General features: G+C 59.4%; 46 protein-coding genes and 11 pseudogenes (2 of these 57 only partly in view). 20 read left to right on the forward strand and 37 right to left on the reverse strand.

Going from position 1 to position 56,755, the window contains the following annotated elements:
* On the forward strand, window positions 1-614 hold the 3' portion of the coding sequence (locus RHM58_RS20465) for an NADH:flavin oxidoreductase/NADH oxidase (protein ID WP_322268009.1). The gene continues 478 nt to the left of window position 1, outside the view; only the last 614 of its 1,092 coding nucleotides appear in the window; its start codon lies beyond the left edge, outside the window; its stop codon occupies window positions 612-614.
* A 322-nt stretch (window positions 615-936) separates the two neighbouring features.
* On the opposite strand, the pseudogene RHM58_RS20470 reads toward RHM58_RS20465, so the two are convergent.
* A pseudogene (locus RHM58_RS20470) lies at window positions 937-2,378 on the reverse strand (tyrosine-type recombinase/integrase).
* 344 nt (window positions 2,379-2,722) lie between these two features.
* Between RHM58_RS20470 and RHM58_RS20475 the strand changes: the two are divergent.
* The 4 genes and pseudogenes from RHM58_RS20475 to RHM58_RS20490 form a co-directional block, all read left to right on the forward strand.
* Complete coding sequence (locus tag RHM58_RS20475; RefSeq protein WP_322268010.1) at window positions 2,723-3,322, forward strand: NADPH-dependent F420 reductase; 600 nt, start codon at window positions 2,723-2,725, stop codon at window positions 3,320-3,322.
* Between the two features lie 80 nt (window positions 3,323-3,402).
* On the forward strand, window positions 3,403-3,834 hold the full coding sequence (locus RHM58_RS20480; RefSeq protein ID WP_322268011.1) for a nuclear transport factor 2 family protein: 432 nt from the start codon (window positions 3,403-3,405) through the stop codon (window positions 3,832-3,834).
* 47 nt (window positions 3,835-3,881) lie between these two features.
* Window positions 3,882-4,106, forward strand: coding sequence for a nuclear transport factor 2 family protein (locus tag RHM58_RS20485; RefSeq protein WP_322268012.1), 225 nt, complete (start codon window positions 3,882-3,884; stop codon window positions 4,104-4,106).
* 689 nt (window positions 4,107-4,795) lie between these two features.
* Window positions 4,796-5,728 (forward strand): annotated as a pseudogene (locus RHM58_RS20490) (maltose alpha-D-glucosyltransferase); the annotation flags it as partial.
* Window positions 5,729-6,040: 312 nt separating this feature from the next.
* On the opposite strand, the pseudogene RHM58_RS34070 reads toward RHM58_RS20490, so the two are convergent.
* The 3 genes and pseudogenes from RHM58_RS34070 to RHM58_RS20510 all read right to left on the reverse strand — a co-directional run bounded on the left by RHM58_RS34070 (window position 6,041) and on the right by RHM58_RS20510 (window position 10,220).
* Window positions 6,041-7,335 (reverse strand): annotated as a pseudogene (locus RHM58_RS34070) (NRAMP family divalent metal transporter).
* 128 nt (window positions 7,336-7,463) lie between these two features.
* Window positions 7,464-8,648, reverse strand: coding sequence for a DUF2252 domain-containing protein (locus RHM58_RS20505; protein ID WP_322268015.1), 1,185 nt, complete (start codon window positions 8,646-8,648; stop codon window positions 7,464-7,466).
* Window positions 8,649-9,314: 666 nt separating this feature from the next.
* Window positions 9,315-10,220, reverse strand: a complete 906-nt coding sequence (locus tag RHM58_RS20510) for a LysR substrate-binding domain-containing protein (protein WP_322268016.1) — start codon at window positions 10,218-10,220, stop codon at window positions 9,315-9,317.
* A gap of 105 nt (window positions 10,221-10,325) precedes the next feature.
* Between RHM58_RS20510 and RHM58_RS20515 the strand changes: the two genes are divergently transcribed.
* Together RHM58_RS20515 and RHM58_RS20520 are read left to right on the forward strand one after the other, a co-directional pair.
* The gene (locus RHM58_RS20515) at window positions 10,326-11,672 is read left to right on the forward strand and encodes an MFS transporter (RefSeq protein ID WP_201256828.1); all 1,347 of its coding nucleotides are present in this window, start codon (window positions 10,326-10,328) and stop codon (window positions 11,670-11,672) included.
* A gap of 31 nt (window positions 11,673-11,703) precedes the next feature.
* Window positions 11,704-12,978, forward strand: coding sequence for a glucarate dehydratase family protein (locus RHM58_RS20520; protein ID WP_322268017.1), 1,275 nt, complete (start codon window positions 11,704-11,706; stop codon window positions 12,976-12,978).
* Window positions 12,979-13,032: 54 nt separating this feature from the next.
* Here the strand turns inward: RHM58_RS20520 and RHM58_RS20525 are convergent, their stop codons facing one another.
* The 7 genes and pseudogenes from RHM58_RS20525 to RHM58_RS20555 all read right to left on the reverse strand — a co-directional run bounded on the left by RHM58_RS20525 (window position 13,033) and on the right by RHM58_RS20555 (window position 21,307).
* Window positions 13,033-13,602, reverse strand: coding sequence for a sarcosine oxidase subunit gamma (locus RHM58_RS20525; protein ID WP_322268018.1), 570 nt, complete (start codon window positions 13,600-13,602; stop codon window positions 13,033-13,035).
* A 3-nt stretch (window positions 13,603-13,605) separates the two neighbouring features.
* A complete protein-coding gene (locus RHM58_RS20530; protein ID WP_322268019.1) occupies window positions 13,606-16,503 on the reverse strand; it encodes a 2Fe-2S iron-sulfur cluster-binding protein in 2,898 nt (965 codons plus the stop codon).
* Window positions 16,500-16,798, reverse strand: a pseudogene (locus RHM58_RS20535) (sarcosine oxidase subunit delta). The gene RHM58_RS20530 and the pseudogene RHM58_RS20535 overlap by 4 nt, the downstream one beginning before the upstream one ends.
* Before the next feature lie 13 nt (window positions 16,799-16,811).
* A pseudogene (locus RHM58_RS20540) lies at window positions 16,812-18,054 on the reverse strand (FAD-dependent oxidoreductase).
* The gene (gene folD / locus RHM58_RS20545) at window positions 18,036-18,941 is read right to left on the reverse strand and encodes a bifunctional methylenetetrahydrofolate dehydrogenase/methenyltetrahydrofolate cyclohydrolase FolD (protein ID WP_322268020.1); all 906 of its coding nucleotides are present in this window, start codon (window positions 18,939-18,941) and stop codon (window positions 18,036-18,038) included. Before folD ends, RHM58_RS20540 begins: the two are co-directional and overlap by 19 nt.
* Window positions 18,938-19,804, reverse strand: coding sequence for a formyltetrahydrofolate deformylase (gene purU / locus RHM58_RS20550; RefSeq protein WP_201256821.1), 867 nt, complete (start codon window positions 19,802-19,804; stop codon window positions 18,938-18,940). The genes folD and purU overlap by 4 nt, the downstream gene beginning before the upstream one ends.
* Window positions 19,805-20,707: 903 nt before the next feature.
* Window positions 20,708-21,307, reverse strand: coding sequence for a helix-turn-helix domain-containing protein (locus tag RHM58_RS20555; protein WP_201256820.1), 600 nt, complete (start codon window positions 21,305-21,307; stop codon window positions 20,708-20,710).
* A 282-nt stretch (window positions 21,308-21,589) separates the two neighbouring features.
* Here RHM58_RS20555 and glnT point away from each other — a divergent pair, with 282 nt between their 5' ends.
* From glnT to RHM58_RS20580, 5 genes are all read left to right on the forward strand, one after another.
* Entirely contained in the window at window positions 21,590-22,924 is a 1,335-nt protein-coding gene (glnT, locus tag RHM58_RS20560) for a type III glutamate--ammonia ligase (protein ID WP_322268022.1), read from the forward strand.
* A 72-nt stretch (window positions 22,925-22,996) separates the two neighbouring features.
* A complete protein-coding gene (locus RHM58_RS20565; protein ID WP_201255213.1) occupies window positions 22,997-23,902 on the forward strand; it encodes a class II glutamine amidotransferase in 906 nt (301 codons plus the stop codon).
* 11 nt (window positions 23,903-23,913) lie between these two features.
* The gene (locus RHM58_RS20570; protein ID WP_322268023.1) at window positions 23,914-24,597 is read left to right on the forward strand and encodes a protein glxC; all 684 of its coding nucleotides are present in this window, start codon (window positions 23,914-23,916) and stop codon (window positions 24,595-24,597) included.
* Between the two features lie 20 nt (window positions 24,598-24,617).
* Window positions 24,618-25,958, forward strand: a complete 1,341-nt coding sequence (locus RHM58_RS20575; RefSeq protein WP_201255215.1) for an FMN-binding glutamate synthase family protein — start codon at window positions 24,618-24,620, stop codon at window positions 25,956-25,958.
* 290 nt (window positions 25,959-26,248) lie between these two features.
* Window positions 26,249-26,896, forward strand: coding sequence for an ammonium transporter (locus tag RHM58_RS20580; protein ID WP_322268024.1), 648 nt, complete (start codon window positions 26,249-26,251; stop codon window positions 26,894-26,896).
* Between the two features lie 53 nt (window positions 26,897-26,949).
* Here the strand turns inward: RHM58_RS20580 and RHM58_RS20585 are convergent.
* A pseudogene (locus RHM58_RS20585) lies at window positions 26,950-27,857 on the reverse strand (bifunctional 5,10-methylenetetrahydrofolate dehydrogenase/5,10-methenyltetrahydrofolate cyclohydrolase).
* Between the two features lie 511 nt (window positions 27,858-28,368).
* Between RHM58_RS20585 and RHM58_RS20590 the strand changes: the two are divergent.
* On the forward strand, window positions 28,369-28,731 hold the full coding sequence (locus RHM58_RS20590) for a DUF6124 family protein (protein ID WP_201255218.1): 363 nt from the start codon (window positions 28,369-28,371) through the stop codon (window positions 28,729-28,731).
* Between the two features lie 124 nt (window positions 28,732-28,855).
* On the opposite strand, the gene RHM58_RS20595 is transcribed toward RHM58_RS20590, so the two are convergent.
* From RHM58_RS20595 to ribBA, 8 genes and pseudogenes are all read right to left on the reverse strand, one after another.
* Window positions 28,856-29,899 (reverse strand): LLM class flavin-dependent oxidoreductase, encoded by a 1,044-nt coding sequence (locus tag RHM58_RS20595; protein WP_201255219.1) that lies wholly within the window; start codon window positions 29,897-29,899, stop codon window positions 28,856-28,858.
* 36 nt (window positions 29,900-29,935) lie between these two features.
* Window positions 29,936-30,420: pseudogene (locus RHM58_RS20600) on the reverse strand (flavin reductase family protein).
* A 269-nt stretch (window positions 30,421-30,689) separates the two neighbouring features.
* Window positions 30,690-31,337, reverse strand: coding sequence for an ABC transporter ATP-binding protein (locus tag RHM58_RS20605; RefSeq protein ID WP_322268025.1), 648 nt, complete (start codon window positions 31,335-31,337; stop codon window positions 30,690-30,692).
* On the reverse strand, window positions 31,282-31,848 hold the full coding sequence (locus RHM58_RS20610; RefSeq protein WP_322268026.1) for an ATP-binding cassette domain-containing protein: 567 nt from the start codon (window positions 31,846-31,848) through the stop codon (window positions 31,282-31,284). Before RHM58_RS20610 ends, RHM58_RS20605 begins: the two co-directional genes overlap by 56 nt.
* 17 nt (window positions 31,849-31,865) lie before the next feature.
* Window positions 31,866-32,675, reverse strand: coding sequence for an ABC transporter permease (locus RHM58_RS20615; protein ID WP_201203005.1), 810 nt, complete (start codon window positions 32,673-32,675; stop codon window positions 31,866-31,868).
* Between the two features lie 6 nt (window positions 32,676-32,681).
* Complete coding sequence (locus tag RHM58_RS20620) at window positions 32,682-33,611, reverse strand: ABC transporter permease (RefSeq protein ID WP_201203006.1); 930 nt, start codon at window positions 33,609-33,611, stop codon at window positions 32,682-32,684.
* A complete protein-coding gene (locus tag RHM58_RS20625) occupies window positions 33,608-34,633 on the reverse strand; it encodes an ABC transporter substrate-binding protein (protein WP_201255222.1) in 1,026 nt (341 codons plus the stop codon). Before RHM58_RS20625 ends, RHM58_RS20620 begins: the two co-directional genes overlap by 4 nt.
* Window positions 34,634-35,042: 409 nt before the next feature.
* On the reverse strand, window positions 35,043-36,152 hold the full coding sequence (ribBA, locus tag RHM58_RS20630; RefSeq protein WP_322268027.1) for a bifunctional 3,4-dihydroxy-2-butanone-4-phosphate synthase/GTP cyclohydrolase II: 1,110 nt from the start codon (window positions 36,150-36,152) through the stop codon (window positions 35,043-35,045).
* A 71-nt stretch (window positions 36,153-36,223) separates the two neighbouring features.
* Here ribBA and RHM58_RS20635 point away from each other — a divergent pair, with 71 nt between their 5' ends.
* Window positions 36,224-36,520: a DUF1330 domain-containing protein gene (locus RHM58_RS20635; RefSeq protein ID WP_201255223.1), complete on the forward strand. Its 297-nt coding sequence runs from the start codon at window positions 36,224-36,226 to the stop codon at window positions 36,518-36,520.
* Between the two features lie 113 nt (window positions 36,521-36,633).
* Here the strand turns inward: RHM58_RS20635 and RHM58_RS20640 are convergent, their stop codons facing one another.
* The 7 genes and pseudogenes from RHM58_RS20640 to RHM58_RS20670 form a co-directional block, all read right to left on the reverse strand.
* Window positions 36,634-37,197, reverse strand: a complete 564-nt coding sequence (locus RHM58_RS20640; protein ID WP_201203014.1) for an NUDIX hydrolase — start codon at window positions 37,195-37,197, stop codon at window positions 36,634-36,636.
* 2 nt (window positions 37,198-37,199) lie between these two features.
* Window positions 37,200-37,952 (reverse strand): GntR family transcriptional regulator, encoded by a 753-nt coding sequence (locus RHM58_RS20645; protein WP_201203017.1) that lies wholly within the window; start codon window positions 37,950-37,952, stop codon window positions 37,200-37,202.
* Window positions 37,953-38,038: 86 nt separating this feature from the next.
* On the reverse strand, window positions 38,039-38,428 hold the full coding sequence (locus RHM58_RS20650) for a carboxymuconolactone decarboxylase family protein (RefSeq protein ID WP_201203019.1): 390 nt from the start codon (window positions 38,426-38,428) through the stop codon (window positions 38,039-38,041).
* A gap of 132 nt (window positions 38,429-38,560) precedes the next feature.
* Window positions 38,561-39,046 carry a flavin reductase family protein gene (locus tag RHM58_RS20655; RefSeq protein ID WP_201203020.1) on the reverse strand — a complete coding sequence of 162 codons (486 nt, stop codon included), beginning with the start codon at window positions 39,044-39,046 and terminating at the stop codon, window positions 38,561-38,563.
* Between the two features lie 11 nt (window positions 39,047-39,057).
* Window positions 39,058-40,537 (reverse strand): annotated as a pseudogene (locus RHM58_RS20660) (aldehyde dehydrogenase).
* Window positions 40,534-41,367 carry an alpha/beta fold hydrolase gene (locus RHM58_RS20665; RefSeq protein WP_201203022.1) on the reverse strand — a complete coding sequence of 278 codons (834 nt, stop codon included), beginning with the start codon at window positions 41,365-41,367 and terminating at the stop codon, window positions 40,534-40,536. The pseudogene RHM58_RS20660 and the gene RHM58_RS20665 overlap by 4 nt, the downstream one beginning before the upstream one ends.
* A 44-nt stretch (window positions 41,368-41,411) precedes the next feature.
* Window positions 41,412-42,002 (reverse strand): amino acid synthesis family protein, encoded by a 591-nt coding sequence (locus RHM58_RS20670; RefSeq protein WP_201203023.1) that lies wholly within the window; start codon window positions 42,000-42,002, stop codon window positions 41,412-41,414.
* A gap of 328 nt (window positions 42,003-42,330) precedes the next feature.
* Between RHM58_RS20670 and RHM58_RS20675 the strand changes: the two are divergent.
* Window positions 42,331-42,933: pseudogene (locus tag RHM58_RS20675) on the forward strand (EAL domain-containing protein); the annotation flags it as partial.
* Window positions 42,934-43,030: 97 nt separating this feature from the next.
* On the opposite strand, the pseudogene RHM58_RS20680 reads toward RHM58_RS20675, so the two are convergent.
* The 7 genes and pseudogenes from RHM58_RS20680 to RHM58_RS20710 form a co-directional block, all read right to left on the reverse strand.
* Window positions 43,031-43,802, reverse strand: a pseudogene (locus tag RHM58_RS20680) (methyltransferase domain-containing protein).
* A gap of 45 nt (window positions 43,803-43,847) precedes the next feature.
* Window positions 43,848-44,043: pseudogene (locus RHM58_RS20685) on the reverse strand (sigma 54-dependent transcriptional regulator); the annotation flags it as partial.
* A 31-nt stretch (window positions 44,044-44,074) separates the two neighbouring features.
* A complete protein-coding gene (locus tag RHM58_RS20690) occupies window positions 44,075-44,836 on the reverse strand; it encodes a hypothetical protein (RefSeq protein WP_201255225.1) in 762 nt (253 codons plus the stop codon).
* Window positions 44,837-44,873: 37 nt separating this feature from the next.
* Complete coding sequence (locus RHM58_RS20695; protein ID WP_201255226.1) at window positions 44,874-45,302, reverse strand: hypothetical protein; 429 nt, start codon at window positions 45,300-45,302, stop codon at window positions 44,874-44,876.
* A 285-nt stretch (window positions 45,303-45,587) separates the two neighbouring features.
* Window positions 45,588-46,001: a VOC family protein gene (locus tag RHM58_RS20700; RefSeq protein ID WP_201255227.1), complete on the reverse strand. Its 414-nt coding sequence runs from the start codon at window positions 45,999-46,001 to the stop codon at window positions 45,588-45,590.
* 139 nt (window positions 46,002-46,140) lie between these two features.
* Window positions 46,141-46,848 (reverse strand): TetR/AcrR family transcriptional regulator, encoded by a 708-nt coding sequence (locus tag RHM58_RS20705; protein WP_322268028.1) that lies wholly within the window; start codon window positions 46,846-46,848, stop codon window positions 46,141-46,143.
* A complete protein-coding gene (locus RHM58_RS20710; RefSeq protein ID WP_322268029.1) occupies window positions 46,835-47,686 on the reverse strand; it encodes a 3-hydroxybutyryl-CoA dehydrogenase in 852 nt (283 codons plus the stop codon). The genes RHM58_RS20705 and RHM58_RS20710 overlap by 14 nt, the downstream gene beginning before the upstream one ends.
* Window positions 47,687-47,852: 166 nt before the next feature.
* On the opposite strand from RHM58_RS20710, the gene RHM58_RS20715 reads away from it, so the two are divergent.
* A complete protein-coding gene (locus RHM58_RS20715) occupies window positions 47,853-48,878 on the forward strand; it encodes an AraC family transcriptional regulator (protein WP_322268031.1) in 1,026 nt (341 codons plus the stop codon).
* A gap of 79 nt (window positions 48,879-48,957) precedes the next feature.
* Here the strand turns inward: RHM58_RS20715 and RHM58_RS20720 are convergent, their stop codons facing one another.
* Window positions 48,958-49,392 (reverse strand): DUF2846 domain-containing protein, encoded by a 435-nt coding sequence (locus tag RHM58_RS20720; RefSeq protein WP_322268032.1) that lies wholly within the window; start codon window positions 49,390-49,392, stop codon window positions 48,958-48,960.
* A gap of 177 nt (window positions 49,393-49,569) precedes the next feature.
* On the opposite strand from RHM58_RS20720, the gene RHM58_RS20725 reads away from it, so the two are divergent.
* Window positions 49,570-51,381, forward strand: a complete 1,812-nt coding sequence (locus RHM58_RS20725) for an ABC transporter ATP-binding protein (RefSeq protein ID WP_322268033.1) — start codon at window positions 49,570-49,572, stop codon at window positions 51,379-51,381.
* 3 nt (window positions 51,382-51,384) lie between these two features.
* On the opposite strand, the gene RHM58_RS20730 is transcribed toward RHM58_RS20725, so the two are convergent.
* A complete protein-coding gene (locus RHM58_RS20730; RefSeq protein ID WP_201255234.1) occupies window positions 51,385-52,335 on the reverse strand; it encodes an alpha/beta hydrolase in 951 nt (316 codons plus the stop codon).
* Window positions 52,336-52,750: 415 nt separating this feature from the next.
* On the opposite strand from RHM58_RS20730, the gene rbsK reads away from it, so the two are divergent.
* Genes rbsK through RHM58_RS20745 form a run of 3 tightly spaced genes read left to right on the forward strand, consistent with a single transcriptional unit; the run spans window position 52,751 to window position 56,105 of the window.
* Window positions 52,751-53,677, forward strand: a complete 927-nt coding sequence (gene rbsK, locus RHM58_RS20735) for a ribokinase (RefSeq protein WP_322268034.1) — start codon at window positions 52,751-52,753, stop codon at window positions 53,675-53,677.
* Window positions 53,678-53,718: 41 nt separating this feature from the next.
* The gene (fucP, locus tag RHM58_RS20740; protein WP_201255236.1) at window positions 53,719-55,050 is read left to right on the forward strand and encodes an L-fucose:H+ symporter permease; all 1,332 of its coding nucleotides are present in this window, start codon (window positions 53,719-53,721) and stop codon (window positions 55,048-55,050) included.
* A complete protein-coding gene (locus RHM58_RS20745) occupies window positions 55,047-56,105 on the forward strand; it encodes an aldose 1-epimerase family protein (RefSeq protein ID WP_201255237.1) in 1,059 nt (352 codons plus the stop codon). The genes fucP and RHM58_RS20745 overlap by 4 nt, the downstream gene beginning before the upstream one ends.
* On the opposite strand, the gene deoR is transcribed toward RHM58_RS20745, so the two are convergent.
* On the reverse strand, window positions 56,098-56,755 hold the 3' portion of the coding sequence (deoR, locus tag RHM58_RS20750) for a DNA-binding transcriptional repressor DeoR (protein WP_322268035.1). It continues 113 nt past the right edge of the window; 658 of the gene's 771 nt are visible here — the last part of the coding sequence; its start codon lies beyond the right edge, outside the window; its stop codon occupies window positions 56,098-56,100. The two genes, RHM58_RS20745 and deoR, sit on opposite strands and share 8 nt — an antisense overlap.

The raw sequence follows: 56,755 nt of genomic DNA on the forward strand, positions 1-56,755 counted from the left end.
TCGTCGATGCCGCCCGCCGTGCCCGTGACGCAGGCTTTGAATGGATCGAACTGCATTTCGCTCACGGTTACCTGGCCCAGAGCTTTTTCTCCGAGCATTCCAACCAACGTACTGATGCCTATGGCGGGAGCTTCGAAAACCGCAGCCGTTTCCTGCTGGAAACCCTCGCCGCAGTTCGCGAAGTCTGGCCAGAAAACCTGCCGCTAACCGCGCGTTTCGGCGTGATCGAATATGACGGACATGACGAGCAGACCCTGAGCGAATCTATCGAGCTTGCCCGTCGTTTCAAGGCCGGTGGGTTGGACTTGCTGAGCGTCAGCGTTGGCTTCACCACGCCCGACGCCAATATCCCCTGGGGCCCGGCGTTCATGGGACCAATCGCCGAGCGCGTGCGTCGCGAAGCCGGTTTGCCAGTGACATCGGCCTGGGGCTTTGGTACGCCGCAACTGGCCGAAGGGGCGTTGCAGGCCGGGCAACTCGATCTGGTGTCAGTGGGGCGTGCGCACCTGGCCGATCCACACTGGGCGTACTTTGCGGCTAAAGATTTGGGTGTCGAAAAGGCGTCCTGGACGTTGCCTGCACCCTACGCTCACTGGCTTGAGCGCTATCGTTAAGGTGTAACAGCGCGTGGGGCGGCATCGGCAGTTTGATGCTGTCCCCAAAGGGGTAGTTTTTTTGGTCCTTGTTCCGCCCCCCGAAATCAAGTCTTACCGCTTAGGAAAAAAATCCCTATGGATTTCATCGAGTAAGACCCTCTATGCGAGTCTCGCTTCCCGTCCCATAGGCATACGCAAAAAACGCCACTCATTTGAGCGGCTATTTCGTGTGTGCGTAATTTGTTGGGCATCGCTGAGGGGAGATCAAAGTCGATATTTTTGTATCTGCGCTCCTTCAGAAGTTGCATCTTTTTTAGGGGGGCGCAGACAATAAGGGTTGTCACGTCTCTGTAATTAAGTACGCTGGAAAGGACATCATCGACTCGACCGGCGGGTGCTCGTAGGTTGAGGACAGTACGGCACTGAGTCGATCGCCCAGCAGATTCCACGCACGTCTCTTTTCTTCTGCGTAATCGTGATGCAGGTAGTGGCGTCTCACCCGAGAACCCGCCAGCACATGGTTTTGGCAGCGATCGATGACATCAAGGCTGACACCTAAGGCCTGCATCATGGTCGCGCCCGTGCGGCGTAGGTCATGCGGCGTCCAGTCACCGTTCTGGCCGTCGGCCAGCACCAGCGTATCGTCATGGCGCCGTCTGGAGAGAGCCTTACGGTTTTTGAACCAGGCCTGACGATCGCCCACCTGTTTGCTCACCACTTTCAGGTCCACATGCTGATCATCCTGTTTGTTGGGAAAACACCAACGAGAGTCGCCCGTGAGGGTTTTGAGTTCCTGAAAGAAATGCAGGGTGAAGGGGGATAGGAAGACATGGTGGTCCTGTTTCTTGCCGCGTGTGCCTTTGACGTTTTCACTGGGGAGGAACCAGGTCTGCTGGTCCAGATCGACATTTTTCCATTCGGCCTGCAGCAACTCGCCAATCCGGCACAGCGTGCCCAAGCTGATCCAGAGCGCGAGTTGGGTCTCCTTCTTCAGCGGCCGAATGCCCTCATATTTTTGGCCGGCGGGTAGGGCGTTGTAATCGGTCGTCATTTGTTGGAAGCGCTTGTGCAGTTCCAACAGTTCAGTTGGCGAAAGGATGCGGCTTCTTTCTGCCTCGTAGTCGGCAGGAATCAGGGGGTGATGTCGACCAGCTCAGTCGGATCGCCCTCAACCAATAAGGCCCGCCAAGGTTGGCGCTTTCTGGCCCAGCTGAACATCTGGCTGAGGTCGGCGAAGAAGCTGATGGCTTGACGGTGAGCGCCGCGGTTGACCACGGTGCGGATCAGCGCCCGAACATCGTGTTCGGAAACATTGTTCACCGCTGTCCTGCCAAGTGCCGGGAATAGGTCCTTGTTAAAACGGCGCTGCAACTCGGCATTGCCGTCTTTGCGCGCGACGCCATCCAACAGCCAGGCGCTGGCCAGATCCTGGACGGTCAGCGTTTGCACCTTCGTCGTTATTGCATGTTCGGCCTCTACGTTAGCTGCGGCGTATGCCTTTGCCTTGGCGGTTTTTTTCTGCTCGTTGGGATTGATCTGCTCATCGATGAGCGCCCTAGCCTGGTTACGCGCCTTGCGGATGTCCGTCAGGGATTTGCGTGGCCAGGACCCGCAGGCGTATTCTTTGTTCTGGTCGCCCCACCGATAGCGATAGAAAAAGCTGACCGACACGCCGTCCTTACGCAGGGAAATTCGACCCGCGAGATTGCCATCCTCCCGGAGGATCCGGCCGGCATCATTGGCGGTCAGCGACTCGAGTTCTTTGATGGTGATTTTGGCCATGAAACGGATTCCCCCTACTTTTACCCCCACAAAAACGTCGGCTCTTGATGGACGTTCCTGGACTCTCGTAGAGCAGAACACCGCTGGAGCTCAAGTAAATACTAGCTTAGAAAAATCCAGAGTAAAATTTTGGAAGCTTTCAAGAAGTATGAAAAAGGAGATGGGGTGCTAGGGGTCGAGTGTTCGAATCACTCCGTTACGACCATATTTCCTGAATAAAATCAGATACTTAAGCCGATCATCTAGATCGGCTTTTTTGTGCCTGCGCAAAACCCGGGCTACGCCCAGGCGCTTCATTCGATTGTTCGGCGCGTCGTAGGACTCGGTAAACCCAAGGAGAACTTATGAGCTACGCAATTATCGGCTTCGGCAATATCGGCCAGGCCTTGGCCAGGGCGTTTGCCCGCAACGGCATCGAAGTATCCGTTGCAACCACGCGCGACCCGGAAAGCTTTGCATCCGCCGCGGCCGCGATCGGACCCGAGATCATTCCCAAAACACTGGCGGACGCGGTCAAGGCGGACATCGTCTTCCTGGCTGTCCGTTTCGAGTCGCACCCGGACGTCGCGAAGGCGTTGCCGACCTGGAAGGGGAAGACCATTATCGATGTGACCAATGCCTACGGCGTGTCCCCTGAGGAACTGGGAGGAGAACCTTCTTCCAGGGTTGTCGCGCAGGCCTTCACGGGTGGACGACTGGTCAAGGGCTTCAACCATTTGGGCGCTGCCGTCCTTGGCCAAGACCCGGCCGTACAGGGTGGCAGGAGAGTCGTATTCCTGGCGAGTGACGATGACGGCGCCGCAGCGGAAGTTGGTGCGCTTGCAGAAAATCTCGGTTTCTCGCCGATCACACTTGGCGGACTTTCGGAAGGTGGACTGCTGGTGCAGGCGCGCGGAAATACCTGGGGCCAACTGATCTTCAAAGACTTGGTCAAGTTCGACTGATAAATAGCGATCGCAAATTTTGAGGCGGTCCTGGCCAAAACTTATGTGACCAGGTAAGTGCTCAATAATGAAGGAGAGGAATGATGATGCTTAATAATGAAAAAATAGTCAGAGAGCTTTGCGCCGCTGCGGAAGGGCAAGGAACGGATATCGAGAAGTTTGTTTCCATGTTCTCTGAGGAAGGATACATGTGGGATATGGCATCCGGCATGAAGTTTCGCGGGAAGGCCATCGGTGAGTCTATCGCGGGTATGGTCAGTGCGTTCCCCGATGTCCACCGTGAGATATTCAACATCCATGTCGCGGGAGACGTCGTCGTTGTCGAACTCGCGATTCGCGGCACGCACAAAGGTGATCTGCCTCTTCCTTCAGGGACGCTGGCTCCCACGGGCAAGAAGATAGATGTTCCGTCATGCGATGTTTTTCACCTCGAAGGCGGGAAGGTCATTTCTTTCCATTGCTACAACGAGGCTTCCGCGATGCAGCAACAACTTGGCCTCGTCCCCGGCTGAATGACCGACACCACGCGATCCGATGCAAGCGAAATGGAGACGTCTTTATGAGCATTCAAGAGAATATCCAGGTTGTGAAGGACTTTTTTGCAGCAATGGGCGGAGGCGATAGGCAAGGTCTGCTGGCGTTGTGTGCAGAAGATTTCGAGTGGATCATTCCGGGGGAGGATTGGCCGCTGGCTGGCACGCACCGCGGGCACGCGGGATTGGCGGACGTGCTTCAGAAGGCTTCCGCAGAACTGGAAACATCCATGGAGCCCCCGAGTTTGTAGCGCAGGGCGACCGGGTTCTGGTCGTCGGCGTCGCTACGGGGAAAGTCAAAGCCACGAACAGGACGTTTGAGGATTATTTTGTCTTCGCCATCACTGTTCGCAATGGCAAGCTGACGAACATTCGAGAATATGTCGACACGCAAGCACTGGCCCGGGCCTCCGAGTCGAACGCGAGTCCGTTGCCCTGACCCATCGAACTCACCCGAAACAATTCGCAAAGTCAGCGAATACGTTGAACAGCGATAACGGCGCCAAGTTCGACGCATTCGCAAGTGCATTTCCTGATGTTCACCGTGAGCTATTCAGCATCTATGTCGCGGAGAATGTCGTAGTCGTCGAGCTCGCAATTCGGGGGACGCATAAAGGTGAGCTGACACTTGCCTCAGGGACTGTCGCTGTTGATAACGGCACGTTATGTACCTTACTAACGCCAACTGCGCGCCTCGTTGACTGACGAACCAGGCAAATCGAACTTGGTATAGGCGCCGATCCACGAGTGACTGCGGACTCACCTTCATCGCACCAGGCTGGATGCAACCAATGCAACCTCATGGCCTCATATAAATACGAGCAGCGCCATGGGGGCAGGTACCCTTTGCAATGGCCGATTGCGATTTTATCCCCATAGACAGGTGATTTTTTATGACGATGGCTGAAAAAAACACGTGGACTGGTTGGTTGAGCAATCGATGCTTCATGCCGCAAGACAGCGGGCCAAACTCTACTCGGGGCAAGGTCGATTGTGGCAACAGCCTTATGCTCATACTCGGCCCCGTGACGCTTCGGCTTTGGCTTCGGTGTGGTTCACCGCGTATCCGGCATCGATTGTCACGCGCGAAAATGGCAGCGTGCTGGAGGCTCTGGGGGATGAAACGTTATGGCACGCGCTGTCGAGAATCGGCATTCAGGGTATTCACAATGGCCCGCTGAAAAGGTCGGGCGGCCTCTTGGGCACCGAATATACGCCCACGATTGATGGCAATTTTGATCGCATCAGTTTCGACATCGACCCGCAACTGGGCACCGAAGCACAGCTTCAGGCACTGACTCGCATGGCCGCCGCGCACAACGCGGTGATCATTGATGACGTTATCCCTTCGCATACCGGCAAAGGCGCGGATTTTCGTCTGGCCGAAATGGCGTATGAAGATTATCCGGGCCTCTACCATATGGTGGAGATCCGCGAAGAAGACTGGCCACTGCTACCGGACATCGTCGAAGGTCGCGATGCTCAGAGCCTCAGCCCATTGCAGGTCGACGTGCTTCGAGACAAGCATTACATCGTCGGCCAGTTACAACGGGTGATCTTCTTCGAGCCCGGAGTCAAGGAGACCGACTGGAGCGCAACACCGATCGTCATTGGCGTCGACGGCAAGCCGCGGCGCTGGGTTTATCTGCATTATTTCAAGGAGGGGCAGCCTTCGCTGAACTGGCTTGACCCGACCTTCGCCGCGCAGCAGATGATCATCGGCGATGCACTGCACGCCATCGACGTCATGGGTGCGAAAATTTTGCGTCTGGATGCTAATGGATTCCTCGGTGTAGAACGCAAACTCGATGGCACTGCCTGGTCTGAAAGCCATCCGTTGTCGATTACCGGTAATCAATTGCTGGGCGGCGCGCAAGAGCCTGACTCACACCTCCAGATTCGACGTTTTTGGGCCTAAACCGCAGTGCCAAACAGACCGCAAACTCACCCGACTTTTTGCTGTTTTGGTGACAAACCATTTTGCCGGTAGTTGGCACCGATTGAGTGCCGCTGAGCCCACGAAAGATCCGTCGGCCGCGGCTTCTAGCGGTCAGCTCGGAATCTCTTGCAAGGTCCTGGTCGGTGCCAAATCTGCTGCTAACTCACACCAGACGATATTCTCTTGGCCCCGTGGATGGTTTTTGGACTATCGCCGAGGCCACCAGCCAAGTATCAGAGAAAAGGTCTACGTTGAAAGCATTCCCCAGAACATGCCGATCACTACGAACGCCATTGCTATCGTACAGCTCCAACCCAACACCTTAAGCCCTGAGTGGATGACGAAAGAACCCATTATTTTTTCGTGTGATGCCATCAACATCATGATGAACATGATAGGTACCGCAATGACACCATTGACGACTGCACTCCAAAGCAATGCCTTAATGGGGTCAATCGGAGCAAAGCAGATTAATACCCCCAATAATGTTGCCGCAGTAATGATGCTATAAAAAGCTTTGTCTGCTACCGGCTTGGCCGCGAGGCTGTTCTTCCAATTAAATGTTCCGGCTACTGCATAAGCTGCGGAGCCTGCCAGCACGGGGACCGCTAACATGCCGGTGCCAATGATGCCTGCACTGAACAACCAAAACGCAAATTCGCCCGCAATCGGCCGTAAAGCACTCGCCGCCTGTGCAGATGTTTGAATATCTGTGTTGCCATGCATATTCAGCGTGACTGCCGTCGTCAACATTATGAAAAACGCAATGATGTTGGAAATACCCATCCCCACCATCGTGTCCATGTTGATGCGCGTAAAGTTAGCTCTCGCCTGGTTTGGTGCATCAATCAGCGACTGAGCCTTGGGGTCAGCCTCCATGTCTTCAACTTCCTGTGAGGCTTGCCAGAAAAAAGATAGGGGCTGATGGTTGTGCCAAAAATGGCAACCACCATGATTATGTACTCCGGCTTCCAGGACATCCGGGGCCATAAAGTCCGGTGAATGACCTCTGCCCATGGAATATGCACGGCAAACATAATGCCCACATAAGCCAGCAATACCAACGTCAGCCACTTGAGTACTCGCACATAGCGCTTATAGGGGATGAAAACCTGTAGAAGCAGAGAAACCACACCAAAGCCGACTGCATAGAAGTGAGGCGATCCGCCTATCAACAGCTTCAACGCCGCGCCCATCGCTGCGATGTCGGCTGCAATATTGACGGTATTGGCAAACATCAACAGGGCGACGATGCTATATAAAAAAGGTCGAGGGTAATGTTTTCGTATATTGGTCGCTAGCCCGTGCCCGCTAACCCGGCCTATTTTCGCGCTGATGATCTGAATGCCGACCATCAAGGGAAAGGTGAAAAACAAAGTCCAGAGCGTATTCAGGCCAAATTGCGCGCCGGCTTGCGAATAGGTCGCGATACCGCTTGGATCATCGTCCGCTGCGCCAGTGATCAGGCCGGGCCCGAGCTTTCTTATCCATGAGCGATGGGCAACAACCGGAGGCTTGTCTATGAGTTCTTTGTTGTTCATTTCTTATTTCTCAGGGACATGGGATGCCACATCTCGTTTTGACTGAGGCGCTTTAACGGGAGTTCCGCAATGTTTATCCGCGGGATTTTTCCAGGCTGAAGGCTTTCAATGGTGAGTTATTGAATCTCCTAATGCTCCAGGGCGTAGCGTCGGCAGTGATTCAGGTATCCCTCTTCATGCTTCCCTACCAGTTGCACAACGCTGGTCCATAGCCAGGACGGCGCATCCAGCTGTCCTGTCCGGTTTACCTGTAATTCAGCGATCCAGCTTTTTCGAGTTGCCCGATCCATCTGCCGCGCATGTGCAATTCCAACAACGCGTGCGAGGTACCCTGCCGTGTGCATGGCATCAATCTCGCTTAATTCATCCAGTTCAAGCTTCATGTCCTGAGGCAGCAACTCTCGGATAAAAAAGCCGTGGTCCAGAAAACGCGTCGTGATCATTCGTTCACCGAGCGAAGGTGAAAGTTGCCGGGCTCCCTCCAGCACTCTTTTGCCGTTGTCGCGCGGCATATGAGCTCGAGCTGCCCGAGGCGCCGCGGCACCTACGGCTTCCTTGATGTCGATCAAACAATATTCCTGTGCTGCTTTTTCACCCACCCCCAGCAGCACCGCGTAACGCAACAAACCGAGCGAACTGCATCCTTTTACCCAGTAAGCCGAATCTAAAAGCTCTACATCAGCGCCATTGGGTCTTCCCTTCAGAGAAGTGACCAGTTGATGGATTTCCGGGGACGCACAAACGGTTTGTATTGCTGCATTTTCTTTTCGGGACAGTGGCCAGAAGTGTTTTCCCAAAGGAATGGTGGGACGGGCATTTTCAATACGTTCCCGGGCAAGATTTTTCCATGTTCGTTGCACGGCACTGCGCATGCTCGCCTTTACTTGGGCTGGGCGCGGGGGCGCTTCATCGGGTCGATCAGCGAACGCTTGCTCATAACCGCGCATCATTTCTTCCAGCATTCGAGCCGTTGTGACACCAGGTAAGTCAGAGCCTCTGGCCGCAGTCGCCAACGACAGGGCCAGACGCACAAGATCATGCGCTGGATTACCGATGACGGCCTGGTCCAGATCGCGAATATGTATATCAATTTCGCCTTTGGAGTTCGCTGTAGGTCCAAGATTGCCTGCATGGCAATCACCGCATATCCAGATTGCGGGCCCTTGAGGCAAGCGCCGGCCTGATTGACTGTGTAGCCATTCGTAAAACTGGACGGTGCTGCCTCGAACATAGGCGTGTGCCGAGCGAGCCATCTTCTTGTTGCGTAGCTGAGTCAAATGCGGAAGGCGTTGCGATGGGCGGGGAGGGGTCATGGAAATAGCTCGGCGTGGGCAACGGTTGACGCTTGGATCAGGCTAAATGTTTCAAAGTGATTCAGGATTTATTGAGCCTGATCTGGCCACCCTTCGTCAGCAAAGCGTGCTGTTGGAGCAGAGCTTCGGTCTTCGCCGTTTGGTGTGGGGCCGTGATTGGCCCCATACGCAACATGAAGACAGCATCAGTTACGGACGGCGGTGGAGCAGCTTCACGCTCTGGAGTGCTCGACACAACTGATGCATTCGTTGCAGCAATCCAAGCGCCAGAAACAATTGATCAGCGGACTGGATGTGCACATCCAGAATCTGGACAGACGGCTCGGCACCAGGCGCACCATTGATAGAGCGCTGTCACGCAGTCTCTGAACGGGCAGTCTGATTAGTTGATCCGACGTTTTGAACCTTCTCATTTTCGGGTAGATCAAACGTGTACAGCGTCAGGCATTGCCTGCCCGGAGATGATCAGATGAAACGCACAACTGCATTAATGTTAGTAATTACAGCCACCCTGCTGCTCGGTGGGTGCTGGCCGTATTGGCATGATGGGCATGGGCATGGAGGTGATCATGGTCGCTACTACGGAGGTCAGGAGTCCCATCGCTACTAGTTCCCAAGCCCAATCCGAAAAGATTGGGCTTTTTCATGGCTGCCAAAAACCTGCTGTCAAACAGTGCCCCATCCTTCCCTGACGGCCCGTCGAATCCCTTCCAGCAGCATCGCAAACGCCGGGTTGTCATTGTTCTCGCGCCAGATCAAATACAGTTCGCTTTGCACCCCTTCGCCCAAGTCGATATCGCGGAACACCACATTCTTGAACACGACGCTGGTGGCGCAACGCGGCACCAGGGCCAGTCCCATTCCAGCGTTGACCAGGGCCAGAATGGTCAGGGATGAGCCCAGCCACTGCACGTATTCCGGGGCGATACGGGCCGAGCGCAGCATACCGGTCAGCAGTTCGTTGAACGGCGGGTAGGCGGCGTGGGAGTACATTAAAAACGGTTGGGCATCGAGGTCCTGCACCGACACGACTTCTGCGCTGGCCAGCCGATGATTACTGGGCACTGCCAGCACAAAAGGTTCGCGCACCAGGCATTCAGTGGCGTAACCCGTTTCCAGCAACGGCGCGCGGACGATGCCCAGGTCGATGCGGCGAGCACGCAGGGCTTCGTGTTGCTGGTAGGTGTTCATCTCCGACAGATCGATTTTGACGTGGGGCTGTTTGAGCCGCGCTTCGGCAATCACCTTGGGCAGGAATTCATACACCGCGCTGCCGACGAAACTGATGTTGACCGAGCCGATGTCGCCTTCGGCAAAACGTCGGGCGGTGGCGGCCGCTTGCTGGGCGCGCTCCAGCAAGTTCTGGGCTTCGATGAAGAAGGCGCGACCGGCCGCAGTCAGGGCGACACTGCGGGTGGTGCGGGTGAACAGCTCGACGCCCAAGTGGTGTTCCAACAGTTGAATCTGTCGGCTGAGCGGTGGTTGGGTCATGTTCAACCGTTCGGCGGCGCGACGGAAGTTGAGTTCAGTCGCGACCGTGGTGAAGCAGCGCAGCTGGGTAAGCTCGAACATTGATCTAATCCAGGTATCAATCGAATGCCAAGTTAGATTAGACGGGATCAATTACCGCGTCCATGATCGACTCGCCCCTAAAAAAACAAGATCGGGAGTCGCCCCTTGAAAACCCTTCAGAGTGCACCGCAGCCTACGGTACTCGCCCGTGCCGCGGCCAAAGTGAAGCGCCATGTGCTGCCGCTGTTTGTGGTCATGTTCATCGTCAACTACATCGACCGTGTGAACATCGGTTTCGTGCGCAGCCATATGGAAACTGACCTAGGCATTGGCGCGGCGGCCTATGGACTCGGCGCCGGTTTGTTTTTCGTCGGTTATGCATTGTTTGAGGTGCCGTCCAACATGCTGCTGCAGCGTTACGGCGCTCGCGTCTGGCTGACGCGGATCATGTTCACCTGGGGCTTTGCGGCCATGGCGATGGCCTTCGTCAAAGGCGAGACCAGTTTCTATGTGCTGCGCTTTATCCTCGGCGCGGCAGAGGCCGGGTTTTTCCCCGGCATCATTTACTACTTCACCCAGTGGCTGCCGGCGTCCGAGCGCGGCAAGACCATGGCGGTGTTCCTCAGCGGTTCGGCGATAGCCTCGGTAATTTCCGGCCCGGTGTCCGGGGCGCTGCTGAACATCAACGGCTTGAGCCTGCATGGCTGGCAGTGGATGTTCCTGATCGAAGGCTTCGCTTCCATCGTGCTCTGCGGTTTTGTCTGGTTTTGGCTGCAATCCCATCCGCGCGAGGCGATATGGCTAAGCGAAGAGGAGCGGGGCGCGTTGATTGCCGCCATCGCGGAGGAACAGCAGACCCGTGAAGCCGCGAAAGGGCCCAAGCCCTCGATGTTCAAACTGTTGGCCGACCGGCAGATTGCGCTGTTCTGTTTCATCTACTTTTCCATCGCGTTGACGATCTATGGCGCCACGTTCTGGCTGCCGAGCATGATCAAGAAAATGGGCAATCTGGGCGACTTCCAGGTCGGCCTGTTCAACTCGGTGCCGTGGATCATTTCCATCGTCGCGATGTACGGCTTCGCCGCGATGGCCAGCAAGTGGAAACACCAGCAGGCCTGGGTCGCGCTGACACTGGTGATTGCGGCGTTTGGCATGTTCATGTCCACCACCGGCGGCCCGGTCTTCGCTTTTGTCGCGATCTGTTTTGCCGCCATCGGCTTCAAGGCTGCGTCGGCGCTGTTCTGGCCGATTCCCCAAAGCTATCTGGATGCACGCATTGCGGCGGCGGTGATCGCCTTGATCAACTCCATCGGCAACCTGGGCGGCTTCGTCGCGCCCACTGCGTTCGGTTTCCTGGAGCAATCCACCGGCTCCATCGAAGGTGGGATGTATGGCTTGGCGGCGACCTCGCTGGTGGCCGCCGTGGTGATCTTCTTCGCTCGCACAACTCCTCGCAGCCGCATTGGCAAATCAACCGACGTCGTGGTGTCGAGCCACGCCACAACGCATTAAGCCCTGGATATAGATCAATCGGAGCCTGACCTTGAAAATCAAACGAGTGACCGTGACCCCCATCGCCTTCCGCGATCCGCCACTGCTTAATGCCAGCGGCATTCACGAACCCTTTGCACTGCGTTCGATCATCGAAATCGAGAGCGACAACGGCTACATCGGCCTCGGCGAGAGCTACGGTGATGCCCCGGCCCTGGCGATCCAAATGCAACTCAAGGATCAACTGATCGGCCTCGATCCGTTCAACCTCAACCAGTTGCGCGCCATCGTCCAGGCCACCGTAGCAGCGAACAAAACCACCAGCGTTGCCGGCGCCGAACTGGCGCCCGGCTCCCACGCAAGCAAAGCCGTGAGCAACGCTTACTCAGCCTTCGAAGTCGCGTTTCTCGACCTTCAGGCGCACTCGCTGAACGTGCCGTTGGTGGACCTTTTGGGCGGTGCGATCCGTGACGAAATCCCGTTCAGCGCCTACCTGTTTTTCAAGTATGCGCAGCACATTGATTCGCCCTATAAGCCAGACAATTGGGGCGAGGCGCTGAACGAAGAGCAGATCGTTGCCCAGGCCCGGCGGATGATCGAAACCTACGGCTTCAAGAGCATCAAGCTCAAGGCCGGCGCATTGGAACCGGAACATGAAGTGGCGTGCATCAAGGCGTTGAAGAAAGCGTTTCCCGGTTACCCGCTGCGGATCGACCCGAATGCTAACTGGTCGCTGGAAACCTCGATTCGCATGGCGGAATTGCTAGGCGATGACCTGCAATATTACGAGGACCCGACGCCGGGTCTGGAAGGCATGGCCGAACTGCACAAACGCACCGGCCTGCCGCTGGCGACCAACATGGTGGTCACCGATTTCGATGAATTTCGCCGCAGCGTGGCGTTGAACAGTGTGCAGATCGTGCTCGCCGACCATCACTATTGGGGTGGTCTGCGCGACACGCAGGCCCTGGCCAAAATGTGCCAGACCTTTGGTCTTGGCGTGTCCATGCATTCCAATTCGCACCTGGGCATCAGCCTGATGGCCATGACTCACGTCGCAGCTTCGGTGCCGAATCTGGATTACGCCTGCGACACCCATTACCCGTGGCAGGAGCCGGATGAAGAGGTGATCAAGGGCGGCAAACTGCCGATTGTCGATGGCTGCGTGAAGATCACCCGGGCAGCGGGTTTGGGTCTGGAGCTGGATCACGATCAGTTGGGCAAACTGCACGATCAATACCTGACGTGCGGTATCCGCCAGCGCGATGACGTAAGGCAGATGCAGCGCTATCAGCCGGATTGGAAGACCGTCAAACCTCGGTTTTGATAAAGAAAAACGCCACTCAATCGAGTGGCGTTTTTGTTTGGGCTTCAGTTGCAGTCAACCAAACTCTTGCAGCGCATCCAGCATCGCTTCACGAAAATAGGTCTTCGAGGCTCGATCACACAGGATGTGAAAACTGTCCTGCTGCGCGGTACTTGAGTTGATCACGATCACGTTGATCCGCGCCGCCGAGGTTTGCGCCACGGCGCCGGGGCCGAACGCCAGAGGACTCAAATCGACGCCGCAGAGCTTGGCCATGACGTTAGCCAAGTGTTCACCACTCAGTTGAAAACAGGCATGGCTGTCCTGACGTGGCAGCAGGTAGTTGGCTTGGTGATCCAGCTCCCAACGGGCTTCTTCATCGGCGATACGCTGGCCCAGGTCCGCGGGGCTACCCAGCAACAGGTATTCGGTCTGGGACAACCGCGCAACCTGGCTGCCATCGGCTTGAGGCACTACACGGTTGGGCGCGTCCGGCAGGACAAAGTCCCGACCTTGCAGGTACGCGGCGCTCTGCGCGCCACGAAAACCCACCCGTGGCAGGTCAGTCAGATCCGTCAGCGTGCAGCCCGGCAAAGGCGCGAGGGCATGCTGCCCGACAGTGTGTTGTTCTCTGAGGCTGGTCATGGCTTAAAGCTCCTGCCGTTGGTTGTCGGGATCGAGGAAGGGCAGCTTCACCACCTCGGCCTGCAGCACAATGCCGCCTTCGACACGGATCGGAATTCGCTGGCCGGGTTGGCTCTGGTCGATGTTCGCGTAGGCCAGGCCGATGATCTTGTCGAGGGTGGCGGAATACTCGCAGGAGGTGACGTTGCCGCTGATGTCCGGGCCGTTGAGTACCAGATGACCTTCAAGCGGTTGCAGGCTGCCTTTGGGCAGGGTGAAACCCACCAGTTTGCGTTTCAGCGGTTGGGCGTCGAGGATGTCCACCGAACGGCGGCCGACGAAGAACGGCTTGTTGCGACTGACCGCCCAACCCATGTCGATTTCTGCCGGGTGGGTCATGCCGTCGGTGTCCTGGCTGATGATCACATGGCCTTTTTCCAGGCGCAGCAGGCGCTGGGTTTCCACGCCGAAAGGGCGAATGTCGTGGGCCTTGCCGGCCTCCATCAGCGCATCCCACAGCGCCAGCCCGTGCCGTGCCGGGACGTGGATTTCATACCCCAGTTCGCCGACAAAACCGACCCGCAACAGCCGCGCCTTGATACCCGCGACCGTGCCCTGGCGCACGCCGAGATAAGGGAAGCCTTCGGCGCTCAGATCAAGGTCGCTGCAAACCTTCTCCAGCACTTTGCGTGAATCAGGCCCGGCGACGTTCACCGCGCAAATGGCGGCGGTGACGTTGGCGACGTCCACGTCCAGCCGCCATTGCGCGTTCCACTTGAGCATCTGTTGATAGATCCGGTCGACGCCGCTGGTGGTGGCGGTGACGTAGAAGTGGTTCTCGGCAAACCGCGCACAGACGCCGTCGTCGATCACCACCCCGTGTTCGTCGGTCATTAGCGCGTAGCGAGAACGACCGATCGGTTGCTTGAGGAAGGCGAAGGTGTACATCCGATTGAGCAGCTCGGCAGCATCCGGGCCGCGCACATCGAGGCCGCCTAGAGTCGAGACGTCGATCAGGCCAACCTTGTTGTGCACGTGCAGGGCTTCGGCCTGCATGCAGCGTTCGCGATCCTTGGCGCTGCCGTAGTAGGCCGGGCGCTGCCAGATGCCGGCGGGCATCATCTTCGCCCCGGTTTGCAGGTGGCGGGCATGCATCGGTGTTTGCCGGTAAGGGTCGAACGCGCGACCGGCGACATGCGCCAGTTTCTCTGCGACAAAGGGAGGGCGTGCCGTGGTGACGCCGGTTTCGCTAATGTTGCGTTGGGTCGCCCAGGCGACCAGCCGTGCGGTTGGCAGCGCCGAGTGACGGCCCTGGGACGGACCCATGCCCACGGTGGAGTAGCGCTTGACCAGTTGCACGTCGCGATAACCGATCCGGGTGGCGTTGACGATGTCAGCGACTTGCAGGTCTTCATCGAAGTCGACGAAGTCCTTGCCCTTGGGGTGCGGGAAGATTGGCCAGTTGAAGTTGACCTGGCCTTCTGTACCAAAAGGCGCACGCTGGGTTCCGACCTCAAAACCCAATGCGAGCGCCGCATCGGCACCGGCGTTCACGCCATCGGCGATCACGTTGTCCAGCCCATGGCGGCCATTGACCGAGCCGGCGACGCTGAGGTTTTTCGGCAGGCCGCTGAGGGTGAACTCGGCGCGCTGGTCGTCGTAGGCGAGTTTGCCACCGGCCTGGCATAGCAATTGATAGACCGGCATGTAACCGGCTGACATGCACAACAAGTCGCAGTCCAGGCGTTGTCCGCTGGCGGCGACTTGACCTTGGGCGGTGATCTGGCGCACCTCGACGCCGTTGATATGGCGCATTCCTTTTTCGTGCAGGGCTTCAAAAACGGTGCTGTTGCTCAGGCAAGGAATCTTACGTTGCTCCACGGCGTGCAGTAGGGCGGAGTCTCCCGGTGCATGGCGCAAGTCCACCAGAGCAACCACTTCCACACCTTGATCATGCAGATCGAGGGCGGCGAGGTAACCGTCATCGTTGCCGGTCAGCACCACCGCGCGTTTGCCGGGTTTGACCGCGTACAGTTTCATCAAGCGTTGCGCGGCGCTGGTCAGCATCACCCCGGGCAAGTCGTTGTTGCGAAAGATCACCGGCTGATCGAACGAACCGCTGCACACCAGGCACTGGCGGGCGCGCACCTTATACATCCGTTTGCCCTGGATCACCGGCAGGTAGTTGTCGGTGAACCAAGCGTTGCAGGTCGCTTCGGTCAGTACCTGAATATTGGCGTGCTGTTCCACTGCCGCCAGCAACTCGTGGCGCAGGGTTTCGCCGCGCTGGCCTTCGATGTCGAAGCGGCCATAGGTCAGCGAGCCGCCGAGCACCGCTTGCTGTTCGATCAGCAACACCTTGGCTCCGGCATTGGCGGCGGTCAGCGCCGCGTGCAGGCCGGCGGGACCGGCGCCGATCACCGCGACGTCGGTGAACAGGTAGGCCTTGTCGTAGTACTCGGGCTGGAACTTAAGGTCGAGCACGCCGAGGCCGGCCTTCTTGCGAATGATCGGCTCCCAGACTTTCCACATGCCCTTGGGCTTGTAGAGCGAGCGGTAATAGAAACCCACCGGCATGAATTTGGAGAACTTGCCCAAGTAGGCGTCGCGGTCGTTGTCGAGCGAGCCGTTGACGTTCTGCGCCGTGACCTGCAAACCGGCATACAACGCGTGCGCATCGGCCAGCACATTCGGTTCTTCAGGCAATTGCACCAGGCTGTTGGCGTCCTGCCCGGCCATGGTCAGCGGGCCACGCGGACGGTGATATTTGAACGAACGCGAGAGCAGGAAACGCCCGTTGGCCAACAGGGCGCTGGCGATGCTGTCGCCCTGGAAGCCTTGGTAGTGTTGGCCGTCGAAACTGAAATCCAGAGGCTGATCACGGTCGATCAACAGGCCCATCGGGGCGGGGAGGCGGTTCATCCGGCGATCTCCTTGGCGGCGTTGAATTCGACGCGGGTGCTGAACAGTTCTTTGGGGTCGAAGGTGCGCAGGATTTCGTCGGTGACGGTGTGTCGCTCCGCCAGAAACCAGTAGCTGGAGGGGTGTGCATCCACCACTCACGTACCACGCCGGCGAGGTTGTCGGTGTTGAACACGTAATCGGCCCATTCGCCGTCGCTGCACGTCAGCGGATCGGGCATCGGTTTGAATTCACCGCCGTAGGTGAACTCGCTGATATTGCGCGGCCCGTTGAGCGGGCAAATCATGATTTTCATCGTCTGCTCTCCGTCAGTGGCTGGCCGCTGTGGCGCCCATTTCGTTGACTTGCTGGAAGGTCGAGAAGCGCTCAAGGGCAAAGGGCTTGATCAGGTCCGGGACCTTGCCGCCACTGGCGACCAATTCGGCCATGGTCTTGCCGCAAATCGGCGTGGCCTTGAAACCCCAGGTGCCCCAGCCGGCGTCGAGGTAGTAATTCTTCACCGGCGACAAACCCATGATCGGGCTGTAATCCGGGGTCATGTCAGTGATGCCGGCCCATTGGCGCATCAACTTGGCGTTGGCCAGGAACGGAAACATTTCGATGGCATGGGCCAGCAGGCTTTCCTTGAGTTCCATCGTCGAGCGCGTGTTGAACAGCGGATAGGGATCGGAGCCGCCGCCGAATACCACTTCGCCACGGCTGGTTTGCTGCACGTAGCAGTGCAGCGCCGAAGAACTCACCAGCGGATCGAGGAACGGCTTGAACGGCTGGGTGACCATCGCCTGAAGTGGGAAGGTCGTAATTGGCGAGCGAATCCCGGCCTTGGCCATCAACAGCGAACTGTGCCCGGCAATCGCCTGCACTGCGCAGCCGCACTTGATGGTGCCGCGATTGGTTTTGACCGCGGTGATCGCGCCGTTTTCGATGATCAGGTCCTGGACTTCGGTGAGCTGATGAATTTCCACGCCGCGCTTGGCCGCCTGCTTGGCGTAGCCCCAAGCCACCGCGTCGTGACGGGCAGTGGCGCCGTCGATGTGCCAGAGGCCGGCGATCATCCGGCAAGTGGCCAGGATCGAGGTTGAGGCTGGGCACCAGTTCGCGGATCTGCTGGCGGTCGATCATCTCGGTACGCCCGCCAAAGTGTTTGTTCACTTCCGCTCGCTGGCGGAACGAACGCACCGTGGCATCGGTGTGGGCGAGGGTTAGTTGGCCGCGCTCGGAATACATGATGTTGAAGTCGAACTCGTTGGACAGCGACTGGAACATCCGCACCGACTCGGCGTAAAAACGCACGCCTTCGCTGGTCAGGTAATTGGAGCGAATCACCGCTGTGTTGCGCGCGGTATTACCGCCGCCCAGGTAGGACTTCTCCAGTACTGCGATGTTGGTGATGCCGTGGTACTTGGCCAGGTAATACGCGGTGGCCAAGCCATGGCCGCCGGCACCGATGATCACCACGTCATAGCTCGATTTGAGTTCTTTGGGTGGCGGCAAATCCACCTCCACCGGGTACTCCGAACTTAGCCCGTATTTCAATAGATTGAATGGCATACGGCCTCCGATTGGCTGCGTTGGGCCTGGTGTTGATTAAGGGCGGCGGTCACGGTGTTCTTCATCAAAAAGGCGATGGTCATCGGTCCGACTCCACCGGGTACCGGGGTGATGGCGGCGACGTGGGGCAGGGCGCTGTCGAAGTCGACGTCGCCCACCAGACGGCTGCGGCCATCGTCGTCGATGCGGTTGATACCGACGTCGATCACCACCGCGCCAGGCTTGAGCCAACTGGCGTCGATCAGTCGTGGTCGGCCGACGGCGGCGATGACGATGTCTGCCTGGCGACACAGGGCTTGCGCATCACAGCTGCGCGAATGCAGCACAGTCACCGAGCAATCGGCTTTTAGCAGCAGGGCCGCCATGGGTTTGCCGACGATGTTTGAGCGGCCGATCACCACCGCGTGCTTGCCGCGCAGATCGCCGCAGGTTTGTTCCAGCAAGTACAGGCAGCCGCTGGGCGTGCAGGGCGTGAGCACCGCGCGACCCTGGCTGAGGCCGCCGACGTTTTCACTGTGAAAACCGTCGACGTCCTTGGCCGGATCGATGGCTTGCAGTGCCCGTAATTCGTTGATGTGCGCCGGCAGCGGCAATTGCAGCAGGACGCCATTGATCGAGTAATCGGCATTGAGCGTGGCGATCAGGTTCAGCAGTTGTTCGGTGCTGGTGTCCGTGGACAATCGGTACTCCAGGGAGCGGATGCCGACTTCTTCGGCGCGCAGGATTTTATTGCGTACATAAACCTGGCTGGCCGGGTCGCTGCCCACCAGAATCACCGCCAATGCCGGTTGAATGTCTTGCTCGCGCAGGCTGCCCACGTCCTCGCGGACCTGTGCCAACACCCGGGCTGCGGTGGCTTTGCCGTCAATCAGTTTGGGCGCGCTCACCGGAAAACCACCGTTCTGTCCTGGTTGAGGAAAACCCGGTGTTCGAGGTGGTACTTGACCGCCTTGGACAGGGCCACGGTTTCGGTGTCGCGGCCAATCGCGACCAGATCGTCGGGCATGTAGACGTGATCGACGCGCTGCACTTCCTGCTCAATGATCGGCCCTTCGTCGAGGTCGCTGGTGACGTAGTGCGCGGTGGCACCGATCAATTTCACGCCACGCTGGTACGCCTGGTGATAGGGCTTGGCACCCTTGAAACCGGGCAGGAACGAATGGTGAATATTGATCGCGCGGCCCGAGAGTTGCTTGCACAAGTCATCGGAGAGGATCTGCATATAGCGCGCCAGTACCACCAGTTCGGTGCCGGTGTCGTCGACGATCTTCATTAGTTCGGCTTCCTGCCGGGCCTTGGTGTCCTTGGTCACGGGTAGGTAGATGAAGCGAATGCCTTCGCGTTCGGCCATGGGCCGCAGGTCTAGGTGGTTGGAGACGATGGCGGTGATGGTCATGTCCATCTCGCCCTTGTGGTAGCGGTAGAGCAGGTCGGTCAGGCAGTGGTCGAACTTGCTGACCATCAGCAGTACACGCATCGGTTCGCGGGTGTCGTGCAGCTCCCAGCTCATGTCGAAGGCGCTGGCGACGTCGCTGAAGCCGTCCTTGATCTGCTGCAGGTCGCCTTGATGCCCATCGTTGAAACGGAACACCGCGCGCATGAAAAACCGGCCGCTGAAGTCATCGTCGAATTGCGCCATCTCCCCGATGTAGCAACCGTTGTCCGCCAGGTAAGTGGTGACGGCGGCGACAATGCCGGACACCGCGGGACAAGTGATTTTGATGATGAAATGGTTTTTTTCGTGTTGCATGACACGTCCTCGGGATGATGGCGGCAGCTCATCGCATAGCGAAAAAACGTCAGCGGACAGAGACCTTGTCCATGAGGGTGTTTTCTTATGGGGAATAATATATTCCTGATGTTGGCTTTATAAGGGGAATGGTTGGGTGACGTCTAGGGATTTTTGTGAAAGTTTTTTAACTGGTGGGAAAATTTTTGAGCGGAAAGGTGAGGGGGCAGGGTCTGATTATCGAGGGGGATTGAGTACATATCCGTTGCTGCGGTCATGGCTGCTGGCGGTTTCGCTCCTACAGCGAGTCCCTTTTTCAAACGCCAAAAAGGAACCAAAAGGCTTTGCCCCTCCATTCGGTGCCTCGCCTAGGCTCGGGATGCCCTCACTCCGGCATTGCTCCGGGGGCCCGCCGCCATCGGCCATCCATGGCCGGGGGCGGCTACCGCGGCATCCATGCCGCGGTGCCCCCTACGCAACGCCTGCGTTCGGCCTCTGGGAAAGGGGCAGGTAGATCAAGATCAAAAGCCAAAGCAAAGCAACAGCAAGATCAAAAGATCGCAGCCTTCGGCAGCTTCTACGGGTGGACGCGCACTTGAGATCAGGCCGGTCGGCCGCCTCGCTTTTGATGTTGACGCACCGCCCCCTCGAGAGGCCGAGTGGAGGTTCTGCGCAGTGGGCAACCCGGCATGGATGCCGGGTTAGCCGCCCCCGGCCATGGATGGCCGATGGCGGCGGGCCCACGGAGCAGGACCGGAGCGAGGGCATGCCGAGCCTGGGCGAGGCACCGAACGAAAGGGGCAGAAGCGCTTTGGTTACTTTCGCGCTTTTCGAAAGTGACCCGCTGTAAGAGCGGAACCAATAGCCGCCGCTACCGAAGAAATGGATATGTACTCAAAAAAGAGCTCACCAGGAGTTTCAAACTCACTCCTTATCGTTGCCATAATTCATGATCGACAACAGCCGAATCGGCACCAGCACCAATTCCTCCGGCCCATGGGGAATTTCCCCTTCAAAGGTCAGGCTGTCCCCAGCCTCCATGCGATACAACTGATTGCCGTGGCGATAAATCAACTCGCCTTCGAGCAAGTGCAAGAACTCGGTGCCAGGGTGGGAGAAGGTCGGAAACTCCTCGCTCGCGTCATCCATGCTCACCATGTACGCCTCGAAACTCTTCTTCGGCCCACGGGTGTGGTTGAGCAAGTGGTAGGTATGGCCTTTCTCGGTCCCACGGCGCACCACTTCCATCCCTTGGTCAGCCTTGACCAGCAGTGCGCTGCCACCTTGCTGGTCGTATTCGCTGAACAACTTCGAGAGTGGCAAACCCAGCACGTCGCACAGACGGCTCAGGGTATCGAGGCTGGTGGAGACCTGGGCGTTCTCGATCTTGCTCAACATGCCTTGGCTGATGTCCGCAATCTTGGCCACGTCGGACAGTTTCAAATCCTGGGCCTGGCGCTGACGCTTGATCTGCATTCCCAGGTATTGCTCAAGCTTGAGGCGCGGGGCGGTTTCGGTGGGCATAGTCATCAGGTCCTGCACGGTTTCCGTTCAGTAATATTAGTTTTGCACTGAGAAAGTGCAAAGCGCGAGTCTTGGCTCGCCGGTTGTCGGCGGTATTCCCACCGAGAAAAGAACTTTCCCATATATACAGCACAAAAGCGCCTTTTACGGCGCCTCGACGTTTCGCTCGCGAATCTGGCAAGGGCTTTGCATTCCTATTGGGAAACTAACTTTCTTTTTAGGAATAAAAAGAACTTAAGGCCTACCCACAATTGTTTTGCCTTTCGCGAGGAGTGACGAGCAATGTTGCCAGCAGAAACCCAGCGCATCATCGACAAGCACGGGATCAAGTACGTGCTTGCGCAGTTTGTCGATATTCACGGTGCGGCCAAAACCAAGTCGGTGCCGATCTGTGGTCTCAAGGCCGTCGCCGAAGAGGGGGCGGGTTTCGCCGGCTTCGCGATCAGCGGCATGGGCATGGAGCCCCACGGCCCGGACTTCATGGCCCGTGGTGACTTGTCGACCCTGACACCGGTGCCTTGGCAGCCGGGTTATGGCCGGGTGGTGTGCATCGGCCATGTCGATGGCAAACCGCATCCTTATGACAGTCGTTATGTGCTGCAACAGCAGGTGCGGCGCCTGGAGGAAAAGGGCTGGACCCTCAACACCGGCCTGGAGCCCGAATTCAACCTGATGCGCCGCGACGAAAGCGGCAAGCTGCAACTGGTCGACATCAGCGACAACCTCGACAAGCCTTGCTACGACTACAAGGGCCTGTCCCGTTCCCGAGTGTTCCTCGAACGCCTGACCGAAGCCTTGCAGCAAGTCGATTTCGAGATCTATCAAATCGATCACGAAGACGCCAACGGTCAGTTCGAGATCAACTACACCTACAGCGACGCCATGACCTCGGCGGACCGCTTCACCTTCTTCCGTATGGCCGCCGGCGAGATCGCCAATGACCTGGGCATGATCTGTTCGTTCATGCCCAAGCCCGACCCGAAACGCGCCGGCAACGGTATGCACTTTCACCTGTCGATCAGCAGCGCCGAGAACAAAAACCTGTTCCATGATGCCAGCGACCCGAGCGGCATGGGCCTGTCGAAAATGGCCTATCACTTCGCTGCCGGACTGCTCGCCCATGGCCCGGCGCTCTGTGCCTTCGCGGCGCCCACGGTCAACTCCTACAAGCGTCTGGTGGTGGGCAATTCATTGTCCGGCGCGACCTGGGCGCCAGCCTTTATCGCCTTCGGCGCCAACAACCGTTCAGCCATGGTGCGGGTGCCTTACGGGCGCCTGGAATTTCGTCTGCCGGACGCTGGTTGCAATCCCTATCTGGTCAGCGCCGCAATCATCGCCGCCGGTTTGGACGGCATCGACCGGCAGCTGGAAATCGACACCGTTTGCAACGAAAACCTCTACAGCCTGAGCCTCGAACAGATCGCCGCGCGGGGCATCAAGACCCTGCCGCAATCACTCAAGGAAGCCTGCGATGCGCTGGAAGCCGACCCGCTGTTCGCCGAGGTGCTGGGCCCGCAGATTGTGGGCGAGTTCATCAAGCTCAAGCGCATGGAGTGGGTGGAATACAGCCGTCACGTCTCCGATTGGGAGATCCAGCGCTACACCGAATTTTTCTGACTTTTTGCATAGACAACCATTCGGGCACCCGGCACGGCGTCGAGTGTTCACTGCCTCCGAAGGAGACTTGATATGTGTGGAATCGTAGGTCTTTATCTGAAAAATCCGCAGCTGGAATCCCAGCTCGGCAAGCTCTTCGAACCGATGTTGCAGGCCATGACCGATCGTGGCCCGGACAGTGCCGGCTTCGCCATTTACGGCGATGAAGTGGCGGACGGCTGGGTCAAGCTGACCCTGCAGGCGACCACCGAAGGCTTCGACTGGAAAGCCCTGATGGGCGAACTGGAAGGGCGCCTCGGCTGTTCGCTGGACTGGTTCCAGAACGCCAGCGCCGCTGTGCTGAAGATCCATGCCGAAGAGGCACCGGTGCGTCTGGCCCTCGCCGAGCTGGCGCCGAGCATCCGCATCATGAGCGCCGGCCAGAGCATCGAAATTCTCAAGGGCATGGGCTTGCCGCAGGAAATTTCCCAACGCTTCGGCCTCGCCGGTATGAAGGGCAGCCACATCATCGGCCACACCCGCATGGCCACCGAAAGCGCGGTGACCATGGAAGGCAGCCACCCGTTTTCCACCGGCGCCGACCTGTGTCTGGTGCACAACGGCTCGCTGTCCAATCACTTCCGGCTGCGTCAGGAACTCAAGCGCGAAGGCATTCATTTCGAAACCGACAACGACACTGAAGTCGCCGCCGGTTACCTGACCTGGCGCCTGCAGCAGGGCGACTCGCTGAAAGAAGCGCTGGATCATTCGCTGGAAGAACTGGACGGTTTTTTCACCTTCGCCATCGGCACCCGCAACGGTTTTGCGGTGATCCGCGACCCGATCGCCTGCAAGCCAGCGATCCTCGCCGAGACCGACGATTACGTCGCCATGGCCTCCGAATACCAGGCGCTGTCGAGCCTGCCGGGGATCGAACACGCCAGGGTCTGGGAGCCGGCACCGGCCACTATGTACATCTGGGAACGCGAGTCAGCTTAAGGAGCGCACACATGAAAACCATCGATCTTTCCACGGCCAGCGTGCGCGACCTCAATCAGGCACTGCACGACCAGGCCAAAAACGTCACCGACCACGAGTGGCTGGTGACCCATGCCAACGGCAAGCACAACCTTGCGGTCGGGGTGAACCAAGCCGTGTCCATCGATATCCAGGGCCACGCCGGTTACTACTGCGCTGGCATGAATCAACAGGCCTCGATCACCGTCCACGGCAACGTCGGCGTCGGTTGCGCCGAGAACATGATGTCTGGCTACGTGCGGGTCAAGGGCAGCGCGTCCCAAGCGGCCGGGGCCACGGCCCATGGCGGCTTGCTGGTGATTGAAGGCGACGCCGGTGCGCGGTGCGGGATTTCCATGAAGGGCATCGACATTGTGGTCGGCGGCAGCATCGGTCACATGAGTTGCTTCATGGGCCAGGCTGGTCGGCTGGTGGTCTGCGGCGACGCCGGCGATGCGCTGGGCGATTCGCTGTACGAAACCCACATCTACGTGAAAGGCAGCGTTGAGTCCCTGGGCTCGGACTGCGTCGAGAAAGAGATGCGCGCCGAGCACCTGCAAGAGCTGCAAGAACTGCTCAATCGCGCCGGTTTCGAACACCAGGCGGCTGACTTCAAGCGCTACGGTTCGGCCCGCCAGTTGTACAACTTCAAAGTCGATAACGCGTCCGCGTACTGATCCGCGCGAGGAGAACAGATATGAGCGACCCAATTAGCCAAAAAGCCCCTCCCGTGCTGCGCGAGTCGGCCACCTTCGACCGCCTGACCATCCAGGAAATCCAGCGTGCCGCCGAGACCGGCATCTACGACATTCGCGGCGGCGGCACCAAGCGCAAGCTGCCGCATTTCGATGACTTGCTGCTGCTCGGCGCCAGCGTTTCGCGCTACCCGCTGGAAGGCTATCGGGAGAAGTGCGGTACCGATGTGATCCTCGGCAACCGCTTCGCCAAGAAGCCGATTCACCTGAAGATCCCGGTGACCATCGCCGGCATGAGTTTCGGTGCCTTGTCGGCCAATGCCAAGGAGGCCTTGGGCCGTGGCGCGACCATCGCCGGCACCAGCACCACCACCGGTGACGGCGGCATGACCCCGGAAGAACGCGGCCAGTCTCAGCACTTGGTCTATCAATACCTGCCGTCCCGATACGGCATGAACCCGGACGATTTGCGCAAGGCTGATGCCATCGAAATCGTCCTCGGTCAGGGCGCTAAACCCGGTGGTGGCGGTATGTTGCTGGGCATGAAAGTCACCGAGCGGGTGGCCGGCATGCGTACCTTGCCGATCGGTGTCGACCAGCGCAGTGCCTGCCGTCACCCGGACTGGACCGGGCCGGATGACCTGGCGATCAAGATTGCCGAGCTGCGGGAAATCACCGACTGGGAAAAACCGATCTACGTGAAAATCGGCGCCAGCCGGCCGTATTACGACGTCAAGTTGGCGGTGAAGGCCGGCGCCGATGTGATCGTGCTCGACGGCATGCAGGGAGGTACTGCAGCGACTCAGGAAGTGTTTATCGAACACGTCGGGATTCCGATCCTGTCGGCCATTCCCCAGGCAGTACAGGCGCTGCAAGAGATGGGCATGCATCGCAAGGTTCAGCTGATTGTTTCGGGCGGTATTCGCAACGGTGCCGACGTGGCCAAGGCCATGGCGCTGGGGGCGGATGCAGTGGCCATCGGTACGGCGGCGCTGATTGCCTTGGGCGACAACCATCCACGGCTGGACGAGGAGTTGAAGAAAATCGGCTCGGCCGCCGGTTTCTACGACGACTGGCAGAACGGTCGCGATCCGGCCGGGATTACCACGCAGGATCCGGAGCTGTCCAAACGTCTGGACCCGGTGGAAGGCGGTCGGCGTCTGGCCAACTATTTGCGGGTGCTGGTGCTGGAAGCCCAGACCATGGCCCGGGCTTGTGGCAAGTCGCACCTGCATAACCTTGATCCTGAGGATTTGGTGGCGTTGACGGTGGAATCGGCAGCCATGGCCCGAGTGCCGCTGGCGGGGACCAACTGGGTTCCCGGTTCCGGCACTGGCTACTGAGGCTGAATGAAAAACTTGTGGTGAGGGGGCTTGCCCCGTTGGATCGCGTAGCGGTCCTGAATCCGGCAACCGCGGTCCTTCAGACAGACTTCGTTCGCCGTTCTGCGACCGCTTCGCGGCCGAACGGGGGCAAGCCCCCTCGCCACAACAGCTCGCTCGCCACAGTTATAGGCGCGTCTGAAAGACCGCAGCATGTTTATTTGATCATCAAGAGGCCTCTAAAGAGGCCCGCGCTCATTCACTTCGCTCACTGCCAGACACTTCCCATTTCTTTTGCAGGAGCTTTGAACATGGTCAATCGTCTTCTCGGCAAATCCCTTCTGGTCTTACTGGCGGCCAGCGCACTCGCACCGCTGGCACAAGCGGCCGATGCGCCCACGTTGAACACGGGCAGCACCGCCTGGATGATCACCGCGGCGGTGTTGGTGTTGTTCATGTGTTTGCCGGGCCTCGCGTTGTTTTACGGCGGTCTGGTGCGGGCGAAAAACATGTTGTCGCTGTTTACCCAGTGCTTCGGCGTCGCCGGTCTGGTCGGCATCACGCCAGCGTGCGCGTATGTCGGCGTCGGTGGGGCGCTGGCCATCGGCCTGTTGTGCGGGGTGTTCTGCTACTTGAGCGTCACCGTGCTGAAACGTCGCTTCGGCTATGACGACAGCCTCGACGTGTTCGGCTTGCACGGCATCGGTGGGATGATTGGCGCGGTATTGACCGGGGTGCTCTGCGTGCCATCGATGGGCGGATTGGTCGAAGGCGTGACCATGGGCGCTCAGGTCGTGGCGCAAATCAAGGGCGTGGTGCTGACGACGGTTTACTGCTTCGCCATCAGTTGGGTCATTCTCAAGGTGATCAACGCTGTGATCGGCTTGCGCGCCGATGAGTCGGTGGAGGAGATGGGGCTGGATCTGGCGGAGCACAACGAGCGTGCCTACAACCATTAATCATTGCTGTTGATCAACACGGCCCACCTTCGAGTGGGCCGTTTTCGTTGGGCTCAGCGCAACGCGGCGACGCGCTGCAACTGGCTGGCGATCAGGGTGTTTTTCAGCAGATAGGCAATCGTCATCGGGCCGACGCCCCCGGTACCGGCGTGATCGCGCTGGCGACGGTGCGGGCGCTGGCGTAGTCGACGTCGCCCACCAGATGGCTGCCGGATTCGTCAGAGATGCGATTGATCCCGACATCGATCACCACAGCCCCGGGCTTGAGCCAACTGGCGTTGATCAAATGAGGACGACCCACCGCCGCAACAACAATATCCGCCAGTCGACACAGCGCCGGCGCATCGACGCTGCGCGAATGCACCACGCTAACCGAGCAGTGGGCCTGCAACAACAAGGTTGCCATCGGTTTGCCGACGATATTCGACCGACCGATCACCACCGCGTGCAAGCCGCTGATATCACCGCACGTCTCTTGTAGCAGGCGCATGCAGCCGCTGGGCGTGCACGGCGTCAGCACTTCCATGCCTTGCACCAGGCCGCCAACGTTTTCGCGATGAAAACCGTCGACGTCCTTGATCGGGTCGATGGCATGGATCACTGCCGCCTCGTCGATATGCCCCGGCAATGGCAGTTGCACCAGAATGCCGTTCACCGTGACGTCGGCGTTCAATTGGGCAATCAGTTCCAGCACTTGCGCCTGGCTGGCGTCGTCCGGCAGACGGTATTCAAGGGAGCGAATCCCGACCTCCTTGGCCCGCAGCAGTTTATTGCGCACATACACATGACTGGCCGGGTCGTCGCCGACCAGCAGGACCGCTAATGCGGGATAAATTTGCTGTTCGGCCAGGGCCAGAACCTCTTCCCGGACTTCATTGAGAACCAGGGCAGAGATGGCTTTACCGTCGATATCCCGGGCCAGTGTTGGGGTACTGCTGATCAAATGCGTCACCGTCGTCATTGAAAGAGCAGGGCGCAGGTTACCAGTCGATGGCTGCTGACTACCACCCGCAGAGGATGGACAGGATGTCGCGGGCGAGATGCGGTCTGTCAAACACCGCAAAACAACTGTGGGAGCGGGCTTGCTCGCGAAGGCGTCAGATCCGGCACCGCTTAAACATGTTTAACGACGGCCGTTTAAAGACACTCGCCGTTACGTCCCAAAGGCTACGACGCCTTGCGCCGTTACCTACGCGTAAGACAGAATCCGCCGGCTTGTGCGTCTTTGGGGTGGGCTATATCGTTTCCCGGTCACTGAAAAACAGTGATCGGGTTTGGTAGCCCATTCATGAGATCTGCATAGCATCACCATTCGCGGCGTCTTTCGTCTCGGCATTATGGTGGTCATGCGCAGGGCACCTTCGGGTGCGCCGGTTTCTCATGTCCGGTCTACCAACCTGCGTATGGCCGCCACCCTTCGTTTGGTAGCGAGGTTGGTTGGCTCCTTTATTGACTACATGAGAGATCTATCTATGTTCAAAGTCACACCGAATCCCCCAACTCTTGATCCAGTACCCTTCGACGCCTCTCTTGACCCCAAGAAACTGAAAGAGGCGGCCGACCGCGCGCTCAATTTCTACCTAAACCCCGGGGCGCCGAAAGAGCCGATACCGCCCCGCAAGCCCGGCATCATCTTCCTTATCGACCCCACGGTGGATGACGAAACGCTGCTGGTCCAAGCCTGCGAATCGTTGGGTTCGGCAAGCGACATGGCGAGTGAGATCGCCAGCTTAATGGACGGCCCACAGCGCAATAAGATGCTGTTGCTGCAACAGGCGATCATGTTGAGTGGGTTAGTGGTCAATCGCGTACTGGATAACCATAAACCTGGGTAGTCGCCAGGCATTGTAGGAGCGAAGCTTGCTCGCGAAGACGGCGGCATAGTCAAAAACTATGTCGCCTGATACACCGCTTTCGCGAGCAAGCCCGCTCCCACATTAAATCGCTGATGTCTTGGGATCAGCGAAACGCCGGCACCACTTGTTTGATAAACAGCTCCAGCGATTTTTTCTTCTCGGCATGGGGCAAGCTGTTATCGCACCAGAAGCTGAACTCGTCGACCCCCAGTTCCTGGTAATACTTGATGCGCGGAATGATTTCTTCGGCGGTGCCGATCATCGCTGTCTTGTGCAGGCTCTCCAGTTCGAACTCAGGGCGAGCGGCGAATTTCTCTTCCGGGCTTGGTGCCAGGAAACCGTTGACCGGCACTTCCTTGTTGCCGAACCAGGCGTCGAAGGTGCGATAGAACTTCGAGATCGCCTTGGCCCCGACTTTCCAGCCTTCAGGATCATCCGCCGCGTGTACGTGGGTGTGGCGCAGCACCATCAGTTGCGGGCGTGGCACGTCTGGATTGTTGTCCAGCGCAGCCTGGAATTTGTTCTTCAGGTCGAGAACTTCTTCGTCGCCTTTCATCAGCGGCGTGACCATGACGTTGCAGCCGTTGGCCACCGCGAAGTTGTGCGAGTCCGGGTCGCGGGCGGCGATCCACATTGGCGGGTTGGGCTTCTGGATGGGCTTGGGCACGCTGGTCGAAGTGGGAAATTTCCAGATATCGCCATCGTGGGCGTAATCACCTTGCCACAGGGCGCGAATCACCGGGACCATCTCCCGCAGCGCCTGGCCACCGGACGAAGCAGGCATGCCGCCGGCCATACGATCAAATTCAACCTGGTAAGCGCCGCGGGCCAGGCCGACTTCCATGCGGCCGTTGCTGATCACGTCCAGCAGCGCGCATTCGCCAGCGACCCGGATCGGGTGCCAGAACGGCGCGATGATGGTGCCAGCGCCGAGGTGAATGGTGGTGGTCTTGGCGGCCAGGTAGGCCAGCAGCGGCATCGGGCTCGGCGAGATGGTGTATTCCATGGCGTGGTGTTCGCCGATCCAGACCGTGCTGAAGCCACCGGCCTCGGCCATCAGGGTCAGTTCGGTCAAGTCTTCGAACAACTGACGATGGCTGATGCTGTCGTCCCACCGTTCCATGTGCACGAACAGGGAAAATTTCATGACGCTTACCTCGGATTTTTATTTTTGACGGTCGGTTCAAGCCAGGACGGGCAGGGCGCCCATTTTGCCGTGGCAGTAAACCAGTGGGCCGGTGGTGCGTTGCGGCACAATCAGGTTCTTCACCGCGCCAACCATAATCGCGTGATCGCCACCTTCGTATTCGCGCCACAACTCGCATTCGATAATCGCCGTGGCATTACTCAGCAGCGGGTTGCCCAGTTCACTCAAGGTCCACTCGATGCCTTGCGCCTTGTCCTTGCCTTTACGGGCAAAGGCATAGGCTTCGTTTTGCTGGCCACCGGAAAGCACATGGATGGCAAAGCGTTTGTTCTTGATCAGGATCGGATAGGAATCGGAACTGTAGTTGGGGCAGAACAACACCAGGGCCGGGTCCATGGACAGCGAGCTGAACGCGCTGGCGGTGAGGCCGACGATCTGCCCGTCGTCATCCAGCGTGTGATCACAGTCACGCCGGACGGGAACGAACCCATGACTTGTTTGTAGATGGCGGCATCGATCATTGGACGGTCCTCGGACGGTGTACGACGGATTATTATGCTTGTTGGTCTGATGGTATACCGTAATACATCGTTTGCAAGGGCTTTTTGAAGTGAGGCGATAGGCGTAACGTCAGTCAGATAAGCGATAGAAACAGCGATGAATAACCTGTGGCGAGCTTGCTCCCGCTGGGCTGCGAAGCGGCCCCCGCTCTATCTAAAAAGAAGGGGACTGCTGCGCAGTCCAACGGGAGCAAGCTCCCTCGCCACAGTTTCTAACCGGCGCTTGCAGGTCAATGGGCGCCAGCAGCCTTGTTCAAATCGCTTTCGGCCCATTGCGTATAAACGCAGGCATCCGCAGTCGCCCAGCGCACTCGCACCGGATCGCCGGCCTTGAGCGGCATGCCCGCGGCGGACAACGCCTTCACAGTCATCGAGGTCCCGCCCGAGGTCACCACGCTGCACGTCTGGCTCTCACCGAGAAACAGCACTTCCACAACCTTGGCCGACACTTCGTTCCAGCCGGCGGCCAACGGTTCCTGAGTGGCTTGTTCGACGCTCAGTGCCAGGGCTTTTTCCGGGCGGACCATCAGCAGCACATCCTGATCGGTATGCAGGCCGGCAGTCAGGCGAATCGATAGTGACTGACCTTCAAAACTGGCTGCCGCATTGCCCTGGGCCTTGAGCTTGAGGAAGTTCGAGTTGCCGAGGAACGAGGCGACAAACGCATTCGGCGGGTTCTGGTACAGGTCGTAGCCGCTGCCCAAACCGACGATTTTGCCGTGGCTGAAAATCGCAATGCGCTGGGACAGGCGCATGGCTTCTTCCTGATCGTGGGTCACGTAGACGATGGTGATGCCGAGGCGCCGATGCAGCTGACGCAGCTCATCTTGCAGATCCTCGCGCAGCTTTTTGTCCAGTGCGCCGAGGGGTTCGTCCATCAGCAGGATGCGCGGTTCGTACACCAGCGCCCGAGCGATCGCCGACGCGCTGTTGCTGGCCGCCGGAGAGTTGGCGAAGGGCGGCGATGGGCGAACTGTTCCAGTTGCACCAGTTTGAGCATCGCATCGACCCGACGCTCGCGCTCGGCGCTGGCCAATTTGCGAATCGCCAGCGGGAACGCGATGTTGTCGCGCACCGACAGGTGCGGGAACAGGTCGAATAGCGCTGGAACACCATGCCGATATCACGCTTGTGCGGCGGCACGTTGACCAGCGATTGGCCGCTGACCAGGATCTCGCCGCTGCTCGGTGTTTCGAAGCCGGCGAGCATCGACAGGGTGGTGCTTTTGCCGGAGCCGCTGGAGCCGAGGAAGGTCAGGAATTCACCGTCCTGGATGTCCAGCGAGATGTTGTCCACGGCGGCAAAGTCGCCGTAGTGCTTGTTCAGGTTGCGCAGGCTGACCAGGGTCTTGTTGTTCTGCTGCGCAGGGTCTTTGATCACGGCACTCATTACTTACTCCTGGGCGCTCAGGCGCTGATTGCATTGCGCCGGCGCAGGGCGGCGGCGATCACCATGACCAGTACCGACAGGCCGATCAGCAGCGTCGAGGCGACGGCGATCACGGGTGTCAGGTCCTGACGCAGGGTGGTCCACATTTTTACCGGAAGGGTTTGCAGGGTCGGGCTGGCCATCATCACGCTCAGCACCACCTCGTCCCACGACACCAGGAAGGCGAACAGCGCACCGGCGACCATGCCCGGACGGATCGCCGGAAAGGTCACCTTGAACACCGCTTGCAAGCGCGACGCACCGCAGATCACCGCTGCATCCTCGATCGACTGATCGAACAGCTTCAGCGAGTTGATGATCGAGATGATGGTGAACGGCAGAGCAACAATCACGTGGCTGACGACGAAGGCAAACATCGTCCCGGTGTAACCGAGTTTGAGAAACAACGCGTACACCGCCACCGCGATGATCACCAGCGGCACGATCATCGGCAGGGTGAACAAACCGTAGAGCATTTCCCTGCCAGGGAAGCGGCCGCGCACCAGGGCGAAAGCGGTCGGCAGGCCGAGGGCCACGGAGAAAATAGTGGTCAGCACCGCGACCTTGAGGCTGGCGAACGCAGCGTTCATCCAGTCGGCGTTAGAGAAAAACTGGCCGTACCATTTCAGCGTCCAGCCCGGCGGTGGGAACACCAGCCACTGGGAGGAACCGAACGACAGCAGCACGATGAACACAATCGGCAATAGCAGGAACAGCGCGATCAGGCCGGTGGTGAAATACAGGCCGAACCGCATGCGCCGGCTCATGGCATTGGGGGTCAGGAGCATGACGGCTTACCTCGCGTTGCTGGCGCCAACCGGGGATTCCGGCTGAAGCTTCAGGTAGAAGTAGAACAACACCAGCGTGATCACAATCAGCAACGCGGCACCCGCACTGGCCAGGCCCCAGTTAAGGAACGACTGCACCTGCTGGATGATGAACTCGGGCAGCATCATGTTCTGCGCACCACCGAGCAGCGCCGGGGTGACGTAGTACCCGAGCGACATCACGAACACCATCAAGCCACCGGAGAACAACCCCGGCCGGCACAGCGGCAGGAACACCCGGAAGAAGTTGGTCCAGGGGCTGGCGCCGCAGATCGAGCCGGCTTGCAGGATCATCGGGTCGATGGCCTGCATGGTCGCCTGCAACGGCAGGACGATGAACGGGATCATGATGTAGCTCATGCCGATCACCACGCCGGTCAGGTTGTGCACCATTTCCAGCGGCTGATCGATGATGCCCATGGCCATCAGCGCCTTGTTGATCACCCCGGAGGCTTGCAACAGCACCAGCCACGAATAGGTCCGCGCCAAGAGGCTGGTCCACATCGAGAGCAGCACGATGCTGAGGATCCAGCGACCCCAACCGCGCGGCACCAGGGTAATCGCCCAGGCCAGCGGAAAGCCCAGCAGCAGGCTGAACAACGTCACCAGCCCGGCCACCGAAAAGGTGTTGAGCAAGACCCGCGCATAAGCCGAGTTGGCGAACAATTGCTGGTAGTTGCCAAGGCCCGGTTCCGGCTCAAGCACACCGCGCAGCAGCAAACCGATCAACGGCGCCAGAAAGAACAGGCCGAGGAACAGCAGGGCGGGGACCAGATTGCCGGCCCCGCGCCAACGCTGAACCAGCGAAGGGGTTTGCTTCATCACAGCCGCCTTGCCAGGAGCGCCAACGGCGCTCCCGATCGGAGTGGATGGACGGGACGCGGCCGTCATTTTCATTTGACCAGCCATTCGTTCCACCGTGTCGCGATGGCCGAACCGTTTTTGGCCCAGTACGCGAAGTCTAGAGTGATCTGATCCTTAGCGTAGGCAGTCGGCAGGTTCGGGGCCAGTACCGAGTCCAGGCGCGCGACGCTGTCGACGTTGACCGGGGCATAGGCTGTCAGGTTGGAAAAATCCGCCTGACCCTTGGCGCTGCTGGCGCTGGCCAGAAACTTCATGGCCGCCGCTTTGTTTTTCGTGCCTTTAGGGACCACCAGAATGTCGGCCATGACCAGGTTCTGTTTCCAGCTCACGCCGACCGGTGCGCCGTCTTCTTGCAGGGCGTGAATTCGACCGTTCCAGAACTGACCCATGCTGACTTCACCGGAGGCGAGCAACTGCTGCGACTGCGCGCCGCCGCCCCACCAGACAATGTCTTTCTTGATGGTGTCGAGTTTCTTGAAGGCGCGGTCCAGGTCCAGCGGGTAGAGCTTGTCGGCAGGCACGCCATCGGCGAGCAAGGCCAGTTCAAGCACGCCAGGACTCGGCCATTTGTACAGGGCGCGTTTGCCGGGGTAGGTTTTGGTGTCGAACAGGGCGGACCAGTCCTGGGGTTTGGCGGCGCCGAGCTTGCCTTCGTTGTAGCCGAGGACGAAGGAGAAGAAGAACGAACCGACGCCGTAATCGGAGACAAAGCGCGGGTCGATCTTGTCGCGCTGGATCGCGGTGAAGTCCAGGGGTTCGAGCAAGCCTTCGGCGGCGGCGCGCAGGGCGAAATCGGCCTCGACGTCGACCACATCCCACTGCACGTTGCCGCTTTCGACCATGGCTTTGAGTTTGCCGTAGTCGGTCGGGCCGTCCTGGACGACAGTGATGCCGCTGGCCTTGCTGAACGGATCGGCCCAGGCCTGCTTCTGCGCATCCTGGGTACTGCCGCCCCAGCTGACGAAGTTGACGCTTTCAGCCGCGATTGCCGCGTGGCTGACTGTGGCCAATAAACCTGCAAAAAGAATTGCAGTTGCACCTTTGTTCAACACCATTTTCACGCCCTCATTTGTTGTGTTTTTGAGCGGGTTGTTGATGCCCGCCTATCGGGAGCAGTAGGTCCATCGGGGCCTTAAAGGCGACCGTGCCAAGGGCTTTTGTTTGTGCTGTCCCTGGCGGGCGCACTTGGCAAATTTGTCCGGCCTATGGAATATCATATTATGGTATTCCAAACTTTGTGCAAGCACTTTGCCTTACCGGCTATCAGGCAGAAGTGGGTTTTTTTGGTCGGGTTAACTCAAATATTGGCTGGTTAAGAGATGGAGCGAACAATGAATTACCTGTGGCGAGGGAGCTTGCTCCCGCTGGGCTGCGCAGCGGCCCCAACAATGGGACTGCTGCGCAGTCCAACGGGAGCAAGCTCCCTCGCCACATAAGCTCATTAACACCATCAAAAATCTGGATTCACTCGGTAAACGGGATGCTCTCAACCACTTCCAGGTCGTAACCAGTCAAACCGGCGTACTTCAATGGCGGGCCCAAGTGACGCAGCTTGCCCACGCCAAGGTCTTGCAGAATTTGTGCCCCGGTGCCTACTTCAGAATAGATGCGCGACTGTGAGCGGCTGAACTGCCGAGGCGGCTGGGTCAGTTGCGGCACCCGCTCCAGCAGCGCTTGCGACGACTCGTGGTTGGCCAGCACCACCACCACGCCGCGACCTTCTTCGGCCACGCGCTGCAACGCTGCCCACAGCGTCCAGTTCGACGGTCCGCTGTACTGCGCGCCCACCAGATCGCGCAGCGGATCGATCACATGCACGCGCACCAACGTCGGTTCATCCCGGCGCACATCGCCCATGACCATCGCCATGTGCACGCCGCCCTCGATTCGGTCTTCAAAGGTGATCAGCCGGAATACGCCATGCACCGTCGGCAGCTCCCGTTCGCCGATGCGCACCACGGTGTGTTCGGTGCTGAGGCGGTAGTGAATCAGGTCGGCGATGGTGCCGATCTTGAGCCCGTGCTGGCGCGCGAACACTTCCAGATCCGGGCGCCGGGCCATGGTGCCGTCATCGTTCATCACTTCAACGATCACCGAGGCTGGTGTGAGGCCGGCCAGGCGCGCCAGGTCGCAACCGGCTTCGGTGTGCCCGGCACGGGTCAGCACGCCACCTTCCTTGGCCCGCAACGGGAAGATATGACCTGGTTGCACAATGTCGGCGGGACCGGCGTCGGAGGCGACGGCGGCTGCGACTGTACGCGCGCGGTCGGCAGCGGAGATGCCGGTGGTCACGCCGATGGCGGCCTCGATAGAGACCGTGAACGCCGTGCTGAACACGCTGGCGTTGGTCGGCACCATTTGCTCCAGGCCCAGGCGCTGACAGTGTTCATCGGTCAACGTCAGGCAGATCAAACCACGGGCCTCGCGGGCCATAAAGCTGATGGCTTCGGCGGTGCAACAATCGGCGGCGATCAGCAGGTCGCCTTCGTTTTCGCGGTCCTCGTCATCGACCAGGATCACCATTTTGCCTTGGCGATAATCTTCGATGATTTCTTCGATGCTGTTGAAGGCCATGCTGGGATTCTCGATGATTGATGGATACGTAATGTGGTATACCATAATACAAAATAAACCGAGAGGTCACTATGAAGGCGTACTGGATTGCTCACGTGGATGTCACCGACCCCGATCAATACAGCCACTACACCCAGCGCGCGCCAGCGGCGTTCGCCTTGTACGGCGGGCGAATCCTGGCGAGGGGCGGGCGCAGCGAGGCGATGGAAGGTCGGCAGACGCCGCAGCGCAGCGTGGTGATTGAGTTCGACTCTTACGAGCAGGCGCTCGCCTGCTACCACTCCGAGCAATATCAAGAGGCGAAGCGGCACCGCGCGGGTGCGGCGTTGGCGCAGGTGATCATCGTCGAGGGCGTGGCGCCGGCCTGACAAACGCCACATAACTTGTAGGAGCGAGGCGTGCCCGCGAAGGCGATTTCAAGGACGCCATCGCGGGCAAGCCTCGCTCCTACAAAGCATGGCGCACGACACTGATCACATCGTCAGCGGATAAAGTGAATCCTGCCGCTGTCGTCGTTGCCGATATAGATGCCATAGACCCCGGCCTGGCGTTCCTCGATGTAGCGTTCAAGGATCTGCCGGATTGCCGGGTAGTAGATGCTTTCCCAAGGAATGTCCTCGGGCGCGAAGAATTTGTAGTCCAGGGTTTCCGGGCCGTACTGGCCGGTGATCTCCAGCGCGATGGCGCGGAAGATGATGTACACCTCGCTGATCTTCGGCACGCTGAAGATCGAGTAGGGTGAGAGGATTTCCGCGCGAACGCCGCTCTCTTCCCAGACCTCGCGCAACGCTGCCTGCTCGGTGGTCTCGCCACCTTCCATGAAGCCCGCCGGCAAGGTCCAGGTGCCCGGACGCGGCGGGATCGCGCGTTGGCACAGCAGGTACTTGCCGTCCTGCTCGATGATGCAGCCGGCGATGATTTTCGGATTGATGTAGTGGATGTAGCCGCAGGCGCGGCACATCAGGCGCTCGTGCGTATCGCCCGGCGGCAGTTGGTGACCGAGGTCACTGCCGCCACACTTTGGGCAAAAGCTCGGGCTGAACATGTTCAGCGACCTATGCGCGGTTCTTTGAGCGCGATAGGGGCGGTGATTTCAGGCATTTCACCGGTCTCTTCCTGCTTGCTCTTGAGGTAATCGAGGGCAACCTTGGCGGCGGAGCGCACGTGATCGACGCAAGCCTGGTGGGCGACCAGCGGATCACCGCTCTTGATCGCCTCGACCATGCGTTCCATTTCCTGGTTGCTGGCGCCGCGACGGTTTTCCTGGGACACCGAGGTCGCCCGCAGGTAGCTGATGCGCGCCTGCAACTGGCGCAGTTGCGTGGCCGCGACATGGTTGCCGGAGCCTTCGAGCAAGACGTCGTAGAAACCTTGAACCGAATCGATCACCTGTTGCAGTTCGCCGTCCTTGAGGGCCTCGCGGTTAACCTCGAGGGCTTTTTCCAACGCCTTGATGTCCTTGGCCTTGGCGCGCAGGGTGAACAGCTGGACGATCAGGCCTTCGAGCACGCAACGCAGCTCATAGATATCGCCGGCGTCGGACAGGGTAATGATCGCAACCCGTGGGCCCTTGGCATCGGCGAACTCCACCAGGCCTTCGGATTCCAGGTGACGCAAGGCTTCACGCACCGATGTGCGGCTAACGCCCAGGCGATCGCACAGATCGCGTTCGACCAGACGGTCACCCGGCAGGAGCTGGAAGTTCATGATGGCGCTTCGCAGTTTATCCAGCACGATTTCGCGCAGGGTAATGGGGTTGCGATTGACCTTGAAGCTGTCGTCGAGTGGCAGGCGTTTCATGGGGTCCGCTCTGAGTGTGGCTGTCCATGCAAAAGAGTACTTCGATCCAGGATCATCCGTGCTCGGTCAGATCAAACAGCCAAGGGTTAACTTGAGGCCTCGGCATCGGCTTCGGCGAAGGCTTCACGGGCAAGCCGGAAACTGTCCACGGCAGCGGGCACTCCGCAATATATGCCGACCTGAAGCAGAATTTCGCGTATTTGCTCACGACTCAGGCCGTTACGCAAGGCGCCGCGCACATGCAGCTTGAGTTCGTGCGGCCGGTTGAGGGCCGAGATCATGGCCAGGTTTATCATGCTGCGTTCTTTAAGCGACAAACCCTCCCGGCCCCAGACATGGCCCCAGCAGTATTCGGTGACCATCTCCTGCAACGGTCGGGTGAAGTCGTCGGCGTTGTCGAGGGAGCGCTGCACATAGGCTTCGCCCAGCACTTGAGTGCGGATCTTCAAGCCTTTTTCGTACTTCTCGTTGTTCATCTCTATGCCTCACATGCAATCCCTGTGGGAGCGGGCTTGCTCGCGAAAGCGGTGTGTCAGTCAATGTGGATGTCGACTGACACGACCCCTTCGCGAGCAAGCCCGCTCCCACAAGGGGTTTGTGTAAACCCGTCAGCCCAGCGTGGGCAGCGGGCCCAGCTTGCCTTTGTGATAGATCATCGGCGTTACCGGTTGTTCGGGCAGGATCAGGTTCTTCACCGCGCCGACGATGATCGCGTGGTCACCGCCGTCGTATTCGCGCCACAGTTCGCACTCGATGATCGCCGTGGCCTTGCTCAACAACGGGTTGCCCAGCGCGCTCAAATGCCAGTCGATGCCATTGGCCTTGTCCTTGCCTTTCCCGGCAAAGGCGTAGGCCTCGGCGGTCTGGTCGGCGGACAGCAAGTGAATCGCAAACTGCTTGCTGTCGCGCAGGATTGGGTACGTATCTGAAGCATAGTTGGGACAGAACAACACCAGCGCCGGGTCGATCGACAGCGCACTGAAGGCGCTGGCAGTAATGCCGACGATGCCGCCGTCCGGGTCCAGGGTGGTGACCACCGTGACCCCGGACGGGAAGGAGCTCATGACTTCTTTATAAATGCCGGGTTCGATCATTTCGCAGACTCCTAGCGCATCACAAACGGGTCAGGCATCGGCGCCTGGGAGAGGTTGATCCACACCGTTTTCAGCTCGGTGTAGGCCAGCACCGAATCGATGCCGCTTTCGCGTCCATAGCCGCTGTTCTTGAACCCGCCAATTGGCGCCATGGCCGACACGGCTCGGTAGGTGTTGACCCAGATGATCCCCGAGCGCACATCCCGAGCCAGGCGATGGGCGCGGCCCAGGTCGCGGGTCCAGATGCCGGCGGCGAGGCCGAACTGCGAGTCGTTGGCAATTGCCAGCGCTTCGGCTTCGTCCTTGAAGCGAATCACCGACGCTACCGGGCCGAAGACTTCTTCCTGCATGATCTTCATCGAATTGCTGTCGCATTCGAACAGCGTCGGCTCATAGAACCAGCCGTCACCCAGATTCTGCGGACGCTTGCCGCCGAGCTTCAGGCGCGCGCCTTCGGCAATCGCGTCGGCGACCAAACCTTCGACCACCGCCAATTGCTGCGCCGTGGCCATCGGGCCCATTTCGCTGGCGTCATCCTGTGGGTTGCCGATGCGGATACGCTTGGCACGTTCCACCAGACGCTCGACGAATTCGTCGTAGATTTCGTCTTGAACCAGCAGTCGCGAACCGGACACACAGCTCTGGCCCGAGGCGGCATAGATTCCGGCGATGGCGCGTTGATGGCCTTGTCGAGGTCGGCGTCGGCGAAGACGATGAACGGCGCGTTCCCGCCCAGCTCCAGCGACAGCTTGGCGAAGTTTTCGGCGCTGCTGCGCACCACATGCCGCGCGGTGGCAGCGCCGCCGGTGAAGGCGATCTTGCGAATCAGCGGATGGCGGGTCAGGGCCGCGCCAGTGCTCGGGCCGTACCCGGTGACCACGTTGACCACACCCGGCGGAATGCCGGCTTCGAGGGCCAGTCGCGCCAGTTCGAGGATGGTTGCCGAAGCGTGTTCGGACGGCTTGATCACGATGGTGTTGCCCGCCGCCAGGGCTGGCGCGAGTTTGATCGCGGTCAGGTACAGCGGGCTGTTCCAGGGAATAATCGCCGCGACCACGCCCATGGCTTCGTGCACGGTGTAGGCAAAAAGGTCGGGCTTGTCGAGGGGCAGGGTGCCGCCCTCAAGCTTGTCGGCGAGGCCGGCGGTGTAGTGGAAAACTCTGGCAGGTAGCCAACCTGGCCACGGGTTTCGCGAATCAACTTGCCGTTGTCGCGGCTTTCCAGTTGGGCCAGTTGCTCCTTGTTCTCGGCGATCAAGTCGCCCAGACGCCGCAGCAGTTTGCCGCGAGCAGTGGCGGTCAAGCTGCGCCATGCCGGGCCGTCGAAGGCAGTTTGCGCCGCTTGCACGGCGCGCTCGACGTCGGCCTCATCCGCATCGGGCAGTTCGGCCCAAGGCTGGGCCAGCGCCGGGTTCAGGCTTTCAAAAGTCTTGCCGGACAGGGCATCGACCCATTCACCGCCGATGCACATCTGGAAGCGTGCGAGTGTCATGCAACGATCCCCTTTATAGGTTTTTGTTGGGCGTGCGCAGTGTCGAGAAACTCCAGCAACAACTGGTTGACCAGGCGCGGCGACTCTACCGGCATCATATGCCGTTGCTCGGCGAGTACGGCAACTCGCGCGCCGGGAATACGCTCGGCCAGTTGCTCGGCCATTTGCGGCGTCGAGCCCGGATCGAGTTCACCGGTCGCGACCAGCGTTGGCGCCTGAATGCTGCCGAGGTCTTCGGCTCGGTACATGTCCTGGGTGGCGAACAATTCGTAAGTGGTCAGGTAACCCTGCGGATCATTGCCGGCCAAGGTCTGGCGCAGGGCGGCGATTTGCGCCGGGTTGGCCGCTTGGTATTCACGACTAAACCAACGCGACAACGCGGCCTCGGCGTTGGCATCCGGCCCGTGTTCGGCGGCCTGAGCAGTGCGTTCGATGACGCCGGCGCGTTGTTCGGCGCTGCGATTGAACACGCTGTTGAGCACCACCAACCCTTGCAGGCGTTGCGGGTAGTGCAAGGCAAACGCCCGCGCCACCAGCCCGCCCATGGAGAAACCGATCACCGTTGCCTGGGGCAAGTGCAGATGATCGAGTAGTTCCAGCAACTGGTCGGCATAACCGAGCAGGCAGGTGCCACTTTGTGGTCGAGGACTGGCGCCGTGGCCGAGCATGTCGTAGGCGATCACGCGGTATTTTGTGGCCAGGCCAACGACCTGGCCGCCCCACATTTCTTTGTTCAGGCCCACGCCGTGGATCAAGACCACGGGCTGGCCTTGGCCGGTCGCCAGGTAACTGGTGCCAGCCGGGGTGCTTTCAGCGGTGAGCCGAATCATGGAGCGCTCCTGCATGCTTTTTTATTGGTGTTGCACCGACGCAATTACTGGGCTTTTTCAGCGGCCAGTTCTTCCAGGTCGATGTAACGGTTGCCGATGCGAGGGTGCAGGCGGCCGCCATCGGCGCAACCCAGCACCACGACGATTTCGTCGGCACGCGGCGCGTCTTCGATCTTCATTTCCAGGGTGATGTAGTGCGAACGCAAGCCTTCGTCGTCCTTGTGCATCATCGGAATCTGGATCGACGTGCCCGGGCCACCGCGCTTGTTGGTGAAACTCAGGTAGCTCTTGGCTTTGACTGCTTCACGGTAGTGATTGCCGAAGCGCAGGGTGTGGATCACCGCAGAGGCGTGTTCGATCTCGCCGTCCGCACCGACTACAGCGGCTTTGCCATAGGCTTCAATCTTGTCTGCACCGCCGATGATCTTCACCAGGCGTTCCACCATCAGCGCGCCGAGGTCGGAGCAGTTGGCGCGGATTTCCGGCTTCAAGTCTTCGACAAAGCCACGGCCCAGCCACGGGTTTTTCATCACCACCGCCAGGCCAACCATGGTCACCGGCGTGTCGGTGGCCTTGCCGCCTTCGATAAAGGTTTCTTCGACGTAGCTGACGATCTTGCGGATTTCGAAACTCATGGGCGGCTCCATATTCAGGGTAAGAGTGTCTGTGCGTATGATGGTATACCATAATACTAGTTGCGCAAGACCCTGAAAGGAGTTTGTGTTGGGAGGAGGCGACCAGCGGCGGGGAGAGTTTTGCTGCGTGCTGATTCGGGAACGAAGTACAAAACCTGTGGGAGCGAGCCTGCTCGCGAAGGCGACGGCGCATTCAACATTTATGTGCCAGACACACCGCTTTCGCGAGCAAGCTCGCTCCCACAAGGGCTCTGTGGTTAGCCAAGCTAAACACTGAAGTTGGCCGGCATTCAGGACGCCTGCCGATACCGCCCCGGGCGTCTATCCAAAACATCAACTGATGCGCGAACTCGACCGCAGCGTGGTGCACAGCGTGATCGACCGCTTGCTGCAAAACGAACACCTGCGCCTGGGCTGCAACATCTCCGCCCAAAGCGCGATCGTCGACGGCTACTGGCAGCAGATCCTCGCGCAATTGCGCGACGCGCCCTCGGTTGCCGCGCGGCTGGTGATCGAAATCACCGAAAGCGCCACACCGCCGAGCATCTCGGCCGCCATCGAGTTCGTCCAGTGCCTGCGCGAACTCGGCTGCCGGGTGGCCATCGACGACTTCGGCGCAGGCCTGGGCACCCTGGAGTTCATCCGTCAGACCCGCCCGGACATCGTCAAGATCGACCAGGGTTACCTGCAACGCGCACGCCTGGAAACCAACAACGCCCAGACGCTCGGGCACTTGGTGCAACTGTGCAAAACCCTGACGCCGTGCGTGATCATTGAGGGCATCGAGTCCGAAGCCGATCGTGCCCTGGCCACTGCGTGCGGTAGCGAGTGGGGGCAGGGTTATCTGTTTGGCCGGCCACGAATGGATGCGCTGGGTGAGCGGTGCGTCGTGCAATCGATGGAGACTGAATCGGGGTCAATTGGCTATTGAAGCCCGATAGGCTCAATGTTGAGTAAGTCCGGAGTCTGTGGTCCGTTTATGATTGTCGGGCGTCATAAATAAATTGCCAGGGGTCTATTGGCGTCCTTCAATCAAGTCGATGACATACATAAGCTTGAGTCTGATACGGAAACTCAATAGTTTCACGCCCACGCAGGGATGGATGGGTCTGGATCAACGCCTGCAATTGCTCAACAACTTTCGCTTTCTCTGCGGGAGGCAGCGCAGCAATGAAACTCACTGACATGAACCGGTCAATGATCACCTCTTGGGCGCTGCCGGTCTGTGTATAGGGAAAGCAGGTCACTTCGGGATCAGAGAAGTAGCGGCCGATGAAGGGCCGTCGCCAGTTCCCGTTGTGAAAGCGTGGAGTGTCGCCTTCGTAGGGAGTGATGATGTCGGTGATGGCTGCCACCCAGTCGACCGACTCATCGCGTACGTTCCAGATCAGCCCGAGTCGGCCGTTCGGTTTGAGCACTCGGTGAATCTCGGCCAGCGCCGGTTCGGTCGCGAACCAGTGAAAGGCCTGAGCGCATACCAGAGCCTGAGCCGTTCCAGATTCGAGCGGGATCGATTCGGCCGTTCCCTCCAGGATCCGGACGTCCGGCAGATTTTTGGCAAACTCGGTTCGCATGGCTTCAACCGGTTCGATGGCAACCACATCGATGCCCAAGGATTTGAGCAGGCGAGTGAACTTGCCAGTGCACGGCGCCCAAGTCGATGACTGTCGATTCGGGATCGATACCGAGCGTTTCCCTGAGCCAGGCCTTAAGGTCGGCTGGGTAGTCCGGGCGGCCATGAGCGTAGGTACTGGCTTCTGTCGAGAAACCCAACTGAGCCGTCTTATGAACACCGGTCATGATCAGCAACTCTCTTTGTGAAGGGCGATTATGAAGCGCGCAGTATCAGGTTTCGTTTCCTTGCCTGGTGGAGGCGCGTCGGTCCACTTGCTTCCAATCTATAGCAAAACGCGCCAGGTATTTTCGCAGCCGATCAGCATCGTTGGGTTGTGTCCTGGGCTGACGGGACACACCAACAGACGTCGATGACAGCCTTCAGTTGCAAGCGATCAAACAGATCGATCTCGACGTACTGGTCAAGTGCAAAACGCAGGGCGCTGATCGGTTACGGCCTACTGCCCCAACCGCGCCATCGTGTGCTGCATCGGCTCCAGCGATACACTGATCAACCCGTCCAGCGGCCGATTCAGCTCTTCAACCAGCAGAATCGTCGCGGCCGTCGATACCGCGCACATCAACAGCACCACCAAAATCGTGGCGTTGCGCGGGGCGAACAAGCCGAACGAGCCGAAGATGATCGACAGCCAGGTGATTAGAATCACCAGCATGATCGGCGGGATCGACTGGTTGGCTTTCAGCAGGGTCAACCAGCGTGCGGCGAACACCGCGTCCATCATCTGCAACGCCGAGGCCTTCAGGCTGCGTTGGTTGTCGGTGCTTGGGGAAAGTGCGGCGACTTGCTGTTGCAGGGCTTCGGAGCGCGTGATCGCCTCGGGGCTGTCGAGCATGGCCAATCGGGAGCGATCCCGGGAGGCGAGGGTTTGCAGGATTTGCTCGTAATTGTGTTTGAGTTGCGTGCGGATCGGCTGGGTCTCCGGGCCATAGCGCGCCAGCACCCGGTCGAATTCGACCACCTTGGCCGCGGCGCCCTCCAGCTCCGCATTGGTGGTATCGAACGTGCCTTTGGCCGAAGAAACCAGCAGGCCCAGCACCAGCGCCGACATGGTCGCAATCAGGCCGGTGGCGAGCTTCAGGACGGCGACTGACTCATCGTTCAGGTGATGCGCGGGCAATCGCTGCCGCACGTACGAGCCCAGCAAAGCACTGCCGAACAGGCAGCAGAACACGATCAGTGCGATCACCAGATGATTCATTCAACCTCCGTTGATGCGGTCTTCGGGGTGCGACGTTTTACTGGTACTTGATCACAATGCCTTTGAGTTTTCGGCCCTGAATGGTCTGGATATCGCGATTCCACAACGGCCCGCTGACGTAAGCGGCCACCGGTTGGATATGGTCATAAACCACCACCACCGCGTTGCCTCCTAGCTTGGCGGACTCTTCCCGCAGTTTTTGTTCGACATCGGTAATCGGTGGCGCCGGGTCGAGGCTCGCATCGACCAGCACTTCACCCAGTCGCACATGCGGGCGGGTCGGTTCGGTGCGCAGCACTTCGACCTGGCTGGCGACGGTAGGCGCTGGATGTTCTACGCCGACGTAGGCGGTGGTCTGCGCGTTGACGGTGGCGCAACCGTTCAGCGTGAGCATCGCGGCGGCGAGTCCTGCGGCAAGTATCGACAGTTTGAATCGGCTGGACCAAGTGAAGGCATTGTCTGGCATGGCTTGCTCCGGCAAGGAAATCCGTTACTGCACGGGATGGCTTGTTGACGGTAGCAGACGGTCACGGAGTTGCCAGAGAGATGGATGCTGACACTAACCTTGTGGTGAGGGGGCTTGCCCCCGTTGGACTGCGTAGCAGTTCCTTTTTGGGGCCGCTTCGCAGCCCAACGGGGGCAAGCCCCCTCGCCACAGGTTTCTGGTCGATCAATGGATATCAGCAGACAGCCCAACCTTTCGAGGTTGGGCTTTTTTATGGCTGGAAGAAATGATGTTTCAGCGATGTGCTTACTGATCTTTCTCGCAGTTAACCATCCACGCTACGCCAAACCGGTCCACCAGCATTCCGAAGCGCGCGGCCCAGAACGTTGCTTCCAGCGGCATCTGTACCGTGCCGCCGTCCGCCAGTGCCGTAAAGACGCGCTCGGCTTCGGCCACGCTGTCGACATTCAACGAGATCGAGCAAGCGCTCATGTCATCGGTGGGGCGGTCGGGGGTGGTGTCCGAACCCATGATCGCCTGGTCTCCCACCGACAGGCGGGTATGGATGATCAGGTTGTGATAATCCGCCGGAACGTGATCTTTGGCCGGGGTTTCGCCGAAAGTCATCATGGCGTCGATGTGGCCGGGCAGGGCCTGGGCGTAATAAGTGAAGGCAGCTTTACAGTCGCCGTTGAAGATCAGGTAGGGATTGATTTTCATGCTGTGCTCCCGGTAACCGAGGGGGTCTGGAGGCTAGGGCGACCGCCAGTTTCAATTGGATTGACCCCAAGTAGCAAAGCGTTAGATACGAGGTTTTGCCGGGTTTGTTCAGACGTTTTTTCTATAAATCGGGTGCGCCTTATTGCCTAAGGCTGGTCGCTGGACCTGTGGCGAGGGAGCCTGCTCCCGCTGGGTCGCGCAGCGGGCCCACTTTATCCCCAACAAGAGAGGGACCGCTGCGCAGTCCAACGGGAGCAAGCTCCCTCGCCACAGGGGGACGCAGCAAACGCTCGACGGCGCCGCTCACCAGGTTTTCCAGCAGTTCATCGCGCTCCGCGTCACCCAGCGGATGCTGCGCCAGCCAGCCGGGCGCGCTGTTGAGCAGATTGCCAATCGCGTGCCCGACGGCCAACTGGCCCTGTTCACTGAGCCGGGATTTGCTCCCCAGCATCTGCAACAGCGTGCGTTCGTATTGTTCGCGTAACTGCCGAACCCGCACCTGCTGATCGTCATTCAGGCAGCCGCTGTCACGTTCCGCCAGACGAAAATGCCAGGGCATTTCCCGATGCAGGTTCAGGTGTGCCTGAATCAGGCTGGGCAGGCTGTCGCGCCTGGGCTTTTTCTCCAGCCGTCCAAGGGTTGCCAGCAGTTCTTCATAGAACTCTTCTATCAGGTCCAGCAGCAAGTGCTGTTTGCTCGGGTAATGGTGATACAACGAGCCCGGGGCGAGTCCCAGGCACGTGGCGAGCTCGCGCATGCCGACCTGGCCGAAACCCTTGCTGGCGAACAGCTCCAGCACTTTGTCCCGGTACTCGGCGAAGCGCGAACAACGCTCAGGCATAGGCATGGAAGCCGCGCCCCGTTTTGCGACCCAGGTAGCCGGCGGCGACCATTTCCTTGAGCAGCGGCGCCGGGCGATATTTGCTGTCGTTGAAGCCGTCGTAGAACGCTTCGAGAATCGCCAGCACGGTGTCCAGGCCAATCAGATCCGCCAGGGCCAGCGGGCCAATCGGCTGGTTGCAACCCAGGCGCATGCCAGCGTCGATGTCGTCGGCGCTGGCCAGACCTTCCTGAAACACCAGGATCGCTTCGTTGATCATCGGCACCAGAATCCGGTTCACCACAAAGCCGGGACGGTTGCCGGCGGTGATCGCGGTTTTGCCCAGGGTGGTGGCCATGTCCAGCGCCAACGCGTGGGTTGCGTCGCTGGTTTGCAGGCCTCGAATCACCTCGATCAACCCCATCACCGGCACCGGGTTGAAGAAGTGCAAGCCGATGAAACGCTCGGGTTGGCTGATGCTGGCGGCAAGTTGGGTAATCGAAAGTGACGACGTGTTGGAGGCGATCACGCACTCGGTGCCGACCTGCGCGGCAATCTGTTGCAGGACGCGCAGCTTCAGGTCGAGGTTTTCAGTGGCGGCTTCAATCACCAGTTGCACGCTTTGCAGGCTGCTGTAGTCGGTGCTGGTGCGGATTTTGTCGAGGGCGGCGTGTTTCTGCTCTTCGGTCAATGTCGCTTTGGCGACTTGCCGATCGAGGTTCTTGCCGACGGTCGCGACAGCCTTTTGCAGCGCGCTCTCGCTGATGTCGATCAAGGTCACGTTGAAGCCAGCGGCCGCGCAGACTTGCGCAATACCGTTGCCCATGTTGCCCGCGCCGATCACGCCGATGTGTTGCAGATTCATGCTTGAAATCCTTGCGATCAAACCCATCGATACCTTGGCCGCCATAACGGCCGAAGGCGTACTATGGCCGCGAGTCTAAAACCGGCAGGGCGGTTGTCCTATGCCGCAACTGTTCAACGGCACTGGTGTTTTTTGCCATTCGGGTGATGGGGAGAAAAGCGTTCACATGCGGGAAACGGACTCAGTGGCGGCCTACTTCATGCAGGCGATGATCCATGGGCTGGCGCACAATCCCCAGCGCCTGACGGCTGTGCTTGAACAAGCTCAAATCGACCCGGCATTGCTCGATCAGCCCACGGCCCGGGTGCCGGCCAGCGCTTTTGCCGCGTTGTGGTTGATCCAGATTCGCGAGCTCAACGACGAATTCTTCGGCCTCGACAGCCACGGTATGCCGCCGGGCAGTTTCGCCCTGATCTGCCGGGCGCTGATTCAGGAACCCGACCTGCACAAAGCCATGCGCCAATGCCTGGCCAACTTCGCCCTGTTCCTCCAGGACTTTCGCGGCACGCTGACCGTGCGCGGCAAGCGTGCGGTTATCAGCCTGCAAACCCGTTCGGCCGACAGTGACCTCAGCCGTTTGGGCGAAGAAACCTTCCTGGTGCTGATGATCAGCCTGCTGTGCTGGCTCGGCGGGCGACGCATCCCCATCGACCGCGCGGATTTTCGCCATGCGCGTGTCTCTCTCAGCGACGACCGTTTGCTCTGGGGCCCCAACCTGACCTTCGGCGCCGAACGGACCGAAATCGAATTCGCCAGCCACTACTTACGCCTGCCGGTGGTGCAGGACCTGGCCTCACTCAAAGTGTTCCTGCGCACCGCGCCGCAATGGCTGGTCATCCGCTTTCGCAACCAGCACGGCCTCGCGTCTCAGGTTCACCAACGCCTGCGCAACAGCCATTACAGCCAATGGCCGACCTTGCAGGCCTTCGCCCTCGAACAACACCTGAGCCCCAGCACCTTCCGCCGCAAACTGGAGCGCGAAGGCTGTTCGTATCAGGAGATCAAGGATGAGGTTCGGCGCGGGGTGGCGTTTGAGCAGTTGCGCCAGAGCAAGGCGAGTATTGGTGACATCGCCGAGCAGTTGGGATTTCAGGAACCGAGCGCGTTTCATCGGGCGTTCAAGAAGTGGACGGGGGAGAGTCCGGGGCGGTATCGGGCGCGGTTTGAGGAAAAAGCGAGGAGTGTGGATTGACGCAGAATTCAGGGCGACAGACCACCCTCATCCAGCGGTGGTCTATTACCTGATGTGGTTCAGGAGGGGCGGCGAATTTCTACATAGAAGCGGCTAGATTTGTTTCGGAAACGCCGCGTCTGCCTTCAGCTTCGGAAACCTGATGCAGTTGGCTACGTGCCGTCCCGAATCCCATCTTAACTTCCTGCCAGACGAAAATATTCTTTCCGGGTGCGGCGTCGACTTTCAACATCGTGAAGTTTTCAGCGTCTGAGCCAATGGTGTGTCGTCCGGGTGCGACGTCAGTGACGAGGTAGGTATTGGCAGAGGTTGCGCCGACAAGCCTTCCATCGACGTTAATTGTCATTTTTATCCCCCCGCCAAAATTTTCATTGCGATAAATGTAGATTCTCGACATATCCGGGGAGGCACCGAAGCGTTTCATTTCGGCATCTTGCTGCGGATCTCCCATCGGGACGGATGCGCACCCGGCGGTGAAAGCTGCAAGAGCGCTGACGAGCAATAGTTTTTTCAATGAATATCCCTATTTCAGAACGGATTGAACGCTTGGGTCTTCGCCCGTCGGCAATCCTCGTTCGCCGAGGTGTTCTGCGTCAAGCGCTGGTCAGACGCTCATGTCTTGCATACGACCGTGTGTCGAGCTGAAGTACCATGGCGCATCGTCGTCCGTCTTTGCCGAGCCCATCGTCCTATGCCAACCCTCACCCGTTTCGCCGCTCTGCTCGACCAGGCAAAACGTGCCTTGCTGCTGGTCTGGGGCACGTCCCGCGGATTGTTTCTAGGATTAGTCCTGGCAACCCTGATCGCCGGCGTTCTCACGGCCCTTGCCGCATGGCTCGGCCAACGCATCGTCGACGCGGTAGTCACCGCCATGCAATTGCACGCGCAGCAGGGCAGTGCGCCGTTGTGGCCGGTGGTGCGTTATGTGTTGTTTGAGGCGGGTGTGCTGGCGTTGTTGTCCGGGACTCAACGGGCGCTGTCGGTTCAGCAGTCGCTGTTGCGGGTGCAGTTGGGGCAGAAGGTCAACACGATGATTCTGGAGAAGGCCCAGACGTTGTCGTTGGTCCAGTTCGAGAACTCGGAGTTCTACGACAAGTTGGTTCGGGTGCGGCGCGAGGCGTCGACCCGGCCGTTGGCGTTAGTGATGAAGTCGTTGGGGCTGATCCAGAACCTGATCGTGCTGATCAGTTTCGGTGTGCTGTTGGTGCATTTTTCACCGTGGGCGCTGGTGTTGCTGGTGGTCGGGGCGTTGCCGGTGTTTTTTGCCGAGGCGCATTTCTCCGGGGATGCCTTCCGGTTGTTCACCCGGCGGGCGCCGGAGAGCCGGCAGCAGAGTTACATCGAGACGCTGCTGTCCCACGAAAGTTTTATCAAAGAGGTCAAGCTGTTCGGTTTTGCGCCGCTGCTGTTGAAGCGTTATCGCGACACGTTCAAGCGGCTCTACGCCGAAGATCGCCGCCTGACCCTGCGCCGCGATGGCTGGGGTTTTGTCCTTGGTTTGCTGGGCACCGGGGCGTTTTATCTGGCGTATGCGTGGGTGGTGGTCGATACCGTTCACGGCAATATCACCCTCGGGCAGATGACCATGTACCTGGTGCTGTTCAAACAGGGACAAACCGCCGTCAGCAGCAGCCTGAGTGCGATCAGCGGTTTGTACGAAGATGGTCTTTACCTGTCGGCCCTTTACGAATACCTGGCCGAGCCGGTGGTGAGTGATACCGGCCATCTGACCGTGGGCGTGGTGCCCGGTGATGGGTTGCGTTTCGAGAATGTCGGGTTTCGTTACCCGGAAGCCAGTCGAGCTGCGCTGGAAGGCATCGACCTGCACCTGGTGCCGGGTCGCAGCATGGCGCTGGTGGGGGAGAACGGTTCAGGCAAGACCACGCTGATCAAGTTGCTGACCCGGCTCTATCGCCCCGATCAGGGCCGCATCCTGCTGGACGGCAGCGACCTGCAAACCTGGGAAGAAGATGCGCTGAGACGGCGCATCGGGGTGATTTTCCAGGACTATATTCGCTATCAATTCTCCGTCGGCGAGAACATCGGCGTCGGCGATACCCTGGCTTTCGACGATGAAAAGCGCTGGAAGGAAGCCGCTGCCGAAGGCATGGCTGCGCCTTTTATCGAAGGGTTGGATCGCGGTTATGCCACGCAACTGGGGCGCTGGTTCGCCGGGGGGCAGGAGTTATCGGGCGGGCAATGGCAGAAGATCGCCTTGTCCCGCGCCTACATGCGCCGCGATGCTGACATCCTGATTCTGGACGAACCCACCTCAGCCCTTGACCCGGCGGCGGAAGCGGCGGTGTTCGAGCATTTCAGCCGGCACACCCAAGGTCGCATGACTCTGCTGATCTCACACCGTTTTTCCAGTGTGCGCAATGCCGACCACATCATCGTGCTGGATCAGGGTTCGATCCTGGAGCGGGGCGATCACGACAGTCTGGTGGCCGCGGGCGGGCGTTATGCGCAGTTGTTTGACTTGCAGGCGCGGGGTTATCGCTAGGCTTCAAGTGTCCCGGGAACTCCGGTTCACGGCTGCGACCTGAGCAGGTTTGGTGTTCATCAGATTTTCGATTGCCTGGCGATACTGGCTGCCGCCCAGGCTCATGCTGTTGTTGTGCGTGCCGCCGGGCACCAACAGCAGGCGCTTGGGTTCGTTGGCGGCATTGAACAACTGCTCGCTGAAGCGCGGGGGCATAAACGCATCGGCCAGGCCATGGACCACCAGCAGCGGCATGCCGATGTCAGTAATCTTGTCGATGGAATCGAATTTCTGCGACAGCAACCAACGCACCGGCAGCGATTTTACTGGCAGGTTCTCGTCGGCCACTTGCGCGACCGCATCCCCCAGCGAGGTGAAGGTGGACTCAATCACCAACCCGCGCACCGGCACTGCAACGTGGTTCTTTTTCGCCTGGGCGGCCAGGTCGGCCGCGAGGTCGATGGCCACCGCGCCGCCCAACGAGTGACCGTAGATCAGGCGTTTATTGGCGTCCGGTTGCATCGTCTTGAAGCGTTCCCAGGCGACGTGAGCGTCTTCGTAAACGCTGGCTTCCGACGGCAGATTACCCTTGCTCTGGCCGAACCCGCGGTAGTCGATGGCCAGCACCGAAAAGCCCATGGCCCGTAGTTGCTCGATGCGAAACGCCTGGCCGGTGAGATTCCAGCGCACGCCGTGCAAATAGAGGATCGACGGCGCATCGCGGCGCGCGGCCGGCCACCACCAGGCATGCAGGCTTTGATTGCCCTTGAAGCTGGAAGGCTTGATGTCGAACTCTTGAACATCCTGCGGCAAGCCGTGATACCAGCTGGCGGTGCCTGGCTCGATCCGAAACAGCAATTCGCGTTCTTTGTACTTGAGCACCCCGCAACTCACCGGCAGACCGACGATCAGCAGTGCCATGCACAGCAACGGCAACCAGCGCCGACCCAAGCGGCTCATGAAGGTAGAAAACATGCAGCGGTCCAGTCGATCAAGGGAAAGCACGGGTTTTAACAGATGCGCGCCGGGGACGGGGGATTAATTCGACAGCCGTATGTTGCACAGTGTTATGCGTTACCTCCATCCCCTGTGGGAGCGAGCAGGCTCACTCCCACAGTGGATCTGTGTCGTTCAACCGATCAATGTCCACCGCAGTCCCTTGTAGGAGCGAGGCTTGCCCGCGAAGGCGTCAGCACAGTCGGCATCGATGTCGTCTGACACTCCGCCTTCGCGGGCAAGCCTCGCTCCTACGGGATTTGCGCAAAGCCGCTCGTCTTTGCCTGCCCACCTGCCCAATAAAAAAGATTGAATAATCACATTAAATGTTATTTAAATAACAAAACAAGAACGCCAGCCATCAGCCTGGCAGCCGCAACAAGGTGGAATAGCAATGAGCAAGATCGCAGTCATCGGCAGCAATATGGTGGATCTGATCACCTACATCGACCGCATGCCGGCTCAGGGCGAGACGCTTGAAGCGCCGGGGTTTGCCCTGGGTTGCGGCGGTAAAGGCGCCAATCAAGCGGTGGCCGCAGCCAAGCTTGGGGCAGATGTGTTGATGCTGACCAAGGTCGGCGATGACATGTTCGCCGACAATACCCTGGCCAACTTCCAGCGCTTCGGCATCGACACCCGCTACGTGCAGCGTGTGCCGGGCGTGTCCAGCGGCGTGGCGCCGATCTTCGTCCAGGCCGACTCGCACAACAGCATTCTCATCGTCAAAGGTGCCAACGCTCATCTCGTCCCGGCCGATATCGACGCCGCTGCGCAGGCCCTGCGTGAGTGCGCGCTGATCGTGCTGCAACTCGAAATCAATGTCGAAACCGTTTACTACGCCATTGCGTTCGGTCGAGAACACAACATTCCCGTGCTGCTCAACCCAGCGCCAGCCCTGGCGGGGCTAAGCCGCGAACACCTGGCGCAGCTGGATTTTCTGGTGCCCAACGAATCGGAACTGGCGCTGATCAGCGGCCAGACTGTCGACTCCCCTGAGTCAGCGCTAAAAGCCGCAAAAACCCTGGTCGCCAGCGGCATTCGCCATGTGATCGTGACCCTCGGCCAGCAAGGCGCGCTGTACGTCGGCGAAGAGGGTGAGTTCCAGATTCCCGGCCTGCGGGTCGCCGCCCGCGACACCACCGGCGCCGGGGATGCGTTCATCGGTTGCTTCATCCAGCACTGGAGTCGCGACCACGATATCCGCGCCGCCATGACCCAGGCAGTCGCCTATTCCGCCTGCTCGGTCACCGGCCTGGGCACCCAGACTTCCTACCCGGACGCCCTCGCATTCGCTGATTTCCAGCGCCAACTCGACGCCTGACGTCGAGCTGATTCACCCCTTAAAACTCACGGAGAACAACAATGACAAAGCCTCCGCTCCAACAGACGCCCGATGGTTTTTACCTGAACCGCACGCCCTGGTTCGCCTTCATCTTGCTGTGCAGTATCTTCGCGCTGTGGGCGGCGGCCGCGAGCATGAACGACGTGCTCATCGCACATTTCAAGAAAGCCTTTCTGCTCAGCGATTTCCAGACCGCATTCGTGCAGTCGGCGTTTTACCTCGGCTACTTTTTCGTAGCAATTCCAGCGGCGTTGGTGGTTCGGCGATTCAGCTACAAGACCACCATCCTCATCGGCCTGATGCTCTACATGCTCGGTTGCTTGCTGTTCTTTCCGGCAGCATCGACGGCCAAGTACGGTATGTTCCTGCTGGCGCTGTTCGTGATCGCGGCAGGCCTGTCGTTTCTCGAAACCGCCTGCAACACCTATTCGACCCTGATGGGCCCACGGGAAACCGGCACCCGTCGCCTGAACATCTCCCAGACCTTCCACCCGTTCGGCGCGATGGCCGGGGTGTACGTCGGCAGTTTCGTGATGTTCAAGGACACCGACGCCACCCGCGAGCAGCTCACACAAATGAGCGCCTCGGACGCGGCGATCCAGCAACTGCAAATGATCCAGTCCACCTTGCTGCCGTACAAATGGATGATCGCGGTGCTGGTGCTGATGTTCATCCTGATCGCCATCACCCGGTTTCCGAAGTGCAAGGGCAATCAACCGAGCAACAAGAAAACCGCCAGCCTCGGCCAAAGCCTGTCGCGGTTGTGGGGCAACAAGCGTTTCACCTTCGGCGTACTGGCGCAGTTTCTCTATGTCGGGGCGCAGGTTGGTGTGTGGAGTTTCACCATTCGCCTGGCCATGCAGTTGGGCGGGATGAACGAGCGCAGCGCATCGTGGTTCCTGCTGACGACCTTCGCCGCCTACTTCGTCGGCAAAATGATCGCCAACGTATTGATGCGCAAACTGCACCCGGCCAAGGTGCTGGCGGTGTATGGCGTGCTGTGCATCGTGTTGCTGGCCTACACCATCCTGGTGCCGAACATCACGGCGGTGTATGCGGCGGTCGGTGTGAGTGTGTTTCTCGGCCCGTGCTGGCCGACCATTTATGGCCTGACCATCGACGGCCTCGGTGAAGACACCGGCGTTGGCGGTTCACTGTTGGTGATGAGCATTGTCGGTGGCGGGGTGATCCCGATCTTCCAGGGCCTGCTCTCCGACTACAGCGGCGGCAACATGCAACTGGCCTACAGCGTGCCGTTGCTGTGCTTCATCGTGATCGTCGCCTACGCAGTGCGCTGCTTGCGTCATTCCGCCAGCGAGCGGGCGCCGGTGGGTGTGGCGGTGACCTCATGAGCACGCGGATCAATCTCTATCCGGCACTGTTTGGCGACGCGCCGAAAACACTGCTGGAATCTGCGCACTTCAAGGTCAGCGCCAGCACTTATCCCAGCGGTGTGCTGGCGCTGGAAATGACCAACAGCCGTGGAAAACTGGTGGTGCTGCCGTATCAGGGCCAGATGATCTGGGACGCCGTGTTCGACGGCTGCGACCTGACCATGAGCAACCTGTTCAGCCAGCCAAAACCGAGCCCGACGGTGATCGGCACCTATGGCTGTTTCATGTTCCACAGCGGCTTGCTGCGCAACGGTTGCCCCACGCCCGACGACGACCATCCGTTGCACGGCGAGATGCCTTGCGCGGCGATGGATCGCGCCTGGCTTACGGTCGGCGAAGACAGTGCCGGACCCTTCCTGCGCTTGGGCGGTGAGTATGAATACGCCCAGGGTTTTGGCGACCGCTATCTGGCCAGCCCGAGCGTGACCTTGCGTGCCGACTCGGGGCTGTTCGATATCGCCATGAACGTGACCAACCTGGCCGGCAAACCCATGGACCTGATGTACATGGCCCATATGAATTACGCCTACGTCGAGGGCGCCCGGTTCATCGAGCCGTTGGGGTTTGAAAAGGTGCGTTTGCGCAGCAGCGTGCCGGCTCACGTGAAACCGACGCCGGCCTGGAGCCATTACATGGAGCAGTTGGCGCTGGAGCCGGAACAGTTTCAATCCCTGGACCGCCCAGACCTCTACGACCCGGAGATCGTGTTTTTCTTCGACGGCGTGCGCGCCGATTCAAATGGCGATGCGCATTTTCTGCTGAGTCATCCGGACGGCGCGGCGTTCTACACGTGCTATCGCCCCGACCAATTCGACCATGCCGCGCGCTGGATCCTGCACAACGCCGATCAGCAAGTGGCGGCGTTCGTCTTGCCCGCCACCTGTGAGCCGGAAGGCTATCGCGCCGAGTCCGCCAAAGGCCATGTGCGGGCATTGGCGGCGGGGGAGACGGCGGCGTTCAAGGTCACCACCGGATATCTCAAGAAGGCCGAACAACAGGCCTTGATCAGATGATCAGTTGCGCGCCGCTGGCGGCAATCGCGTCGCGGTAGGCCTTGGGGATTTTTTTGTCGCTGACCACGTACTGGAAATCCTCAAGGGCGGCGAAATGCGCAGTGCGCACCGTGTCGAACTTGCTGTGGTCGGCCAGCAGCAAGCGCTGTTGCGCCTGGCGCAGGACCTTCTGCTTGACCTCCACTTCATTGAAATTGAAGCAGGTCACGCCGAGGTCCTGGCTGATGCCGGCGGCCGAGACAAAGGCCCAGGTCAGGCGCACATTGTCGAGGATGCCGGTTTCGCTGGTGTTCTCGAACACCTGGTTTTTGCGGTGGAACGTGCCGCCGCAGACCACAATGTGACAGTTGGGTTTTTGCGAGAGTTTGAGCAGCACGTTCAGGGAGTTGCACACGGCGGTGAATTCGAGCTCGTCGGGGATGAAATCCACCACAAACGGCGTGGTGGTGCCGCAGTCGAAGAACACTGTGTCGCCGGGCTGGATAAACCGTGCGGCGAGTTTGCCGATACGGCGTTTTTCCTCGACGTGCCGGGTGTCCTGTTCGGCCACGCGGTAATCGCCGGGGTCATTGCCGTCGTGGATTTTGGTGATGTAGCCGCCGAGCAGGCGCAGGTGGTCGGTGTACTTGCTCAGATCGCGGCGCAGGGTC

Source organism: Pseudomonas sp. 10S4 (genome assembly GCF_034344865.1).
In the GTDB taxonomy this organism is placed as follows: domain Bacteria; phylum Pseudomonadota; class Gammaproteobacteria; order Pseudomonadales; family Pseudomonadaceae; genus Aquipseudomonas.

Excerpts from the sequence above, each read along its gene's own strand:
- ribBA (WP_322268027.1), bottom strand. The coding sequence starts at position 36,152 with ATGGCCTTCAACAGCATCGAAGAAATCATCGAAGATTATCGCCAAGGC.
- RHM58_RS20725 (WP_322268033.1), top strand. The coding sequence starts at position 49,570 with ATGCCAACCCTCACCCGTTTCGCCGCTCTGCTCGACCAGGCAAAACGT.
- RHM58_RS20505 (WP_322268015.1), bottom strand. The coding sequence starts at position 8,648 with ATGACCCCTCCCCGCCCATCGCAACGCCTTCCGCATTTGACTCAGCTA.
- RHM58_RS20635 (WP_201255223.1), top strand. The coding sequence starts at position 36,224 with ATGAAGGCGTACTGGATTGCTCACGTGGATGTCACCGACCCCGATCAA.
- RHM58_RS20710 (WP_322268029.1), bottom strand. The coding sequence starts at position 47,686 with ATGAATCTGCAACACATCGGCGTGATCGGCGCGGGCAACATGGGCAAC.
- RHM58_RS20745 (WP_201255237.1), top strand. The coding sequence starts at position 55,047 with ATGAGCACGCGGATCAATCTCTATCCGGCACTGTTTGGCGACGCGCCG.
- RHM58_RS20570 (WP_322268023.1), top strand. The coding sequence starts at position 23,914 with ATGAAAACCATCGATCTTTCCACGGCCAGCGTGCGCGACCTCAATCAG.
- RHM58_RS20510 (WP_322268016.1), bottom strand. The coding sequence starts at position 10,220 with ATGTTCGAGCTTACCCAGCTGCGCTGCTTCACCACGGTCGCGACTGAA.
- RHM58_RS20665 (WP_201203022.1), bottom strand. The coding sequence starts at position 41,367 with ATGATTCGGCTCACCGCTGAAAGCACCCCGGCTGGCACCAGTTACCTG.
- fucP (WP_201255236.1), top strand. The coding sequence starts at position 53,719 with ATGACAAAGCCTCCGCTCCAACAGACGCCCGATGGTTTTTACCTGAAC.
- RHM58_RS20705 (WP_322268028.1), bottom strand. The coding sequence starts at position 46,848 with ATGCCTATGCCTGAGCGTTGTTCGCGCTTCGCCGAGTACCGGGACAAA.
- rbsK (WP_322268034.1), top strand. The coding sequence starts at position 52,751 with ATGAGCAAGATCGCAGTCATCGGCAGCAATATGGTGGATCTGATCACC.
- RHM58_RS20555 (WP_201256820.1), bottom strand. The coding sequence starts at position 21,307 with ATGCCCACCGAAACCGCCCCGCGCCTCAAGCTTGAGCAATACCTGGGA.
- purU (WP_201256821.1), bottom strand. The coding sequence starts at position 19,804 with ATGCAACACGAAAAAAACCATTTCATCATCAAAATCACTTGTCCCGCG.
- RHM58_RS20670 (WP_201203023.1), bottom strand. The coding sequence starts at position 42,002 with ATGAGTTTCGAAATCCGCAAGATCGTCAGCTACGTCGAAGAAACCTTT.
- RHM58_RS20565 (WP_201255213.1), top strand. The coding sequence starts at position 22,997 with ATGTGTGGAATCGTAGGTCTTTATCTGAAAAATCCGCAGCTGGAATCC.
- RHM58_RS20595 (WP_201255219.1), bottom strand. The coding sequence starts at position 29,899 with ATGAAATTTTCCCTGTTCGTGCACATGGAACGGTGGGACGACAGCATC.
- RHM58_RS20615 (WP_201203005.1), bottom strand. The coding sequence starts at position 32,675 with ATGCTCCTGACCCCCAATGCCATGAGCCGGCGCATGCGGTTCGGCCTG.
- RHM58_RS20640 (WP_201203014.1), bottom strand. The coding sequence starts at position 37,197 with ATGTTCAGCCCGAGCTTTTGCCCAAAGTGTGGCGGCAGTGACCTCGGT.
- RHM58_RS20730 (WP_201255234.1), bottom strand. The coding sequence starts at position 52,335 with ATGTTTTCTACCTTCATGAGCCGCTTGGGTCGGCGCTGGTTGCCGTTG.
- RHM58_RS20525 (WP_322268018.1), bottom strand. The coding sequence starts at position 13,602 with ATGACCAGCCTCAGAGAACAACACACTGTCGGGCAGCATGCCCTCGCG.
- RHM58_RS20620 (WP_201203006.1), bottom strand. The coding sequence starts at position 33,611 with ATGAAAATGACGGCCGCGTCCCGTCCATCCACTCCGATCGGGAGCGCC.
- RHM58_RS20610 (WP_322268026.1), bottom strand. The coding sequence starts at position 31,848 with ATGAGTGCCGTGATCAAAGACCCTGCGCAGCAGAACAACAAGACCCTG.
- RHM58_RS20625 (WP_201255222.1), bottom strand. The coding sequence starts at position 34,633 with ATGGTGTTGAACAAAGGTGCAACTGCAATTCTTTTTGCAGGTTTATTG.
- RHM58_RS20530 (WP_322268019.1), bottom strand. The coding sequence starts at position 16,503 with ATGAACCGCCTCCCCGCCCCGATGGGCCTGTTGATCGACCGTGATCAG.
- RHM58_RS20690 (WP_201255225.1), bottom strand. The coding sequence starts at position 44,836 with ATGAATCATCTGGTGATCGCACTGATCGTGTTCTGCTGCCTGTTCGGC.
- RHM58_RS20645 (WP_201203017.1), bottom strand. The coding sequence starts at position 37,952 with ATGAAACGCCTGCCACTCGACGACAGCTTCAAGGTCAATCGCAACCCC.
- RHM58_RS20580 (WP_322268024.1), top strand. The coding sequence starts at position 26,249 with ATGGTCAATCGTCTTCTCGGCAAATCCCTTCTGGTCTTACTGGCGGCC.
- RHM58_RS20715 (WP_322268031.1), top strand. The coding sequence starts at position 47,853 with ATGCGGGAAACGGACTCAGTGGCGGCCTACTTCATGCAGGCGATGATC.
- RHM58_RS20655 (WP_201203020.1), bottom strand. The coding sequence starts at position 39,046 with ATGATCGAACCCGGCATTTATAAAGAAGTCATGAGCTCCTTCCCGTCC.
- glnT (WP_322268022.1), top strand. The coding sequence starts at position 21,590 with ATGTTGCCAGCAGAAACCCAGCGCATCATCGACAAGCACGGGATCAAG.
- RHM58_RS20480 (WP_322268011.1), top strand. The coding sequence starts at position 3,403 with ATGATGATGCTTAATAATGAAAAAATAGTCAGAGAGCTTTGCGCCGCT.
- RHM58_RS20605 (WP_322268025.1), bottom strand. The coding sequence starts at position 31,337 with ATGGACGAACCCCTCGGCGCACTGGACAAAAAGCTGCGCGAGGATCTG.
- RHM58_RS20575 (WP_201255215.1), top strand. The coding sequence starts at position 24,618 with ATGAGCGACCCAATTAGCCAAAAAGCCCCTCCCGTGCTGCGCGAGTCG.
- RHM58_RS20485 (WP_322268012.1), top strand. The coding sequence starts at position 3,882 with ATGAGCATTCAAGAGAATATCCAGGTTGTGAAGGACTTTTTTGCAGCA.
- RHM58_RS20650 (WP_201203019.1), bottom strand. The coding sequence starts at position 38,428 with ATGAACAACGAGAAGTACGAAAAAGGCTTGAAGATCCGCACTCAAGTG.
- RHM58_RS20590 (WP_201255218.1), top strand. The coding sequence starts at position 28,369 with ATGTTCAAAGTCACACCGAATCCCCCAACTCTTGATCCAGTACCCTTC.
- RHM58_RS20700 (WP_201255227.1), bottom strand. The coding sequence starts at position 46,001 with ATGAAAATCAATCCCTACCTGATCTTCAACGGCGACTGTAAAGCTGCC.
- RHM58_RS20475 (WP_322268010.1), top strand. The coding sequence starts at position 2,723 with ATGAGCTACGCAATTATCGGCTTCGGCAATATCGGCCAGGCCTTGGCC.
- RHM58_RS20695 (WP_201255226.1), bottom strand. The coding sequence starts at position 45,302 with ATGCCAGACAATGCCTTCACTTGGTCCAGCCGATTCAAACTGTCGATA.